The 53,282-nt window shown below is 65.3% G+C and carries 64 protein-coding genes, 2 other RNA genes and 1 pseudogene (2 of these 67 running past the window's edge); 40 read left to right on the forward strand and 27 right to left on the reverse strand.

Going from position 1 to position 53,282, the window contains the following annotated elements; all coding sequences use genetic code 11:
- From U1769_RS10925 to U1769_RS10955, 7 genes are all read left to right on the forward strand, one after another.
- A protein-coding gene (locus U1769_RS10925; protein WP_332715591.1) for a cysteine desulfurase family protein crosses the window boundary here: on the forward strand, positions 1 to 455 show its 3' portion. Its footprint begins 640 nt before the window's first position; 455 of the gene's 1,095 nt are visible here — the last part of the coding sequence; the start codon falls outside the window, past its left edge; the stop codon is at positions 453 to 455.
- Entirely contained in the window at positions 455 to 784 is a 330-nt protein-coding gene (locus tag U1769_RS10930; protein ID WP_443030329.1) for a 2Fe-2S iron-sulfur cluster-binding protein, read from the forward strand. Before U1769_RS10925 ends, U1769_RS10930 begins: the two co-directional genes overlap by 1 nt.
- 44 nt (positions 785 to 828) lie before the next feature.
- Complete coding sequence (locus U1769_RS10935; protein ID WP_332715599.1) at positions 829 to 1,056, forward strand: hypothetical protein; 228 nt, start codon at positions 829 to 831, stop codon at positions 1,054 to 1,056.
- Between the two features lie 38 nt (positions 1,057 to 1,094).
- Positions 1,095 to 1,192: signal recognition particle sRNA small type (gene ffs, locus U1769_RS10940), an RNA gene on the forward strand.
- A gap of 60 nt (positions 1,193 to 1,252) precedes the next feature.
- Positions 1,253 to 2,905, forward strand: coding sequence for a DNA polymerase III subunit gamma/tau (locus U1769_RS10945; RefSeq protein WP_332715601.1), 1,653 nt, complete (start codon positions 1,253 to 1,255; stop codon positions 2,903 to 2,905).
- Positions 2,902 to 3,225, forward strand: a complete 324-nt coding sequence (locus tag U1769_RS10950) for a YbaB/EbfC family nucleoid-associated protein (protein WP_332715603.1) — start codon at positions 2,902 to 2,904, stop codon at positions 3,223 to 3,225. Before U1769_RS10945 ends, U1769_RS10950 begins: the two co-directional genes overlap by 4 nt.
- A gap of 160 nt (positions 3,226 to 3,385) precedes the next feature.
- A complete protein-coding gene (locus tag U1769_RS10955) occupies positions 3,386 to 3,520 on the forward strand; it encodes a hypothetical protein (RefSeq protein WP_332715605.1) in 135 nt (44 codons plus the stop codon).
- A 122-nt stretch (positions 3,521 to 3,642) separates the two neighbouring features.
- Here the strand turns inward: U1769_RS10955 and mtgA are convergent, their stop codons facing one another.
- The 4 genes from mtgA to U1769_RS10975 all read right to left on the reverse strand — a co-directional run bounded on the left by mtgA (position 3,643) and on the right by U1769_RS10975 (position 7,689).
- A complete protein-coding gene (mtgA, locus tag U1769_RS10960; RefSeq protein ID WP_332715793.1) occupies positions 3,643 to 4,341 on the reverse strand; it encodes a monofunctional biosynthetic peptidoglycan transglycosylase in 699 nt (232 codons plus the stop codon).
- Positions 4,342 to 4,481: 140 nt separating this feature from the next.
- Positions 4,482 to 5,771: a flavin monoamine oxidase family protein gene (locus U1769_RS10965; RefSeq protein WP_332715608.1), complete on the reverse strand. Its 1,290-nt coding sequence runs from the start codon at positions 5,769 to 5,771 to the stop codon at positions 4,482 to 4,484.
- A gap of 4 nt (positions 5,772 to 5,775) precedes the next feature.
- Positions 5,776 to 6,681 carry an RNA polymerase sigma factor RpoH gene (gene rpoH, locus U1769_RS10970; RefSeq protein WP_332715610.1) on the reverse strand — a complete coding sequence of 302 codons (906 nt, stop codon included), beginning with the start codon at positions 6,679 to 6,681 and terminating at the stop codon, positions 5,776 to 5,778.
- A 57-nt stretch (positions 6,682 to 6,738) separates the two neighbouring features.
- On the reverse strand, positions 6,739 to 7,689 hold the full coding sequence (locus U1769_RS10975; RefSeq protein ID WP_332715612.1) for an RluA family pseudouridine synthase: 951 nt from the start codon (positions 7,687 to 7,689) through the stop codon (positions 6,739 to 6,741).
- A gap of 17 nt (positions 7,690 to 7,706) precedes the next feature.
- On the opposite strand from U1769_RS10975, the gene U1769_RS10980 reads away from it, so the two are divergent.
- Entirely contained in the window at positions 7,707 to 8,105 is a 399-nt protein-coding gene (locus U1769_RS10980) for a M67 family metallopeptidase (RefSeq protein ID WP_332715614.1), read from the forward strand.
- Positions 8,106 to 8,478: 373 nt separating this feature from the next.
- Here U1769_RS10980 and U1769_RS10985 read toward each other — a convergent pair whose 3' ends face one another.
- Together U1769_RS10985 and U1769_RS10990 are read right to left on the reverse strand one after the other, a co-directional pair.
- Complete coding sequence (locus U1769_RS10985; protein WP_332715616.1) at positions 8,479 to 8,865, reverse strand: hypothetical protein; 387 nt, start codon at positions 8,863 to 8,865, stop codon at positions 8,479 to 8,481.
- Positions 8,866 to 8,925: 60 nt separating this feature from the next.
- Positions 8,926 to 9,396, reverse strand: a complete 471-nt coding sequence (locus tag U1769_RS10990; protein ID WP_332715618.1) for an MEKHLA domain-containing protein — start codon at positions 9,394 to 9,396, stop codon at positions 8,926 to 8,928.
- Positions 9,397 to 9,578: 182 nt separating this feature from the next.
- Here U1769_RS10990 and U1769_RS10995 point away from each other — a divergent pair, with 182 nt between their 5' ends.
- The 12 genes from U1769_RS10995 (at position 9,579) to U1769_RS11050 (ending at position 20,413) form a co-directional block, all read left to right on the forward strand.
- On the forward strand, positions 9,579 to 10,226 hold the full coding sequence (locus U1769_RS10995) for a histidine phosphotransferase family protein (protein WP_332715620.1): 648 nt from the start codon (positions 9,579 to 9,581) through the stop codon (positions 10,224 to 10,226).
- Between the two features lie 100 nt (positions 10,227 to 10,326).
- Positions 10,327 to 12,633, forward strand: a complete 2,307-nt coding sequence (locus tag U1769_RS11000) for a chemotaxis protein CheA (RefSeq protein WP_332715622.1) — start codon at positions 10,327 to 10,329, stop codon at positions 12,631 to 12,633.
- Positions 12,633 to 13,064, forward strand: a complete 432-nt coding sequence (locus tag U1769_RS11005) for a chemotaxis protein CheW (protein ID WP_332715626.1) — start codon at positions 12,633 to 12,635, stop codon at positions 13,062 to 13,064. Before U1769_RS11000 ends, U1769_RS11005 begins: the two co-directional genes overlap by 1 nt.
- Before the next feature lie 74 nt (positions 13,065 to 13,138).
- Complete coding sequence (locus tag U1769_RS11010) at positions 13,139 to 13,504, forward strand: response regulator (RefSeq protein ID WP_332715628.1); 366 nt, start codon at positions 13,139 to 13,141, stop codon at positions 13,502 to 13,504.
- Between the two features lie 32 nt (positions 13,505 to 13,536).
- Positions 13,537 to 14,589: a chemotaxis protein CheB gene (locus U1769_RS11015; RefSeq protein ID WP_332715795.1), complete on the forward strand. Its 1,053-nt coding sequence runs from the start codon at positions 13,537 to 13,539 to the stop codon at positions 14,587 to 14,589.
- Positions 14,583 to 15,437, forward strand: coding sequence for a CheR family methyltransferase (locus tag U1769_RS11020; protein WP_332715630.1), 855 nt, complete (start codon positions 14,583 to 14,585; stop codon positions 15,435 to 15,437). Before U1769_RS11015 ends, U1769_RS11020 begins: the two co-directional genes overlap by 7 nt.
- Before the next feature lie 41 nt (positions 15,438 to 15,478).
- A complete protein-coding gene (locus tag U1769_RS11025) occupies positions 15,479 to 16,384 on the forward strand; it encodes a DMT family transporter (protein ID WP_332715632.1) in 906 nt (301 codons plus the stop codon).
- Positions 16,381 to 17,070: an N-acetylmuramoyl-L-alanine amidase gene (locus tag U1769_RS11030; RefSeq protein WP_332715634.1), complete on the forward strand. Its 690-nt coding sequence runs from the start codon at positions 16,381 to 16,383 to the stop codon at positions 17,068 to 17,070. The genes U1769_RS11025 and U1769_RS11030 overlap by 4 nt, the downstream gene beginning before the upstream one ends.
- Positions 17,071 to 17,080: 10 nt before the next feature.
- Positions 17,081 to 17,458: RNase P RNA component class A (rnpB, locus tag U1769_RS11035), an RNA gene on the forward strand.
- Positions 17,459 to 17,523: 65 nt separating this feature from the next.
- Positions 17,524 to 19,488, forward strand: a complete 1,965-nt coding sequence (locus tag U1769_RS11040) for an energy transducer TonB (RefSeq protein ID WP_332715636.1) — start codon at positions 17,524 to 17,526, stop codon at positions 19,486 to 19,488.
- Between the two features lie 86 nt (positions 19,489 to 19,574).
- Positions 19,575 to 20,117 carry a J domain-containing protein gene (locus U1769_RS11045; protein ID WP_332715638.1) on the forward strand — a complete coding sequence of 181 codons (543 nt, stop codon included), beginning with the start codon at positions 19,575 to 19,577 and terminating at the stop codon, positions 20,115 to 20,117.
- The gene (locus U1769_RS11050; protein WP_332715640.1) at positions 20,099 to 20,413 is read left to right on the forward strand and encodes a hypothetical protein; all 315 of its coding nucleotides are present in this window, start codon (positions 20,099 to 20,101) and stop codon (positions 20,411 to 20,413) included. The genes U1769_RS11045 and U1769_RS11050 overlap by 19 nt, the downstream gene beginning before the upstream one ends.
- Before the next feature lie 5 nt (positions 20,414 to 20,418).
- Here U1769_RS11050 and U1769_RS11055 read toward each other — a convergent pair whose 3' ends face one another.
- From U1769_RS11055 to U1769_RS11100, 10 genes are all read right to left on the reverse strand, one after another.
- Complete coding sequence (locus U1769_RS11055) at positions 20,419 to 20,841, reverse strand: SecDF P1 head subdomain-containing protein (RefSeq protein WP_332715642.1); 423 nt, start codon at positions 20,839 to 20,841, stop codon at positions 20,419 to 20,421.
- A 20-nt stretch (positions 20,842 to 20,861) separates the two neighbouring features.
- A complete protein-coding gene (locus tag U1769_RS11060; RefSeq protein ID WP_332715644.1) occupies positions 20,862 to 21,278 on the reverse strand; it encodes a SufE family protein in 417 nt (138 codons plus the stop codon).
- Between the two features lie 75 nt (positions 21,279 to 21,353).
- Positions 21,354 to 21,593, reverse strand: a complete 240-nt coding sequence (locus U1769_RS11065) for a hypothetical protein (protein ID WP_332715646.1) — start codon at positions 21,591 to 21,593, stop codon at positions 21,354 to 21,356.
- Positions 21,594 to 21,610: 17 nt separating this feature from the next.
- Entirely contained in the window at positions 21,611 to 21,880 is a 270-nt protein-coding gene (locus U1769_RS11070; protein ID WP_332715649.1) for a hypothetical protein, read from the reverse strand.
- A 168-nt stretch (positions 21,881 to 22,048) separates the two neighbouring features.
- Positions 22,049 to 22,327, reverse strand: coding sequence for a hypothetical protein (locus U1769_RS11075; protein WP_332715651.1), 279 nt, complete (start codon positions 22,325 to 22,327; stop codon positions 22,049 to 22,051).
- An 11-nt stretch (positions 22,328 to 22,338) separates the two neighbouring features.
- Positions 22,339 to 22,641, reverse strand: a complete 303-nt coding sequence (locus U1769_RS11080) for a hypothetical protein (protein ID WP_332715652.1) — start codon at positions 22,639 to 22,641, stop codon at positions 22,339 to 22,341.
- Between the two features lie 28 nt (positions 22,642 to 22,669).
- Positions 22,670 to 23,050, reverse strand: coding sequence for an envelope stress response membrane protein PspC (gene pspC / locus U1769_RS11085; protein WP_332715654.1), 381 nt, complete (start codon positions 23,048 to 23,050; stop codon positions 22,670 to 22,672).
- 1 nt (position 23,051) lies between these two features.
- Entirely contained in the window at positions 23,052 to 23,318 is a 267-nt protein-coding gene (gene pspB / locus U1769_RS11090; RefSeq protein ID WP_332715656.1) for an envelope stress response membrane protein PspB, read from the reverse strand.
- 1 nt (position 23,319) lies between these two features.
- Entirely contained in the window at positions 23,320 to 23,991 is a 672-nt protein-coding gene (gene pspA, locus U1769_RS11095) for a phage shock protein PspA (protein ID WP_332715659.1), read from the reverse strand.
- Positions 23,992 to 24,086: 95 nt separating this feature from the next.
- A complete protein-coding gene (locus tag U1769_RS11100) occupies positions 24,087 to 24,233 on the reverse strand; it encodes a hypothetical protein (protein WP_332715662.1) in 147 nt (48 codons plus the stop codon).
- Positions 24,234 to 24,400: 167 nt separating this feature from the next.
- On the opposite strand from U1769_RS11100, the gene pspF reads away from it, so the two are divergent.
- Positions 24,401 to 25,432: a phage shock protein operon transcriptional activator gene (gene pspF, locus U1769_RS11105; protein ID WP_332715665.1), complete on the forward strand. Its 1,032-nt coding sequence runs from the start codon at positions 24,401 to 24,403 to the stop codon at positions 25,430 to 25,432.
- Positions 25,433 to 25,535: 103 nt separating this feature from the next.
- On the opposite strand, the gene U1769_RS11110 is transcribed toward pspF, so the two are convergent.
- Positions 25,536 to 26,096, reverse strand: a complete 561-nt coding sequence (locus tag U1769_RS11110) for a urate hydroxylase PuuD (RefSeq protein ID WP_332715667.1) — start codon at positions 26,094 to 26,096, stop codon at positions 25,536 to 25,538.
- Positions 26,097 to 26,274: 178 nt separating this feature from the next.
- Here U1769_RS11110 and U1769_RS11115 point away from each other — a divergent pair, with 178 nt between their 5' ends.
- The gene (locus tag U1769_RS11115) at positions 26,275 to 26,877 is read left to right on the forward strand and encodes a superoxide dismutase (protein ID WP_332715670.1); all 603 of its coding nucleotides are present in this window, start codon (positions 26,275 to 26,277) and stop codon (positions 26,875 to 26,877) included.
- Between the two features lie 34 nt (positions 26,878 to 26,911).
- On the opposite strand, the gene U1769_RS11120 is transcribed toward U1769_RS11115, so the two are convergent.
- From U1769_RS11120 to mtaB, 3 genes are read right to left on the reverse strand one after another with little or no spacing between them, the layout of a single operon-like run.
- Entirely contained in the window at positions 26,912 to 27,529 is a 618-nt protein-coding gene (locus tag U1769_RS11120) for a septation protein A (RefSeq protein ID WP_332715672.1), read from the reverse strand.
- Positions 27,519 to 28,460 carry a signal recognition particle-docking protein FtsY gene (gene ftsY / locus U1769_RS11125; protein ID WP_332715674.1) on the reverse strand — a complete coding sequence of 314 codons (942 nt, stop codon included), beginning with the start codon at positions 28,458 to 28,460 and terminating at the stop codon, positions 27,519 to 27,521. Before ftsY ends, U1769_RS11120 begins: the two co-directional genes overlap by 11 nt.
- Positions 28,457 to 29,761: a tRNA (N(6)-L-threonylcarbamoyladenosine(37)-C(2))-methylthiotransferase MtaB gene (mtaB, locus tag U1769_RS11130; RefSeq protein WP_332715676.1), complete on the reverse strand. Its 1,305-nt coding sequence runs from the start codon at positions 29,759 to 29,761 to the stop codon at positions 28,457 to 28,459. The genes ftsY and mtaB overlap by 4 nt, the downstream gene beginning before the upstream one ends.
- A 23-nt stretch (positions 29,762 to 29,784) precedes the next feature.
- Between mtaB and U1769_RS11135 the strand changes: the two genes are divergently transcribed.
- Positions 29,785 to 30,366 carry a DUF924 family protein gene (locus tag U1769_RS11135; RefSeq protein ID WP_332715679.1) on the forward strand — a complete coding sequence of 194 codons (582 nt, stop codon included), beginning with the start codon at positions 29,785 to 29,787 and terminating at the stop codon, positions 30,364 to 30,366.
- Here the strand turns inward: U1769_RS11135 and U1769_RS11140 are convergent.
- Entirely contained in the window at positions 30,341 to 31,969 is a 1,629-nt protein-coding gene (locus tag U1769_RS11140; RefSeq protein WP_332715681.1) for a putative bifunctional diguanylate cyclase/phosphodiesterase, read from the reverse strand. The two genes, U1769_RS11135 and U1769_RS11140, sit on opposite strands and share 26 nt — an antisense overlap.
- A gap of 231 nt (positions 31,970 to 32,200) precedes the next feature.
- On the opposite strand from U1769_RS11140, the gene ffh reads away from it, so the two are divergent.
- The 3 genes and pseudogenes from ffh to rimM all read left to right on the forward strand — a co-directional run bounded on the left by ffh (position 32,201) and on the right by rimM (position 34,818).
- The gene (gene ffh / locus U1769_RS11145; protein ID WP_332715683.1) at positions 32,201 to 33,691 is read left to right on the forward strand and encodes a signal recognition particle protein; all 1,491 of its coding nucleotides are present in this window, start codon (positions 32,201 to 32,203) and stop codon (positions 33,689 to 33,691) included.
- Positions 33,692 to 33,718: 27 nt separating this feature from the next.
- A pseudogene (gene rpsP / locus U1769_RS11150) lies at positions 33,719 to 34,171 on the forward strand (30S ribosomal protein S16); the annotation flags it as partial.
- 167 nt (positions 34,172 to 34,338) lie between these two features.
- Entirely contained in the window at positions 34,339 to 34,818 is a 480-nt protein-coding gene (rimM, locus tag U1769_RS11155; protein WP_332715686.1) for a ribosome maturation factor RimM, read from the forward strand.
- Here the strand turns inward: rimM and U1769_RS11160 are convergent.
- Positions 34,808 to 35,719 (reverse strand): NAD(P)/FAD-dependent oxidoreductase, encoded by a 912-nt coding sequence (locus tag U1769_RS11160; RefSeq protein ID WP_332715688.1) that lies wholly within the window; start codon positions 35,717 to 35,719, stop codon positions 34,808 to 34,810. The two genes, rimM and U1769_RS11160, sit on opposite strands and share 11 nt — an antisense overlap.
- Before the next feature lie 104 nt (positions 35,720 to 35,823).
- Here U1769_RS11160 and U1769_RS11165 point away from each other — a divergent pair, with 104 nt between their 5' ends.
- Genes U1769_RS11165 through U1769_RS11185 form a run of 5 tightly spaced genes read left to right on the forward strand, consistent with a single transcriptional unit; the run spans position 35,824 to position 37,866 of the window.
- Entirely contained in the window at positions 35,824 to 36,096 is a 273-nt protein-coding gene (locus U1769_RS11165) for an AbrB/MazE/SpoVT family DNA-binding domain-containing protein (protein ID WP_332715690.1), read from the forward strand.
- 3 nt (positions 36,097 to 36,099) lie between these two features.
- A complete protein-coding gene (locus tag U1769_RS11170) occupies positions 36,100 to 36,474 on the forward strand; it encodes a type II toxin-antitoxin system VapC family toxin (RefSeq protein ID WP_332715692.1) in 375 nt (124 codons plus the stop codon).
- The gene (gene trmD / locus U1769_RS11175) at positions 36,471 to 37,202 is read left to right on the forward strand and encodes a tRNA (guanosine(37)-N1)-methyltransferase TrmD (protein WP_332715694.1); all 732 of its coding nucleotides are present in this window, start codon (positions 36,471 to 36,473) and stop codon (positions 37,200 to 37,202) included. Before U1769_RS11170 ends, trmD begins: the two co-directional genes overlap by 4 nt.
- A 1-nt stretch (position 37,203) precedes the next feature.
- Positions 37,204 to 37,596, forward strand: a complete 393-nt coding sequence (rplS, locus tag U1769_RS11180) for a 50S ribosomal protein L19 (RefSeq protein WP_332715695.1) — start codon at positions 37,204 to 37,206, stop codon at positions 37,594 to 37,596.
- A gap of 36 nt (positions 37,597 to 37,632) precedes the next feature.
- Complete coding sequence (locus tag U1769_RS11185; RefSeq protein ID WP_332715697.1) at positions 37,633 to 37,866, forward strand: hypothetical protein; 234 nt, start codon at positions 37,633 to 37,635, stop codon at positions 37,864 to 37,866.
- Positions 37,867 to 37,973: 107 nt separating this feature from the next.
- On the opposite strand, the gene U1769_RS11190 is transcribed toward U1769_RS11185, so the two are convergent.
- On the reverse strand, positions 37,974 to 38,354 hold the full coding sequence (locus U1769_RS11190) for a VOC family protein (protein WP_332715698.1): 381 nt from the start codon (positions 38,352 to 38,354) through the stop codon (positions 37,974 to 37,976).
- Between the two features lie 85 nt (positions 38,355 to 38,439).
- Between U1769_RS11190 and soxR the strand changes: the two genes are divergently transcribed.
- The 3 genes from soxR (at position 38,440) to U1769_RS11205 (ending at position 41,892) form a co-directional block, all read left to right on the forward strand.
- Entirely contained in the window at positions 38,440 to 38,895 is a 456-nt protein-coding gene (gene soxR / locus U1769_RS11195; protein ID WP_332715797.1) for a redox-sensitive transcriptional activator SoxR, read from the forward strand.
- 166 nt (positions 38,896 to 39,061) lie between these two features.
- Complete coding sequence (locus U1769_RS11200) at positions 39,062 to 39,604, forward strand: MarR family winged helix-turn-helix transcriptional regulator (protein WP_332715699.1); 543 nt, start codon at positions 39,062 to 39,064, stop codon at positions 39,602 to 39,604.
- A gap of 260 nt (positions 39,605 to 39,864) precedes the next feature.
- A complete protein-coding gene (locus U1769_RS11205; RefSeq protein WP_332715700.1) occupies positions 39,865 to 41,892 on the forward strand; it encodes a M13 family metallopeptidase in 2,028 nt (675 codons plus the stop codon).
- Positions 41,893 to 42,241: 349 nt separating this feature from the next.
- Here the strand turns inward: U1769_RS11205 and U1769_RS11210 are convergent, their stop codons facing one another.
- Entirely contained in the window at positions 42,242 to 43,639 is a 1,398-nt protein-coding gene (locus U1769_RS11210) for a sulfatase-like hydrolase/transferase (protein WP_332715702.1), read from the reverse strand.
- A gap of 280 nt (positions 43,640 to 43,919) precedes the next feature.
- Between U1769_RS11210 and U1769_RS11215 the strand changes: the two genes are divergently transcribed.
- Complete coding sequence (locus U1769_RS11215; RefSeq protein WP_332715704.1) at positions 43,920 to 45,242, forward strand: DUF418 domain-containing protein; 1,323 nt, start codon at positions 43,920 to 43,922, stop codon at positions 45,240 to 45,242.
- Positions 45,243 to 45,661: 419 nt separating this feature from the next.
- Entirely contained in the window at positions 45,662 to 47,038 is a 1,377-nt protein-coding gene (locus tag U1769_RS11220; protein WP_332715707.1) for a methyl-accepting chemotaxis protein, read from the forward strand.
- 19 nt (positions 47,039 to 47,057) lie between these two features.
- Here U1769_RS11220 and U1769_RS11225 read toward each other — a convergent pair whose 3' ends face one another.
- Together U1769_RS11225 and U1769_RS11230 are read right to left on the reverse strand one after the other, a co-directional pair.
- Positions 47,058 to 47,528, reverse strand: a complete 471-nt coding sequence (locus tag U1769_RS11225) for a GNAT family N-acetyltransferase (RefSeq protein ID WP_332715710.1) — start codon at positions 47,526 to 47,528, stop codon at positions 47,058 to 47,060.
- A complete protein-coding gene (locus U1769_RS11230; protein WP_332715713.1) occupies positions 47,426 to 48,238 on the reverse strand; it encodes a hypothetical protein in 813 nt (270 codons plus the stop codon). The genes U1769_RS11225 and U1769_RS11230 overlap by 103 nt, the downstream gene beginning before the upstream one ends.
- 98 nt (positions 48,239 to 48,336) lie before the next feature.
- Between U1769_RS11230 and U1769_RS11235 the strand changes: the two genes are divergently transcribed.
- The 4 genes from U1769_RS11235 (at position 48,337) to U1769_RS11250 (ending at position 53,223) form a co-directional block, all read left to right on the forward strand.
- Entirely contained in the window at positions 48,337 to 48,888 is a 552-nt protein-coding gene (locus tag U1769_RS11235) for a DNA-3-methyladenine glycosylase I (RefSeq protein ID WP_332715715.1), read from the forward strand.
- Positions 48,889 to 49,048: 160 nt separating this feature from the next.
- A complete protein-coding gene (locus U1769_RS11240) occupies positions 49,049 to 51,289 on the forward strand; it encodes a S9 family peptidase (protein ID WP_332715718.1) in 2,241 nt (746 codons plus the stop codon).
- 466 nt (positions 51,290 to 51,755) lie between these two features.
- The gene (locus tag U1769_RS11245; protein WP_332715720.1) at positions 51,756 to 52,784 is read left to right on the forward strand and encodes an aspartate-semialdehyde dehydrogenase; all 1,029 of its coding nucleotides are present in this window, start codon (positions 51,756 to 51,758) and stop codon (positions 52,782 to 52,784) included.
- 4 nt (positions 52,785 to 52,788) lie between these two features.
- Positions 52,789 to 53,223 carry a GFA family protein gene (locus tag U1769_RS11250; protein WP_443030330.1) on the forward strand — a complete coding sequence of 145 codons (435 nt, stop codon included), beginning with the start codon at positions 52,789 to 52,791 and terminating at the stop codon, positions 53,221 to 53,223.
- A 12-nt stretch (positions 53,224 to 53,235) separates the two neighbouring features.
- Here U1769_RS11250 and U1769_RS11255 read toward each other — a convergent pair whose 3' ends face one another.
- Positions 53,236 to 53,282 carry the 3' end of a DHA2 family efflux MFS transporter permease subunit gene (locus tag U1769_RS11255; RefSeq protein WP_332715722.1) on the reverse strand. The gene runs 1,489 nt beyond the window's last position, so 47 of the gene's 1,536 nt are visible here — the last part of the coding sequence; its start codon lies beyond the right edge, outside the window; its stop codon occupies positions 53,236 to 53,238.

Here is a 53,282-nt window from a genome sequence, read left to right on the forward strand (position 1 = left end):
GCGGCGGGCAGGAAAGGGCCGGGCGATCCGGTACGCTGTCGCCCGCTTTGTGTGCCGGCTTCGGGGCAGCGGCGCGGCTGGCGCAGGACTGGCACGAGGATGACGCAGCGCATGTCGCCGAGCTGTGGGCGCTGGCGACGGAACGGCTTGGCGCCGGCTGGGCCGTCAACGGATCGGTTGAGCAGCGCTATCATGGCAACCTGAATGTCCGGCGTGACGGCCTCGATGTGAATCGATTGACCTCCGAATTGCGCGATATCGCCTTTTCGGCGGGCTCGGCCTGTGCCAGCGGGTCCGGGCGACCGAGCCATGTGCTGCGCGCGATCGGGCTTAGCGACGCGCAGGCGCGATCGAGCATCCGGCTCGGCTTCGGGCGATACACCACGCAAGAGGAACTCATCATCGCCATCGACCGGATCAATACCGCCGCCGCGGCACAGCGGATCGCCGCCTGATGCTGGTGCGCTTCGTCACGCTCGAGGGATCGATCCGGGAGGTAGCGGCAGAGCCGGGCGCGCGATTGCTCGAAATAGCCCAGGCCGACGGCCAGCCGCTCGAGGGGACGTGCGAAGGTCAGATGGCATGTTCGACCTGCCATGTGATCGTCGATGCGGCCGATTTCGATCGGCTTCCGCGCGCGAGCGAGGACGAGGAGGACATGCTCGACCTTGCCGCCGGCGCAACCCGCACCAGCCGGCTCTCGTGCCAGATCTGGCTCGACGAATCGCTTGACGGATTGACCGTGCGTATTCCCGGCGAAGCGCGGAACATGCAGGGCCGTTGATCATTACCTCCCCGTGCCTCACCGGCACGCAGGAGATGATCCCCATGAAAATACTGGCTTTGATGGCAGCAGGCCTGCTCGGCGCGGCAGCGCTCACCCCCGTACCGGCAAGTGCCGCCGGGAGCGGACAGCGCGTGATTCACGAGCGTAGCGAGACGCGCCACGTCAGCCATAACCGCCGCGATCGCTGGCGCTGGAAGACGGTATGCCGGACCAAGTGGCGCAACCATCACCGCACCCGCGTTTGCAACAAGGTTCGCTATCGTCGCTAAACCGGGTTGATCGCGCCGCCCGGCTCCCCCATATGCGCCGCGGGAGTCGGGCGGACGTGGTCGTCGCCAACCCGGTCAGATCCGGAAGGAAGCAGCCGCAACGATTTCGCCGCGGGTCGTTCCGGCTCCCACCTGCTTCAAGTAAAACGGCGCCGATCTCTGGCTTCGCGGACCGCGACCGCCTAGATGGATCGCAATGGCCGACTCCTTCGATCTTGGTGAACCCACCCCGCCTGCAAAGGCCGAGGTGTACCGCGTCCTCGCCCGCAAATACCGCCCGCAGACCTTTGCCGAGCTGATCGGCCAGGATGCGATGGTGACCACGCTCGCCAACGCGATCAAGCGCGGGCGGCTGGCGCATGCCTTCCTCCTGACCGGCGTGCGCGGGGTCGGCAAGACCTCGACCGCGCGGCTCATTGCCAAGGCGCTCAACTGCATCGGCCCCGACGGCAATGGCGGGCCGACGATCGATCCTTGCGGGGTGTGCGAGCCGTGCCGCGCGATCGCGGAAGGGCGCCATATCGACGTGATCGAGATGGACGCCGCCAGCCATACCGGTGTGGACGATGTGCGCGAGATCATCGACGCTTCGCGCTATTCGGCGGTGTCGGCGCGGTTCAAGATCTACATCATCGACGAAGTCCACATGCTCTCCAAGAACGCGTTCAACGCGCTCCTCAAGACGCTCGAGGAGCCGCCGGCGCATGTGAAGTTCCTGTTCGCGACGACCGAGGTGAACAAGGTGCCGGTGACGGTGCTGTCGCGCTGCCAGCGCTTCGACCTGCGGCGCATTCCGGCCGAGAAACTGGCCGATCACTTCGCGCGCGTGTCCGCGGCGGAAGGCGTGGAGGCCGAACCCGAGGCGCTGGCGCTGATCGCACGGGCGGCGGAAGGATCTGCGCGCGACGGGCTGTCGATCCTCGACCAGGCGATTGCCCATGCCGGCATCGAGGGCGAGGGCGTGAAGGCCGCGGCAGTACGGGAGATGCTCGGCCTGTCCGATCGCGGCGCGATCCGCGATCTCTTTGCGCTGGTTCTGGCGGGCGAAGGGCAGGGCGCGCTCGCGGCGCTCAGGCGGCAATATGATTTCGGAGTCGATCCTCAGGGTGTGCTGCGCGCGCTGCTGGAGACGGTCCATGCGACCACGCTGGTCAAGCTCGGCACGGCGCCGGAGGCGGGCCAGGCAGTCGAGGAGCGCGAGGCGCTGGCGGAATGGGCCGGGAAGCTCTCCTTCGCATCGCTGCACCGGTTGTGGCAGCTGCTGCTCAAGGGCCATGACGAGGTCGCGCGCGCGGCATTGCCGATCGAGGCGTGCGAGATGGCGCTGCTGCGGCTGATCCACGCCTCGACCCTGCCCGATCCCGGCGAACTGGCGCGGATGATCGCTAGCGGGGCGCCGATGGGCGGGGCGGCGCAGGCCGCGCCCGCGGCACGGACGTCGGCCGCACCGGTCGAGGCATCGCTGCCAGGGACGATTCGCGAACTGGTCGCCTTTCTCGAGGACAAGGGCGAGCATGGTCTTGCCGTGAAGGTCACGCGCAGCGCCAGCGTCGTGCGGTTCGCCGCGCCCGAGCTGGTGCTGAGCTCGGCGCGGCCGCTGCCGGCCGACCTGATCCGCGAGCTGAATGTCGAGCTGAAGCAGCTGACCGGGCGGCCGTGGAAGGTGACGGCCGAGGATTCGCCGGGCGAGCCGACGATCCGCGAGGTAGAGGACAAGCGCCGCGAAGAGCTGCGCGCCGCCATCCTCGACACGCCGGTGGTGAAGGCAGCGTTCGAAGCCTTTCCCGACGCCGAATTTCCCGACAATGAACTCGATCGCCTGATGGCGGCGCAACGGAGCATATCATGAAGAGCCTCGAAGACATCATGGCCATGGCGCAGAACGTCCAGGCCGAGCTGACCAAGGCGCAGGCCGGACTCGATACGATCGAGGTCGAGGGTGCTGCCGGCGGCGGGCTGGTAAAGGTCAAGGCATCGGCCAAGGGCCGTATCATCGGCGTCGACATCGACGAATCGCTGCTCGCGGCGAGCGAGAAGCAGATGCTTGAAGACCTGATCGTGGCCGCATTCAACGACGCCAAGGCCAAGGCGGATGCGGCATCGAACGCCGAAATGTCCAAGATGACCAGTGGCCTGCCGCTGCCGCCGGGGTTCAAGCTGCCGTTCTGACGGAACATTCCGTCGCATCTTCTCGTTACGCGCTCAGCACAACAGAGGAGGATAGCATGGCTGACGACCGCGTGACCGAGACCCCGCATACCACCGTCATCGAGAAGAGCGGCGGAGGCGGGGCCGGTATCCTGATCGCCTGATCCTGCTGATCGCCGTGGTGATCGGTGGCTTCTATCTGATGAACCAGAGCAAGAACGACAACCTCAAGACCGACGCGATCACCAGCGCGGCGAAGGATGTCGGCGACAGCGCCAAGAAGGTCGGCGATTCGGCCGAGAAGGCTGCGGAATAACCTCGACTCGGACCGTTCGCGCTGAGCCCGTCGAAGCATCGTCCATTCTCTCGCCGGTAGAGACGAAGAGCAGCCCCTCCGACAGCCCAGGGCGAACGGCGTGATGCCCGGCTGCTTGCCTGTTACCGCAGGCAGGCATCCAGGCCGTCGTTGCGAACCACGCCGACACGGCGCGAGAGGGTGTTGCCGTGGCGGCGGGTGAAGCCCTTGGCGCCTATCACCGCGCGCTTCTTGGGTTGCGGCAGGACGGCTGCGATCCGGCCGGCTTCAGCCGCGGACATTTGCGATGCGTCGTGGTTGAAATAGCGGATCGCGCCGGCGTTGACGCCATAGGTGCCGATCCCCGTCTCGGCGACGTTGAGATATACCTCCATGATCCGCCTCTTGCCCCAGATCGCCTCGATCAGGACGGTGAAATAAGCCTCGAGCGCCTTGCGCGGAAAGCCGCCGCCCTGGATCAGGAAGACGTTCTTCGCGGTCTGCTGGCTGATCGTCGAGCCGCCACGGATGCGGCCGCCGCGCGCATTGCGCTGATAGGCCTTTTCGATCGCTTCGATATCGAAGCCGTGATGCTCGCAAAAGCGGGAATCCTCCCCAGCGATGACCGCGCGCGCCATGTCCGGATCGATGCGCGACAGCGGCATCCAGGATTTGGCAACGCCGTGCCCGCCCACCAGGTCCCCAACCATGGTCAGCGTGATCGGTGGCGGCACGAACCGATACAGCACCACCATCAGGATCGACAGGAGGATGAAGGCGCCGATCGCCTTGAACACCCAGCCGATCAGGCGGCGCGGAAATGAACGACGGCGTTGGCGCATGGCTGAAACGGGTTCCGGATCGTCGACAGGCCTGGTGTTATGCACCGGCCGGCCGTCTGGTTGAATCGACGCAGGCGGCGCGCCGGGAAACAGGGCGGCGGGGTTCACCCCGAAGGAAGATGGCGGCCCCCGATCGTCGCTCATGCCTCGCTTCTAGGCGAGAGAAGCGGGCGCGGTAAACCGGCTTGCGGCGCGAACTCCGCGATCACGGCTTCGGCGGCGGCGATGCCGGTTTCGAAGGCGCCGTGCGCGGTCGAGAAATCATGAGTCGAGCAGGCCTCGCCGGCGAAGAACAGGCGATCTTCGACTGGCGCCGCGAGGATCGCGCGTTGCGGGGCTGCACCGATCCGGGCGTGGGAATAGGAGCCGTGGATGTGCGGCTCGGCGCGCCAGCGGGTAGCGGCGACGGGGGTGAGGTGCGCGCGCCAGTCGTTGCCGAGCAGGGCGGTCAGCTCGTCGATGGCAAAGTCGGCAGCCGCGCCGTCGCCGGCATCCTCGAGCGCCTGGGCGCAGTCGCCGCCGAAGAAGCATTCGATCACCGGCCAACCGAACTGGCCGAGCCGGTAGCTGGCAGTGCAGGCGCTGTGGGGATTGCCGACCAGATGGCCATTCTTCGGCAGCGCAACGCCGTCGACGCGGAGGAACAGCTTGTCGGCGAGGCCGAGCGGGAGCGCGCTCGCGGCTTCATGCTTGTCCGGCAAGGGCGGATCGAAGACGATGCGCTCAGAAGCGAGCGTGGTCGTGGGCACGCAGACGATCACGCGCCGCGTCTCGATGGTGCCGCGGTTGGTCTCGATCCGGATGGTCGATGCGGTGTGATCGATGCGGGTGACGATGGTGTCGAGCCTGATCGGCACTTCAGCGGCATGGCGGGCGACCAGGGTGCCATAGCCCGCGGGGAGGGCCCAGTTATCGTCGGTCGCCGCATCCTCATAGGCGGCCCAGTCGTGGAGCGAGACCTGGGCCAGCGGCGCGCCATTGGCATAGCCGGAGACGGCGTCGATCAGCGGGCGCCAGGGATCGTTCAGGGCGATAAAGGCGGAGAGGGGCTGGTCCGGGCCATCGAGGGCGGCATGAGCCGCATCCTGCCAGCGCTGCCACGCCTGATGATAGGCGTCCTGCTCGTCAGGCGGGAAGCCAAGATCGCGCCATTGGCTGCGCCAGTTGGCGGCGGCGCGTTCGATGCCGAAGCCATAAGACTCCGCGAGGTCGGTCCAGGGATTGCGCCTGGCCGAGTGAAGCCAGCCGCAGCCGAGGTCGACGACCATTGCCTGGGGATCGGCGGCGGGGAGGGCAATGCTGTGCGCCCGACCGCCGATGCGGTTGCCAGCCTCGACCAGCAACACATCGAGCCCGGCGTCGTGGAGCCGCTTCGCGGCGGCGATGCCGGCCGCGCCGGCGCCGACGACGACTGCGTCAGCACCGGCCATAGCCTTACGCCGCGACCAGCATCCGCTTGTCGCCGGCGAGGCGCATCATCGCCTTTTGCAGCTTCTCGAAGGCGCGGACCTCGATCTGGCGGACGCGCTCGCGCGAGACACCATAGACCTGGCTCAGTTCCTCGAGCGTCTTGGGATCGTCGGTGAGACGACGCTCGGTAAGGATGTGCTTCTCGCGCTCGTTCAGGTCATCCATCGCCGAGACGAGCATGTCGTGCCGAACGTCGGCTTCCTGCGCATCGGCAACGACCGAATCCTGCAGGGGGGAATCATCCTGCAGCCAATCCTGCCACTGGCCTTCGCCGTCCTCGCGCATCGGCACGTTGAGCGAGGTATCCCCGCCCATCGCCATGCGGCGGTTCATGCTGGTGACCTCTTCCTCGGTCACGCCCAGATCCTTGGCGATCTTGGCGAGATGCTCGGGGCTGAGATCGCCGTCCTCGAATGCGTCGAGCTTCGACTTCATCCGGCGCAAGTTGAAGAACAGCTTCTTCTGCGCAGCGGTTGTGCCCATCTTCACCAGGCTCCACGAGCGCAGGATGAACTCCTGGATCGAGGCGCGAATCCACCACATCGCATAGGTTGCGAGCCGGAAGCCGCGATCGGCCTCGAACTTCTTCACACCCTGCATCAGGCCGATATTGCCCTCGGAGATGAGCTCCGACACGGGCAGGCCGTAGCCGCGATAGCCCATCGCGATCTTCGCGACGAGGCGGAGGTGGGACGTGACGAGCTGCGCCGCCGCGTCTGTGTCTCCATGCTCCTCGAAGCGCTTGGCGAGCATATATTCCTGCTCGGGCGCGAGAATCGGAAACTTCTTGATCTCGGACAGGTAGCGGTTGAGGCTTGCCTCTCCGCCAAGTGCGGGGATCGTCGCCGGGACGTTGCTGCCGCTTGCCATGATCAAATCTCCCTTACTGATGCGCGGTCCCTACTATGAGGCGACCAGCGCTTGAACCTATACAAAGAGTCTATCGAACAGTTCCTGCATGTCCGCAGGGATTTCGCTATCGAATGCCATAGGCGTGCTTTCGACAGGGTGAATGAACCCGAGCCGGGCGGCGTGCAATGCCTGGCGATGGAAATGCAGGGTTTCCAGAATTGGCCGATGGACCGGTTTTGTTCTACCATAAACCGGGTCTCCAATCAAGGGATTGCCGATCGAGGCCATGTGCACGCGCACCTGATGAGTCCTCCCGGTCTCGAGCCGGCACTCGACCAAAGCCGCTTCCTTGAGCCGCTGCAGCGTCTTGTAATGCGTTACCGCACGCTTGCCGTTCGCGACGATCGCGATCTTCTTGCGGTTCGACGGCGAGCGCGCCAGCGGCGCATCGATCGTGCCTTCGGACGGCAACGGACGGCCAGTGACGATCGCCTTGTAGCGGCGATCGATGCTGTGATCGTGAAACTGCCGCGCCAGGCCCTCATGCGCCCGGTCGGTCTTGGCCGCAATCATCAGCCCAGACGTATCCTTGTCGATGCGGTGGACGATGCCAGGCCGCGCTACCCCGCCGATGCCGGACAGATGCCCGGCGCAGTGGTGGAGCAGCGCGTTGACAAGCGTGCCATCGAGATTGCCCGCCGCCGGATGGACGACGAGCCCGGCCTGCTTGTCGATCACGATCAGGTGATCGTCCTCGAACACCACGTTGAGCGCGATATCCTGTGCTTCGTTGTGCGCCGGCGTGGGCGCCGGGACGGCGACGGTAAAGATGCTGCCGGCGACGGCCTTGCGCGACGGATCGCGCGCCGGAAGGCCAGCTTCGTCCGAGACCGCACCCGAGGAGATCAGCGCCTTGAGCCGCTCGCGCGACATCGTCGGCACTGCATCTGCGAGCGCACGATCGAACCGCCAGCCACCGGCTTCGTCCGAGATGCGCGCTTCGATGGTGGTAACCCCCCGGTTCATGCCGTAGCGATGTGGGAATGGCGCACGGAATTTCAAGCACTCTGCTGGCCCGACTGCTAAGCGACGCGCAAAATTCGCCCGATGCCGAGATTTGCGGGCTGCTGCTCGGATCGGAGGGGCTGATCGAGGCGGCCCAGCCGTGCCGGAACGTCGCGCCGGATCCGGCCCGGGCGTTCGAGATCGATCCGGCCCAGCTTTTCTCCGCGCATCGCCAGGCCCGGGACGGCGGGGCGCAGGTGATCGGCCATTATCATTCGCATCCGTCCGGCGAAGCGATTCCGTCAGCGCGCGATGCGGCGCAGGCGATGGGGGATGGGGCGCTGTGGCTGATCCTGACGGCCGATACGGCGCGACTGTGGCGATCGGCGCGGATCGGGGCGTTCGAGGCCGTCGCGCTGGCGTCGCAAGACGAATGAAGTAAAACGACTCGGGTCGTGCGAAAGCCGGCCAGTAAAGACTATATTTTGCGAGGCCACGTCGACCCATTTTTTGCGCTGGGGCGAGCGAGTGCGATAAGAATGGCGATCGAACAAACGGATTTCCGGCGCGGGTTGCGGAAAATCCAACAGTCATCGTGGCGACGAGCGGTGGATAGGTATTTTTCATATAGTTGCCGATTTATGAGAACGCATCGCAGCGACTGAGATCGTTCTTGCTCGAGGCGGTCGGAGCCGAGCGAATAGATGACGGATCATCGGGGGAGAATGCGCGCGGGCCAGCCGTTTTCGCAGTCCCGCGACTGCCCCGGCCTTTGGCGAGCAGGCATGGGCGACCGAAGAGGCGATCGCGTCAGTCCTTCGGGTCCCGCTTGATGCACCATTTGTCGGGCTGCCGGATGCGAAGCCAGCGCAGGGCCACCGCCGCCTCGCCAGGAACGCGGTAGGTATAGTCGGCGGCTTGCGGGTTGGGACTGTTGGGCCGGAACACGCGCTCGGCACGATAGAAATAGCCGGTCGCGCGCTTGAACATGCTCGGCGGGAGCAGCCCGGCGCGCTCGCCCTGGCCCATCGCGACGGCCAGGCCGAATTCGGGGTAGCGATCGAGCCAGCGATAGAGGGTGGCGTTGCTGACCGAAAAGAACCCGGCCAGATCCTGGATCTCGGCGCCGAGCCGACAATAGCTGCGGGCGCGCCGGGCGAATTCCGGCTTGTAGCGGGTGGGGCGTCCTCTTTTCATGGGACGAGGATGGACCAGCGGCGCGCGCGGTTGAATCGACGCAGCGCAGCAGACCTGAGGCTAGACGTCAGGCCAGGACGAGAAGGTCGCGGCCTGGCCGTGCCAGGCGCCAGAATCGTCGAAGAGCTGCCAGACCACGCCATTTTCGATGCGGAAGCGCCGGCCGGATTTCGCGACGCGCACGCCGCTGTAATCGGCGATGAAGCCGTTGCGGGCGACCGCCTCCATCAGCCGCTGCCGCTCCGCCCGATCAGGCGCCTCGGCCGAGAGGCGCGAGGGCAGGGTGATGATCTCGTCCCAGCCATATTCGAAACAGGCCTGCGCGGTGCGGTTGGCATAGACGAAGCGCGGATCGGCATCGGTGTTATGCGCGAGGACGGCGAAGGGGGCTTGGTCATAGAGCCATGCAGCGCTTTTCCCCGCCGGGACGAGCGGCTTGCCGGTGAGGCGGGTGTAGCTGGTGGTGAGGAGATCGAAGAAGGCGCTGTCCAGAGACAGATTCGGGGAAAGGCGCTCGGGCGATATGCTCATGCGCGCATCCTATCGCCGTTCCGGCCGGTTTGACCAATAGGCGACGTGACGCACCCGGAACGACCAGCCCGGTGGTCGCCGCATGGGCCTGAACGCGCGACGCGCCGAAAGCGCGCGACTTGCGCAGTGGCGTTCGCATCGCCAGAAGAGCGACTCATTTTTGCCCGGAGCGTTCCCCTTCCATGACCATCAGCCCGGTCGATTTCGCCAGCCTGTTATGTTCCCGCCTGTGCCACGACCTGCTCAGTCCGGTCGGTGCGCTCAACAATGGGCTCGAGCTGCTTGCCGACGAGCAGGACCCGGAGATGCGGCAGCGCTGCCTCGAATTGCTGGCCGAGAGCGCCAAGGCATCGGCCAACAAGCTGAAATTCTTCCGGCTGGCGTTCGGTGCCGCCGGCGGATTCGGCGAGGCGATCGATTCGCGCGAGGCGCGGGTGGCGATCGAGGGGCTGTTCGGCGACGGGCACCGGGTCAATCTCGGCTGGCTGGTCGAGGACGCGACCTTGCCCAAGGCAGCGATCAAGGTGCTGCTCAACCTCGCGCTGATCGGCGGCGATGCGCTGATCCGCGGCGGACAGCTGGATGTCGGGGCCGAAGTGCATGACGGCCAGGTCGAGATCGTGGTGCGCGCCGACGGGCCGCGCATCGTGCTCGATAACGAGCTGCGCACGACCTTGCAGGAAGGCCAGCAGGGCGACGCGCCGATCACCGCGCGGGGCGCCGCCGCCTATCTGGTTCACGAACTGGTCGCCGCCGGCGGCGGCACGGTGCAGGTTTCCGACCCGGACGATCCGGTGCTGCTGTTCGGCGCAGCGTTCAGCGCGGCCTAAAGCCGCGTCCTGGCGCGACCGGGGCGGGTTGAAAGATCGCATCAGTTAAACCCCCCTTTAACCAATGATTGCCATGGTCGCCCGGCATCCCCGGGGGCACATGGACGATCTTCTTCAAGAATTCATCGCTGAGACGCGCGAGACGCTGGAAGCGCTCTCGGGCGAGATCGTGTCGTGGGAGGCGTCGCCGGAGGACCGCGACCGCCTCGATGCGATCTTCCGCTTCGTGCATACGGTCAAGGGGAGCTGCGGCTTTCTCGACCTGCCGCGACTCGCCCGGCTCAGCCACGCCGCCGAGGACGTTCTCGCCGCCGTGCGCGAGGGCAAGCGCGTGCCCGATACCAAGCTGGTCAACGCGGTGCTGGCGATCGTTGACCGGATCGGCGAGATCGTCGAGGCGATCGACGCCGGTGCCACGCTCGACGATGCGGGCGAGGACGGGCTGATCTCGGCGCTGGAGGAGGGAGCGACGGTGGTTACTCCCGCGGTGGCGCCCGCCGCGCCGCGCAACCCGACCCGCAGCGTGCGCCTGAACGTCGATCTGCTCGACCGGATGATGAGCGGCATGTCCGACATGGTGCTGGCCCGCAACGAGCTGGCGCGCCGGCTGCGCGACGACGGCGCCGATCCGATCGTCGAGGCAGCACTCGAACGGCTGTCGCTGACCGTGGCCGAGATGCGCGACACCGTCACGCGGACGCGCATGCAGAAGATCGACGCGCTGTTCTCCGCCCTGCCGCGCATGGTGCGCGATACCGCGGCCGAGCTGGGCAAATCGGTGTCGCTGCATGTCGAGGGCAGCGATGTCGAACTCGATCGCGAGATGATCGAGATGATGCGCGATCCGCTCGTCCATATCGTACGCAACGCGATCGACCACGGCATGGAGTCGGTCGCCGAGCGGCGGGCGGCGGGCAAGCGCGAAAATGGCCGGCTGACCGTTTCGGCGCGGCAATCCGGCAACCAGATCATCATCGAGATCGCCGACGACGGGCGCGGCATCGATACGGACAAGCTGATCGCCCGGATCGCCGCCGGCGGCGAGCGCAGCGCGAAGGAACTGGAGGCGCTGAGCGAGAAGGCCAAGCTTGCCCTGGTGTTCGAGCCCGGCATTTCGACCAAGGATGCCGTGACCGCGATCTCGGGTCGGGGCGTCGGCATGGACGTCGTCCGCGCCAATGTGGAGCAGATCGGCGGCCGCATCGAGCTGGCCAATACACCGGGCAAGGGCCTTCGCCTTGCCATCCATGTGCCGCTGACCCTGTCGATCATCGCGACGATCGGCGTCGGCGTGGGTGACCAGCGCTTCGCCATCTCGCGCCAGGCGATCGAGGAGATCGTCCGCGCCGGGGGCGATGCGATCCGCGTCGACATGCTGGGCGGCACGCCCGCCGCGACGGTACGCGATCGCCGCATGCCGCTGATCGACCTGGGCGGCCTGCTCGGCCTCTCCGACGAAGCGGACCATGCCAAGATGCTGGTTATCGTCGGCGTGCCCGGCGGCAGCTATGCCCTGGCGGTCGATTCAGTGCTCGATCACGAGGAACTGGTGATCAAGCCGGCCGCGCCGGCGGTGATGGCAACGGGCGTCTATGCCGGCCAGACCCTGCCCGACAGCGGCCTGCCGATGCTGCTGCTCGACTGCACCGGGATAGCGGCCGCGGCAGGGCTTCAGTTCGGCAGCGAAATCCTGCTCGACGAGGCGCCCGAGGAAGTTCAGGCACCGAGCATATCCGCCCTGTTGTTCGACGATATGGACGGCGTGCGGCGGCTTGTGCCGCTGTCGATCATCGACCGGATCGAGCCGGTGCAGCGTGATGCGATCCGTTTTTCCGGCGGGCGGCTGCGGCTGTCGGTCGAGGGGCGGATCATCCCGCTGGCGATTCAGGGCGAATGGGATGAGCGGCCCTCCGTCTCCGTGCTGCGGTTGCGCGACGGGGATGCCGAGATCGGCTACGCCATCGGCGAGGCGCTCGACATCGTCACGTTGCCCGAGAATTTGGTGCTGGCGAAGGAAGTCGGGCCGGTCGCCGGGGTCGTCGCGCTCGACGGGGAGCAGATCGAATTGCTCGACCTGCACTGGCTGTTCGCCACGCACGGTGCGGCGATGAGCGCGGTCGAGCCGCCGGTCTGCCTGATCAACGGCGCCGAGTCGGCGTGGATGAACACCTTCCTGAAGCCGGTGCTCGAAGGGGCGGGCTACCGTGTCGCGACCCGGCTGCGGAGCGGTGAAAACCCCGCCGTGGTGCTGACGATGGACGCCGTCGCGCCGCTGGCGCCGACCAATGTGCCGGTGGTCCGGCTGCGCCGTGATCGCGCCGGCGGCAATGCGGGCGACACCAGCATCTATCGCTACGACCGGGACGGCCTGCTTGCCGCCCTGGCCCAGTCGGCGGGAGGCCGCTGATGTCCGAACTCTTCCTCATCGCCCAGATCGCCGGCCGCGCCGTGGCCATCGATTCCCGGCAGGTCGAATCGGTCGTCGATATCGGCTCGATCGTGCCGGTGCCCTGCGCCGACCGGCAGGTGATGGGCCTGGCCGCGTTGCGCAGCCGGGTGGTCACGGTGATCGACACCCATGCCGCGCTCGGCCTGGCGGCGGCCGAGATACACCCGACCCGCGCGGTCATCACGCTGGTCGAGGGGCATCATTATGCGATCCTGGTCGATTCCCTCGAGGACGTCGCGCCGTTCGATCTCGCCCCGCTGTCGGCCGGGATCGTGCTCGATCGCGGCTGGCGGGCGACCGGCTGCGGCATCGTGGAGCGTGCCGGGGAGCCGATCCTGGCGATCGACCTGCGTGCGCTGGTGCCGGGCCTGACCGCGATCGCGGCCTGAGCCCGAGTTAACCCGACGATCATGCTTTTCCGGCAGACCCGCCTTTCACAGGCCCGAAAACAAGGTGCGAAACGATGAAGACGTGTCTCGTTGTGGATGATTCCAAGGTAATCCGGAAAGTGGCGCGGCACATCCTGGAGACGCTGAATTTCGAGGTCACCGAAGCGGGCGATGGGCGCGAGGCGCTCGACTGCTGCCTGGCCTCGGCGCCCGACGTCGTCCTGCTCGACTGGAACATGCCGGTGATGAGCGGCATGGATTTCCTGCGCGCCCTGCGCAACAGCGAGATGCCGCATCGGCCCAAGGTGGTGTTCTGCACGACCGAGAACGGCATGGGCCATATCCGCGCCGCGATCGAGGCAGGCGCCGACGAATATGTGATGAAACCGTTCGATCGCGAAACCCTGGAGAGCAAGCTTCAGATCGTTGGCATGGCCTGAAAAGACCATCTGAAGTGCCACGCGCATCAACCATGCCTGCCCGCCGGCTCGTCGAGAGCCGGGTGAGGCCCCGCATCCTGATCGTCGACGATTCGGTGGTCGCCCGCGCCGTGATCGCCCGCGCGATCGAGATCGGCGGCAAGTTCACCGTCGCCGGCGCCGTGCCGCATGCCAAGGGGGCGCTCGCCTTCCTGCGAGGGCAGCGCGTCGACGGTATCCTGCTCGATATCCAGATGCCGGGGGTGGATGGGCTGACCGCACTGCCCGACCTGCTCGCGGCCGGGGACGGCGCCAGAGTGCTGGTGATCTCGTCCAGCGTCGGCGAGGGCGCCGCGGCGACGATCCAGGCGCTGTCGCTCGGCGCCGCCGACACGCTGGAGAAGCCGGAGATCGGCGATTTCGCCGGGCGTTTCTCCGAAATGCTCGACGAGAAACTGTCTCGCCTGTTCGAAAGCGCGCCGGAATCGGCCGCACCCATGCCACTCGCGACCGACCGGTCCGGCGGCGGGTTCGACATCGTGGCGATCGGCGCTTCGACCGGCGGCATCCATGCCCTGACCCTGTTGTTGCGCGAAATCCCGGCGAGCTTCCAGTTGCCGATCCTGATCACCCAGCATTTGCCGGATTCCTTCATGCCCTATTTCGCGGCGCAGGTCGCCGTTCTCGCCGGCCGCCCCTGCGACGTTGCGACCGATCGGATGCGGATTCGCCCGGGCCGGGCGATCGTCGCGCCGGGTTCCGCGCATATCCGCTGCGTCAGCACCAGCGACGGCGCGGGCGTGCGCCTGTCGACCGAGCCGTCGAAAAGCGGCTGCACGCCCTCGGTCGATCCGATGTTCGCCAGCCTCGCCGACGTGTTCGGCTCCCGCGCGCTCGGCATCGTGCTGAGCGGCATGGGGCGCGATGGCGCGGAAGGCGCCAAGCATATCATCGATCGCGGCGGCAGCGTCGTGGTGCAGGACCAGGCCAGTTCGGTCGTGTGGGGGATGCCCGGCGCGGTCGCGACCAGCGGCACGGCCTGCGCGATCATGCCGCCGACCGAGATCGGTTTGATGATCGCGAGCGGGAAACGGCCCGGATGCTGATCCCCGCCCCAGGCGCGCGCCCCGCCGGCGCGCTGAACGTGCTCGCCTCGCTGCTCGAATCGCGCACCGGACAGCAGATCGCGGCCAATCGCGAATGGCGCATCGAGACCGCGCTGAAACCGCTGATGCGCGACCGTGGGCACGAGACGCTCGACGAGTTGATCGGCGAAGTGCTGATCTCGCCGGCGGTCGCCGATATGGTGGTCGACGCGCTGCTCAATCAGGAAAGCTCGTTCTTCCGCGACGCGGCTGTGCTCGACATGATCGCCGACGCCGTCGACACGATGCGCGCCGAAGCGGGGAACCGGCGCATCCGCATCTGGTCGGCGGGATGCTCGGTCGGGCAGGAACCGTTGTCGCTGGCGATGCTGTTCGCCGAGCGCGATGCAGTGAGCCGGGCCGAACCGCCCGAGATCGTCGCAACCGACGTATCGGAAGCGGCGCTCGCCCGGGCGCGGGCCGGGCGCTATTCGCAGTTCGAGATCCAGCGCGGACTGCCGATCCGGCGCATGATGCAATGGTTCGATCCGGTCGGCGGGGATTGGGTCGCCAAGCACGAGCTCGTGCGCCAGATCTCGTTCCGCCGGATCAACCTGGTCGCCGATCCGCTGCCGCTCGGCCGCTTCGACATCGTGCTGTGCCGGAACGTCCTGCTCTATCTGTCCCCCACCTTGCGCACGCGCGTGTTCGACCGCCTGGCCGAAGTGGTGCGCCCCGGCGCGCTCCTCGTGCTCGGCGCGGGGGAGACGGTGATCGGCCAGACCGATGCGTTCCGCCCCAGCCCGCAATATCGCGGCCTGTACGAACCCACCGGCCTGATGCCGCGGGCGAGGGCCGTCGCCGGCTGATCGACGGTTTACAACCGCCGATCGAGGCCGCAAGCGGCGCCATGGCAACAGCGACATCAGGCGAAGGGCCGACCCGGGGCTTCGGCGCGAAGGACCTTGTCGTCGTGGCGGGGATGAACGTTCTGTGGGGCTTCAACCTGATTGCGGTGAAGATGGCGGTGAACGAGATCGCACCGCTAACGGCCGGCTTCATGCGGCAGGTGCTGGTCCTGCTCGTCTGCCTCGGCTCGCTCCGCATCGTGCCGGGGCGGATGCGCGCGTTGACCGCGCTCGGCATATTATCCGGCGGGGTCTTTTACGTTGCGACGAACCTGTCGCTGGCCGTGACCCACAATGTCGGCGCTCTGGCGATCGCCGGGCAGCTCGGTGTGCCCTTTTCGCTGTTGATGGCGATCGTGGTGTTTCGCGAACGAATCCACCTGCCACGGCTGGTCGGGATCGTGCTGTCAGTCGCCGGCGTCGGCTTGCTGGCGTTCGATCCGACGATGGTGACCGAGTTGCCCGGGCTCGCGCTTACCGCGGTGGCCAGCTTCATCTGGGCGATCTGCTCGCTGCTCCAGCGGCGGCTGATCGGCGTGCCGGTGCTCACCATTTACGCCTGGGTCGGCTTCTGGGGAGCGATCATCCTCGGCGCGATCGCGCTGGTCACCGAGCCCGGCGCGATGCACTCGATCCCGCAATTGCCGCTGGGGACGTTCGGCTGGATCGTGTTTTCGGCGGTGGGATCGACGGTGTTGGGGCAGGGGGCGATGTCTTGGCTGCTGCAGCGCCACCCCGTCAGCATCGTCACGCCGCTGACTCTCCCGGCGCCGGTGATCGCGGTGTTCGCGACTGGCTGGTATTTCGATACGCCGCCGACGATGCTTATGCTGGCCGGCGGTGCTATCGCGATGATCGGCGTGGCGATCGTTACGATCAGGACCGCGCGCGCAGGGAACACAGCATGACGATCATCGATACGCCTTCCCCCAATTTCGATGAGCGCAAGCTGGGGATCTCGATGATCGTCCTGCATTATACCGGCATGCCGGATGCGCAGTCGGCGATCGACCGGCTGCGCGATCCGGCCGCCAAGGTTTCCGCGCATTATCTGGTGGCGGAAGACGGCACGATCCTGCGCATGGTGGCCGAGGACAAGCGGGCCTGGCACGCCGGCAAATCGCGCTGGCGCGGCATCGAGGACATCAACAGCGCGAGCATCGGGATCGAGATCGTCAATCCCGGCCATGAATTCGGCTATCCGCCGTTTCCGGAGGAGCAGATCGACGCGCTGCTGCCGCTGGTCGCCGAGATCAAGGACCGCCACGGTATTACGCGCGGCAATGTCGTCGGCCATTCGGACATCGCGCCGGCGCGCAAGCAGGACCCGGGCGAACTGTTCCCGTGGAACCGGCTCGCCCGGCTGCGCCTTGCGCTGCCGCGGCCGACCCGGAATCTGATGGACCCGTTATGGACCGACGCGGGCTTTCTGATCGCGCTCGAGCGCTTCGGCTATGACGTGGCGGACAAGCTGGCGGCGGTCGTGGCGTTTCAGCGGCGCTATCGTCCCGAGTTGCTCGACGGCGAGATCGACGGCGAGTGCCGGTCGATCCTGCTCGCGCTGCTGTTGCCAAAGCCGGCCGGCGACGACTAAGGCGATCTCGCCAGAGGGTCGGGCGGCCGCGTCACGTGCGAACGTGCCGAGGAAAGTCCGGGCTCCGCGAAACGACGGTGCCGGGTAACGCCCGGCGGGGGCGACCCCAGGGAAAGTGCCACAGAGAGCAGACGGCGAAGGCTTCGGCCCCGCCACGGTGAAAGGGTGCGGTAAGAGCGCACCGCGCGACTGGTAACAGAAGCGGCACGGCAAACCCCACCGGGAGCAAGACCGAATAGGGGCGGCATGGGACTTCGGTTCCGGGGCATCGTTTCTGCCCGTCGCCCGGGTTGGTTGCTTGAGCCCGCATGCAAATGCGGGCCTAGAGGAATGGTCGCCTATCCCTGAAAGGGGTGGACAGAACCCGGCTTACAGACCCTCTGGCATTTTTTCCGACCCGTTATTTACGCTGCAATATTTTCGCCGCATACTCTTTGAAAGGTGGGGAAAATCATGCGGATATTCCGGGCGGCGGTTACAGGCGTGGCACTGATCGGCGCGACCGCGCCAGTTGTCGCACAGCGGGCGGCAACCAGCGTGCAGCAGGATTTCGACGCGGCCGTAGCTCTCGACGCGGGCAGTGACAAACAGGCGGCGCTCAACGCCTGGGAAGCCCTGGAACGCCGGACGAAGACGAACCGGCGCAGCCATGCAATCATGCTGGTGCGCAAGAGCGCGGCATTGCTGGCGCTCGATCGCAAGGACGAGGCAGTGACGGCCGCGCGCGCCGGCCTGGCCGACTTGCCGACCACCGACGCATCGCTGAACGAGGATCGTTATCAGGCCTATCTCAACCTGGGCCGCATCGCCCAGGGTGCCGTCGACTATGCGAGCGCGATGGCTGCGTATAGCGAAGCAGCGGCGGCGAGCGACTATGCTCCAAGCCGCTTTTCCGCGCTGCTTGGCGTGATCCAGACGGCAACGTTCGTCGATCCGGCGGTCGCGGCCGACGCGCTGACAAAGGCCAAGGCGATCATGGCGACGGCCAAGGTCGATCGCGTCGTCTCGGCGGAGCTTGCGCGGCGCGAAGGATTGCTGCTCCTCAACAAGGGCGATTTCGCTGGTGCGCGCGCCAAATCGGCTGAGGCCGTAAAACTCCTGGGCGGGCTGACCACGGGTGTCGACCTGCGCGACGTCTCGGCGCGTTCGGACACCGCGATTGCGGCGCTGCTGGCGGGCGACGCGGAGTCCGCGAGAAAATACATGGCCTATACCGGCGCCGGCCGCCTGCCGAGCGGGACGTTCGATCCGGCGGTGCAGATGAAGGCGCCGGCATGCGGCGGCGAAGGCGGCCTCAAGCCCGACGACATGGCGGTGGTTGAATTCAGCATCGGCGATGACGGCACGGTGATGTCGAGCGCGCCGATCTATGCGGCGGGTGGCGGACAGGTGGCGCTCGAATTCGCCCGCGCCGCGCTCGGCTGGTCATGGACCCCCGAGCAGGTCAAGACGCTGCCGCGCTTCTTCCGATATAATATCCGCCTGGAGATGCGGTGCTCGACCGAGTTCGAACGGCCCTCGGTCGGCGATTTCCTTTCGGCCAGCCTGGAAAACTGGATGACGGAAAAGCATCTTGCGGTTCCCCCGGCAGACAGTGCGTCCGATGCGGTGGCCCTGCCGCGGCAGCGTGCGGCCGTCGCGGCCGCGGTAGCCAAGGGCAGGGATTCGCTTGAACTGTTGCCGCCGCTGTACCGGTTGCTGACAAATGTCATCCTGCCGCGCGAGGAGGCCAATGTCCTGGCGCACCGCGCGCTCGCCATAGCGGACGCCAACGCCGTGCCGGCGCTGCCGCGACTGGCGCTTGACCTGATCGAGCGCGGCGCGGCCCGCGCCTCTGGCAAGCGCGGCGGGGAGTTCGCGCGCGACACGATGGCGTTGCTGTCCCAGCCGCTCTACGCCAACGATCCGCAAGCGCGATCGGCCGTGCGGCTGTTGATCGCGGACGCCGACGAGCGTTCCAAGGGATCGCGGACTCGCGAGTTGCTGCGCCAGGTGGCAGATGATTCAGCGCTGGCGGCGAATGATCCGCTGCGCGTCGGGGCGCTGGTCCGTATCGCGTCGATCGAAAAGCAATCGGGGAACGTCGAAGCCGCACGGGTTGCGTTCGAGCGATCGGGGCTGGCCGCCAACCAATGCGGCATCGTCGATTCACCGCCGCAGTTTCTCAGTGCGGGCGGCACTTTCCCGCAGGAAGCCATGCAATGGGGCTTCGAAGGCTGGACTCTGACCCAGTTCGACGTTTCGGCGGAGGGGCGCGTGATCAACGAACGCGCGATCCTGAGCTACCCGCCGTTTGTCTTCACCAAGGCCGGCATGCGCACCATGGCAGGTGCACGCTATGCGAAATCCTATCGGCCCGATGGTTCGCTCGGTTGCGGTGCCAGCAGCCAGCGAGTGAGATTCCAGATGGGGTTTTAGGGGCCGCTGCCGGGAATCCGGACTCAGAACGCCTTATTTGCCGATCCCGCGGTTGCGCCAGCGATAGCTTCCCCTATGTCGGGCGAATGGCGCGTTCCTCCTCCCGATCAGCTGACTGGGGTTTTCCCCGTTGGCGCGGCTATGGCGCCGGAAGCGAGGCCGTGACCGTGCGGCTGTGCGACCGGCATGGCTGCGATTCACCCGGCAATTGCCCTGCACCCAAATCGCCCAATTCGCCCGAGCGCTGGTATTTCTGTCAGGATCATGCCGCCGAATATAATCGCGGCTGGAATTATTTCGAAGGCCTGACCGCCGAGGAGGCCGCCAAGCGCGAGGCCGACGAGACGCGGACGGCGGACGGCTATGCGGAAGCGAAGCATTATGGCTGGGCTGGTCCCGGCGACGGCAGCCGCTCGCGCGACGAGATGCGCGCGCTCGAGGTGCTCGAGCTCGAGGCGGATGCCGATTTCGAGGCAGTGCGCGTGGCATGGCGGCGGCTGGCGAAATCCCATCATCCGGACGTGCGGCCCGGCGACAAGGAAGCCGCGACCCGGTTCCAGGCGATCCAGGCCGCTTATGACGTGCTGCGGACCGCCGAGGATGCCCGGCAATGGAAACCCGCCGTTTGAAGTCGGTCCGCTCGGACTGGTCGAGCACGCTGCTGGTCTGCAAGAAATGCTCGAAGAAGCTGGGCGGCGGGTTCGGGCCCAAGGGCAGGACGCCGCTGGCCAAGGCGTTGCGCGAGCATCTTGGGCTGAAGAAGGGCCGGAAAAGCGCGGCGGGTATCGTCGAGGTCAAATGCCTCGGCATCTGCCCGCGCGGCGCGGTGACGGTGATCGACGGCGCCGCACCGGGTGAGTGGATGCTGGTGAAGGCAGGAACGGACCTGGATGAGATCTCAGCCGAATTGGGGCTGGTCCGCTAAAGGATTCAGGGTGTGGCGACGGGAATGCGCTTCGCGATCTCCAGCCATTCGTCGTGGCCTGGCGAACCGGACACCGAGGCTTCTCCGCCCAGGATGGTTTCGATCAGCTGGGGCTGGCTTAGCACTTTCCGGTCCAGGCTGATCTCGACGATCGACCCCGGTCCACATCGCTGTGCATCGATGAACTTGGCATTGCCGCTGGCAGTGAATTTCAGCTTCAATTCCCATTGGCTGAGAATGGCGCTGGACTCCGTTACCTCGACTGACTGGATGTCGGCGGCGCTGAACGCGACCCCGCCGATCCAGAGGCCGTCACCTGCGGTTTGTAACGGCAGACCGCCAAGCGCCTCGGACCCGTCAGCGCGTCTGCATTCCTGTTGTTGCTGAACGGGTGCCATGAACAGCAGGACGATTGACGGCATGATCATCGCTTGGACCCCATCGGGTTCTACCTTGTCGGGGCTGCATATCTGCCAGCGGTCTCGCGGATCAGCGCGATCATGTTGGGGATGCCCTGTGTGCGGTTCGAGCTGAGCTGGTTCTTCAGGTCGAACGGGGCGAGGGCAGCGCCGATATCGGTGGCGAGGATCGCATCCGGCGCCTGATCCTGCACCGCCAGCAGCACCAGCGCGATGATGCCCTTGGTGATGGCGGCGTTGGAATCGGCGAGGAAGTGAAGCGTGCCGTTGGCGCTGACCATGGGATAGACCCAGACCGAGGCCGAGCAGCCGCGGACGAGGGTGGTATCGGTCTTGAGCGCCGCTGGCATCTCCTCGAGCTCCCGGCCCAGATCGATCAGCAACCGGTATCGGTCGTCGGCGTCGAGGAAGCTGTATTCGTCTTGCAGATCGGCGAGGCTTTGCATGACGTCGCTATAGCCCGGCTTGCCCAGTTTCCAACCGTCACCCGCGAACAAGTTCGGGGTGACGGTTCGACGGATTCAGAGATCCACCCCGGCTGCGATCGCCTCGAGCTTGCGGATACGCTCCTTGAGGTCGGCGATCTCGATGCGGGCGCTGGCATTGGGCATCGTGGGCGCGTGCATGTCGCCGCTGAGGTTCAGCTCCTGGTGCTTGAGGGCGAGCCAGCCGCGCCAGCCGGTCAGGGCCGCGAAGGTCATCATGGCGAGCCCGGCGAGCCCGGCGGAGGCGATGGTGAGGTAGAAGTTCGGATCGGTCATGATCCCTGCTCCTTCGGTCAAGTGCGGTCGCGCAGCTTTTCGATCTCGCGATCGAGGCGTGCGCCGCTGGTGTCGTTGTCGGTGGCGAGTCGCTCCAGAACCGCGAGGCGGTCCTTCATGGCCCGGAGCTCGTCGCGCAGGCGCTGGTTCTCGGCCTGGGCGGCGCTGTCCTCGCGCTGGCTGTAATCGTCGCTCTTGCGACCGCGGCCAATGCCGTAGCGGGCGCGAAGTACGCTGCCGATCGTGGCGATGACGACGATGGCGACGACCATTTCAAAGGGGTTCATGGGTAGCTCCCTGGTTCTGCAGGTGTTGGGAGGAGAGGGTCAGAGCGCCTTGCCGGCTTCGCGCTGGAGGCGGCGGCGAGGGGCGTCGACCCTCTCGCAGAGGTAGACGGCCACCGCGCCGATTGCGGTCATCACGCCGAGAAATATCAACATCGTAAGTCCTTTCAATCAATTGAGCGGCGGGTGATCGCGGAGCTGCTCGATCTCGGCAGCGACATCGATGCCGCGGTCGGTGACGATGCGTTCCAGGACGCGGACCCGTTGTTCCAGGCGTTCGGTGTGGGCCGCATATTGCGCGGCCTTCTCGGCAGCCTGGGCGTTCATGGCGTCAGCCATTTTTTCTTTGTGCTTCAGGCTGATCCGATAGGTTTCGTAGAGCAGGCCGCCGACGACGGGGATCCCTACGACCACAACGGCCAGCATGAATATCGTGAAACCGTTGAGCATCTCGAAAGTCCTCAGTTGCGGCCGCGAAGGGCCTCGATCTCGCGAGCGGTGCGCTCCGCGGGATCGGTGGCGATGCGTTCGAGGACAGCGATCCGCTCCTCGAGGCGGGAAATCTGGCCGGTCAGCCGCTCGTTGTCGGCGGTGAGCAGGCGGATCTTGCGATCCGCATCAGCATCACCCTTCGAGGTCATGCCGGACCACTCATTTTCCACCGGATAGCCGTGACGGGCGCGGATCCAGGTGTTGACCAGCCAGCCGATCGTCGAGATCGCAATGATCGAGAGGACGAAGCCGGGGCCACTCAAGAAGTTCATTGTCATTCTCCCTGTGCGACGCAGCGTCTCAGCGCAGGCTGTCGATCTCGTCGGCGAGGCGGCTGTTGCGGCTGGTGTACATCATCTCGATGTCGGCGAGCCGGCGGTCGATGTCGCGAAACTTGGAGCGGACCTCGGCGGTCGAGCGCTTCGGGTTGGAGCGGACACCCTGCCAGAACTTCGCATCCTCCGGGGTTTCGTACAGGCCGTAAGGCTTGCTCTCCGCCATCCAGGCAACCAGCCAGTAAGCGAGCAGCGTCCAGGGAAAGCCGCCGGCGATGGTGAGCAGGACGGCGCCGACGCGGACCCAGGTGACATCGACCCCGGTATAGTCGGCGATGCCGGAGCAGACGCCGAGCCATTTGCGGTTCTGCTTGTCGAGGTAGAATTTGGTGCGGCTTGCGGACATCTCAGTTGCTCCTCGAAAGGTCGGTGTCAGTGGTCTGGACGGACGGCATGCCGGGCCTCCAGTCGGGATGGTCGGCGGCGACGATCCGCTCCACGGTGTTGAGGCGGTCCTCGAGCCGGCGGGCGAGATAGTGCAGCTCGTCGAGCAGGTTCTCGTCCTCGGTCGTGATCTTGGGTGCCTGCTTCCACTTCGTGACGTAGTGGAGGATGATCCATGGCATCCCAATGAAGATCGAGCCGATGGCGATAACCGGAATGAGGTCTTCCATCCTAAGCGTCCTTGTTCGCGGCGCGGGCCTTCATTGCGGCGAGTTCGGCCTCGACCTTCTCGTTCGACTTGAGCTCCGCGATCTCCTCCTCGAGGCTCTTCGGCGGGGCGCCCATGCCGATCACTTCAGCGCGGCCCTCGGCCATGTCGACGCGGCGTTCCATGATCTCGAAGCGCGAAAAGGCGTCCTGCATCTTCGGTCCAGCATACATCTCCCGCAGCTTGTAGCGGTTCTGCGCCGTCTCGAGCCGGGTGACGATCGAGTTCTGCCGGGTGCGCGCCTCGCGCAGCTTGGTCTGCAGCTTGTTGATGTCCTCTTCCGAGGACCTCAGCGCTTCGTCGAGCACCGCGATCTCGCCGCTCAGCTGGCTGGCCATGTCGGCTGCCTTCTGCTTCTCGACCAGCGCCGCCTTGGCAAGGTCCTCGCGGCCCTTGGACAGCGCCAGCTCGGCTTTTTCGGTCCAGCTTTCCTGGAGCGCGTCGAGCTTCGTGATGTGGCGGCGCATTTCCTTTTGATCAGCGATGGTGCGCGCGGCGGACGCGCGAACCTCGACCAGGGTTTCCTCCATCTCGAGGATGATCATGCGGATCATCTTCGCGGGATCTTCCGCCTTGTCGAGCAGATCGGTGAAGTTGGCGGCGATGATGTCGCGGGTTCGGGAGAAAATGCCCATCTCGAAAACTCTCCTAAAGGTACGCTGGATACTGGGTTGGAACCGGGAGGCCGGGGCGGCGCAAGGGATTGCCGCCCCGGCAGCACCGCCTGGGATCAGGCGGTGGTCTGGATATAGAGGGTGGCCGGAGTGGCTTGGGCCGGCGCGATCGCGCCGAGCAGGAAGGTGGAACCGAGCACGATCGCGCAGGCAACGGCAGCAACAGTGTGGCGGATGTCGCCGGGGCGGTATTTGTTGTTCATCGTCTTATTCCCTGAATTGGTGTTGCCCCGAGAGGCAGATGCAAAGAGCATTGCAGGGACCGTGCCAGTTTTGAAAATGGCTGTTTTCCGCGGTTTCAACCTTAATGGCAGATGAACTGGCTTGAAATATCTTGCCAAGCCTTGGTGAATTACGCCAAGCCTTGGGCATGGATCGCACTACCCAGGTCATCGGCCAATCGAATGTTTTCCTCGAGACGCTCGAGCGCGCGAGCCGGGCGGCCGCGCTCGATCGCCCCGTGCTGGTGATTGGCGAGCGCGGAACGGGCAAGGAGCTGGTGGCCGAACGCTTGCACCGTCTGTCGCCACGCTGGGATCAGCCGCTGGTTATCATGAACTGCGCGGCCTTGCCCGAGACGCTGATCGAGGCCGAACTGTTCGGGCACGAGGCCGGCGCGTTCACCGGAGCGACCAAGTCGCGGGTCGGGCGCTTCGAGGAAGCGCATGGCGGCACATTGTTCCTGGACGAACTCGGCACGCTCTCGATGGGCGCGCAGGAGCGGCTGCTCCGCGCGGTCGAATATGGCGAGATCACGCGGATCGGTTCCTCGCGCCCCCTGCGGGTCGATGTGCGGATCGTGGCCGCCACCAACGAGAATCTCCCAGACAAGGTCGCGCGGCACCAGTTCCGCGCCGATCTGCTCGATCGACTGTCGTTCGAGGTGGTCACCTTGCCGCCGCTCCGGGCGCGCCCGGGCGACGTGCTGGTGCTGGCCGAGCATTTCGGGCGGCGCATGGCCTCCGAGATGGGGCGCGACGATTGGGAGGGTTTCAGCCCCGATGCGATCGCGGCCCTGGTCGACTATCCCTGGCCCGGCAACGTCCGCGAGCTGCGCAACGTCGTCGAGCGCGCGGTCTATCGCTGGGAGCAGCCCGGCCCGATCGAAGCGATCGAGTTCGATCCGTTCCAGTCGCCTTATCGGCCCAGCGCCGTCGAGGTGCCGTCCGTCAGTGCGGCGGCGCCCGCCGCCTTGCCGGAGCCGGTACCCGTGGCTGGTGATGAAGGGGCGGACGCCGGATCCGACTTCAAGACCCGGATCGCCCGGTTCGAACGTGATCTGCTGACCAAGGCGCTGGCCGAACATCGGTTCAACCAGCGCGCGACCGCCGAAGGCCTTGGCCTGAGCTACGATCAGCTCCGCCACGCTCTCAAGCGCCACGGGCTGATCGCCGCGACCTAGAGCAGGCTGCATTCAATCCGACGCGCTTCGCCTGCTCAAGATATTTGTTGTCGCATCGTTTTTGCGAAAAACCGCTTCCCACTTTTTCGCACAATGCTTTAAGTTACCGGGCGGCCGTCATCGCCAGCAGCATCGGGATCGACAGCAGCGTGTTGGTGCGCGAGGCGAGCAGTGCCACGCGCGCCGACTTCGCCTTGGCGGCGTCATCAGCCGCGATGAGCCCGAGCGCGCGCTGCTGGTTCGGCCAGATGATGAACCAGACGTTCGCCGCCATGATCAAGGCCAGCCACATGCCGATGCCGATCAGCCGTGCCGGCTCCTGCAGTGTCAGCGCCTCGACCAACTCGCCATAGAGATGGGCGAGGATCAGGCCGGTCAGGACGGTGAAGGCCGCGGCCCAGCGGAAATAGAACAGGGCCTTGGGCGCGATATATTTCGATACGCCGGGTTTCAGCTCGGCGGGGATCGACGGCATCGTCGGGATCTGCACGAAGTTGAAATAATAGAGCAGGCCGATCCAGGTGATCCCGAAGAAAACATGGAGCCACTGGAACAGCCCGAGCGCACCGCTGGGCGGCTGATAATAGGGCGCAAACATCAGGCCGACCGCCAGCAGCGCGCCGACGGCAATGGTGATCCGCAGATCCGTTAGTATCTTGTCCATCCCGGGTTCCCCTCCCATTTTAGGGGCGCCTGCGCGCCCCGCCTTGCCCGGTGCGGATGGTACGCGGTCCGATTTCGTTTGTCACACGTAACGATGCGGATAATGCGCGTCGGACGGTGAACAACGAGGGCGTACGCTCGTTGGACCGTTGCAACACCAGACGATGGAGTTCTCCCCAATGGCTTTCGATCTTCCGCCGCTGCCTTACGCATATGATGCGCTGGAACCGACCATCAACGAAGAGACGATGAAGTTCCACCACGACAAGCATCACAAGGCTTATACCGACAAGCTCAACGAGGGCGTCGACAAGGATCCCGCGCTGCAGGGCAAGACGATCGAGGAAATCCTCGCCGTGATCTCGACTCAGCCCCCGCTGGTCCGCAACAATGGCGGCGGTTTCTGGAACCATGATTTTTTCTGGAAGATCATGACCCCGGGTGGCGGCGCGCCGTCAGGCAAGCTGGCCGAGGCGATCGACGCCTATGGCGGGCTGGACAAGCTGAAGGAAGAATTCAACACCAAGGGTGCGGGCCAGTTCGGCTCGGGCTGGGCCTGGGTGATCGCCGACGCCGACGGCAAGCTGCAGATCACCAGCACGCCGAACCAGGACAATCCGCTGATGGACGACGTCGCCGTGAAAGGCACGCCGATCCTTGGCAATGACGTGTGGGAGCACGCTTATTACCTGACCTATCGCAACGATCGCGCCGCCTATCTCAAGGCATGGTGGGACGTAGTGAACTGGGACGAAGCCGGCCGGATCTACGACTCGATCTGACTTCCTTTCCTCCCCGGGCTTGCTCGGGGAGGAATTACCCCTCGGGCGGGACTGGCGGTTCCTGACCTGTATTGAGACCGTGCTTCATCAGCATCGGCACGTTCGCGACCGCGAAGATCAGGGTCAGCGGGATGGCGCCCCACAGCTTGAAGGCGACCCAGAAATCGGTTGTGGAGTTGCGCCACACCGTCTCGTTCAGGACCGCCATGAACACGAAGAAGATCGTCCAGTTGATCGTCAGCTTGCGCCAGCCCTGCTCGGTGAGCCCGGGATAGGCGGATTCGAGCAGCGACTGGAGCAGGGGTCGTCCGGTCGCGAGGCCGAACGCCAGGATCGCTGCGAAACTCGCATAGACGAAGGTCGGCTTGATCTTGATGAAGGTTTCGTTGTGGAAATAGAGCGTCGCGCCGCCGAATACGAGCACCAGCGTGCCTGTCATCCACAGCATCGGCGAGATGCGCCCAGTCTTCCAGCGCGATACCGCCATCGCGATCGCGCTGGCGACCATGAAGGCCGTCGTCGCCGCGAGCAGGCGCGCGAGCTGGGGGCCGCTGCTGAAGAAGTTGACGACGAAGAACACCGCCAGCGGCGCGATGTCGATCGCCAGGCGCAGGCCGGGACCGATCGGAGGATGCTTGGGATTACTTGCCATCACGAATCCCTTCCACGCCGGCGATGATCCGCGCAACCTCGTTCGCATCGAAGGGCCGGAGATCGCCCATGCCCTCGCCGACGCCAATGGCGTGGATCGGCAGGCCGTATTTCTCGGCTGCCGCGACCAGCACGCCGCCGCGCGCCGTGCCATCGAGCTTGGTCATGATAAGCCCGGTGACGCCGGCAAATTCCTTGAACACCTCGATCTGGTTGAGCGCGTTCTGGCCGGTCGTTGCGTCGAGCACGAGCAGGATGTCGTGCGGCGATTCAGGGTTGATCCGGCCGAGCACGCGGCGGATCTTCGATAACTCGTCCATCAGCTCGCGCTTGTTCTGCAGGCGTCCGGCAGTGTCGACGATCAGCGCGTCGATGCCGGTAGCGGTCGCCTGCTTGACCGCCTCATAGACGATCCCGGCCGCATCGCCGCCCTCCTTGCCCGAAATGATCGGCACGCCGACCCGGTCGGCCCAGGTGGCGAGCTGGCCGATCGCGGCGGCGCGGAAAGTGTCGCCGGCCGCGAGCATCACGCCGTAATCCTGCTCGGTCAGATAATGCGCCAGCTTGGCGATGGTCGTCGTCTTGCCCGAGCCGTTGACGCCGATGACGAGGATGACCTGCGGACGCGGGAAAGCCGCGATCTCGAGCGGCCGGGCGACCTTGGCCAGGACCTTCTCGATCTCCTCGGCGACGATCAGGCGGATGCCGAGCTCCTCCATGTTGCGCTCGAAGCTGCCCTCGGCAAGGCGAACGCGGATACGGGCCGCGGTCTCCGGTCCGAGATCGGAAGCGATGAGCGCTTCTTCGATCTCGTCGAGCGTTGCTTCGTCGAGCCGCGCGGTGCCGAGCCCCGCCAGATTGCCGATCAGGCGATCGGAGGTGCGCTTGAAGCCGCCGAGCAACTTGTCGTGCCAGCTGGGAGTAGTGCTCATGCAGGGATTCCGGTGAGGTTTTTGGCGCTGGCGCCGGTGATCAGAATGGGTTGGATGGTGCCTATCGCCGTTCGTGCCGGGCCTGGCGATGCACTGTCTTCGTGGGAAGAAAGGGCAAGACCCTCGACGAGCTCACGGTGAACGGGAAGGGGGAAGCGTACTTCGGCGAAGGCCGGTGCGTGGCCGCGATCGCCTGGACGTTCCACCAATATCGGCTGAATCGTGCCGACGAAGCCGTGCAGCCAGGCCTCGCGGCGGCCCGCCCCGGCTTCGCGCAGCAAAGCGGCGCGGCGCTTGCGCACCTCCGGCTCGATCTGCGGCATGCGGGCAGCAGGCGTTCCGGCGCGGGGCGAATAGGGGAAGATGTGCGGATGGACGAGGTCGCAATCGTCGATCAGCGCCAGCGTGTTGCGGAACATCGCCTCGGTCTCGGTGGGGAAACCGGCGATCAGATCGGCGCCGATCGCGATATCGGGGCGGGCGGCCTTGAGGCGCTCTACGATCGCCACGCTCTCGGCGCGGCTATGGCGGCGCTTCATGCGCTTCAGGATCATGTCGTCGCCCGCCTGGAGCGAGAGGTGGACATGCGGCATCATGCGCGGCTCGGTCGTCAGCAGATCGAACAGCCGGTCGTCGATCTCGATCGAATCGAGCGAAGACAGGCGCAACCGTTCAAGCCCGGGCACATGATGAAGGATGCGCTCGACGAGCAGGCCGAGAGTCGGTGCTCCGGGCAGGTCCGGGCCGTAGCTGGTGAGATCGACCCCGGTCAGCACGACCTCGCGGTGTCCGGTATCGACCAATGTCCGGACCCGGTCGATCACACCGCCCGCCGGGACCGAGCGGCTGTTGCCGCGGCCGAACGGGATCGCGCAGAAGGTGCAGCGATGATCGCAGCCATTCTGCACCTCGACAAAGGCGCGGGCGTGCGACGAGAAGGCGGCCGCCAGATGCGGGCTGGTCGCGCGCACCCGCATGATGTCGCCGACGACGACTGCGTCGCGCGCGTCCCAGGCTTTCGCATCCAGTTTCTCGGCATTGCCGATCACGCGGTCGACCTCCGGCATCGCGGCGAAACCATGGGGATCGATCTGTGCAGCGCAGCCGGTCACCACGATCTCGGCGCCGGGCCGGTCGCGTCGCGCGCGACGGATCGCCGCGCGCGTCTCACTGACTGCACTGTTGGTGACGGCGCAACTGTTCACCACGACCATGTCGCGGCCGCCGACCAGCGCACGGATCGTTTCGCTTTCGGCGATGTTCAGCCGGCAGCCCAGGCTGATAATATGGGGATCAGCCATGACAGAGGCCGGAAAGGGGATACATGCGCGGTGATCTAGGGGCGGGTGCGAGCGAAGTCCATGAAAAGGCCAGTGCGGTGCTTTCCTTCTGGTTCGGCGAGGTGCCGGCCAACCAGCGCTTCGTTGCTGATCCGGTACTGGACCAGAAGATAACGGCGCGCTTCGGGGCCATGCATGACGCGGTACTGGCGACGGACGCGCAGGGCTGGCGAGACGATCCGGAGACGCTGCTGGCCGCGATCATCCTGCTCGATCAGTTCTCCCGCAACATGCATCGCGGCACGGCCGCGGCGTTCGCCGGGGATGCGCTGGCGCTCGATCTGACCCGCGAGGCGATCGAGCGCGGCTGGGACGAACGGCTCGATCCGGACGAGCAGCGCGCGTTTCTGTACATGCCGCTGATGCACGCCGAGGACCCGGCGGCGCAGCAACTGAGCGTCGCCTGTTTCGAGCAGCTCGGCGATGCGGAGAACCTGGTTTATGCCCGCGAGCATGCGGATGTGATTGTCAGGTTCGGACGATTCCCGTCGCGAAACGACGCGCTCGGGCGGAAATCGACGCCAGCTGAAAGGCGGTATCTCAGCCAGCCAGGCGCTGGCTGGTAGCGGTGTCCTTGCGGGGCTCGGGTGGCGGCTGAAGCAGGAGCCGCTTTTCCGCGAGCAGCCGGCGCGTGTTGGCGATGCTCATGGGGCGGCCATAGAGATAGCCCTGACCCTTGGAGCAGCCTAACGCGCGCAGCCGCTCTTCGATCGAGGCATCCTCGATCCCTTCGGCCGTGATCGGAAGGTTGAGGCTGTCGCCGAGTCGCGTAATCGCGTTGACGATCGCGGCGCTTTCCGGATTCTCGTTGATCGACATGATGAAGCTCTTGTCGATCTTGATCCGGTCGAACGGCAGGGCGCGGAGATGCGCGAGCGACGAATAGCCGGTGCCGAAATCGTCGAGCGCAAGCCGGATACCCTGGTTCTTGAGGCTGGCGACGATGGACTGGGCCAGAGCGAGATTGTCGAACAGTGAGCTTTCGGTGATCTCGATTTCGAGCCTGGTGGCCGGGAAGCCGGTTTCGGTGAGCACCTTGATGATCTTCTGCGCCAGCCACGCGTCCTTGAGCTGCCAGGGCGAGATGTTGACGGCAACCGACAGCGACGGGTCCCAGTCCTTTGCGGCGAGGAACGCCTGGCGCATGATGGACAGGGAGAGATCGGCGATCATCCCCGTCTCCTCCGCAATCGGGATGAAGGCGTCCGGGCCGATCAGGCCGCGCTGCGGATGTTCCCATCGCGCCAACACCTCGAATCCGCTGAGCCGGGCGGTGGTGAGATCGACCTGCTGCTCGAAATAGGGGACGATCTCCTGCCGCGGGATCGCGCCGCGCAGGCCGACCTCGAGCTCGTTGCGGGCCTGGAGCTCGCGTTCCATCGACAGATCGAACCAGGCGAGGCGGTTCCGGCCGGAATTCTTGGCCGCATACATCGCAATGTCGGCCGAGCGCATGAGCGCATCGATGCTGGCGCAATCGAAATCGGACCGGGCGATGCCGAGCGATACGCTGATGTGCAGCTGCAGCCCGTCCGCCTTGAACGGCTGGGCGAGGCGGGAGACGAGACGTTCGGCGATCCGCTCGACGCTGTCGGGATGGGCGGGATCGAACAGGAAGGCGCAGGCGAATTCGTCGCCGCCAAAGCGCGCGGTGAGGGCGACCGAGGGCATGGCGGCGGCGATTTCGACCGCTACCTCGCGCAGCAACGCATCGCCGGTCGCATGGCCGTGCATGTCGTTGATCGTCTTGAAGTGATCGAGATCGAGCATCATCAGCGCCATCGCCTTGCCCCGGCGCTTGGCCCGCACGAACATCGCGGCGCCATCCTCGCCAAGGCTGCGGCGATTGAGGAAGCCGGTCAGCGGATCGCGCGCGGCGAGCTCGTGCGCGCGCTCCTCGGCCGCGGCGCGGATCGCGACTTCGCGGGCCAGTTCCCGGTGACGGCGCCATCCAAACAGGATCAGCGCGACGTTGAGCAGCAGGGCGATGACGAGGGTCTGGTCGGTCCCCTTGCTGCCCGTGAAATAATGCTGGAGCATCGTCGACAGCACCGAACTGCCCGTGCCGACAAACAGCAGGATCGACGCGACGGTGATCGCCCCGATCAATATATCGCGCCGCGCCTTCGGGGCCCCGCTCTTCACTTCGTCGCCCGTTTCAGCTGCCATGACCTGCCCCGTGGATTCTCATGACACCCTGATCTCACAATAGCGGTGTAAATCGGGTTAAGCCGGATGGTTGCGCAATTGAGTCACCTGGTCTAAGGGCCGCGACGATCGTTTCCGTGATGGGATTCGTGAAGGGCCGCCCACAGGGCGTACGCCGGCCGACGAGGTTTCGTCCGCCGGCGTTCTTTGCGTTTTTTCAGGTGGTTGTCGATCCGGAATGAAAGGTTGTTGATGTTCGAGAGCCTGAGCGACCGTCTTGGCGGTGTGTTCGATCGACTGCGTGGGCGCGGTGCGCTGACGGAAGCGGACGTGCGCGCGGCGATGCGCGAGGTTCGCGTCGCGCTGCTCGAGGCCGATGTCGCGCTGCCGGTGGCACGCGAATTCGTCGACAAGGCGACCGAGAAAGCGATCGGCCAGAACGTGCTGCGTTCGGTCACGCCGGGCCAGCAGGTCGTGAAGATCGTCAACGACGCGCTGGTCGAGATGCTCGGCTCGGATGCGTCAGAGCTCGAGCTTGGGGTCACCCCGCCCGCCGTGATCATGATGGTTGGCCTGCAGGGTTCGGGCAAGACCACCACCACCGCCAAAATCGCGCTGCGGCTGGCGAAGCGCGAACGCAAGAAGGTCCTGATGGCGTCGCTCGACGTCAATCGCCCGAACGCGCAGGAGCAGCTGGCGACGCTCGGCACTCAGGCCGAGGTGGCGACCCTGCCGGTCGTGCCGGGCCAGCAACCAGTCGATATCGCGCGGCGCGCCCTGCAGGCGGCGAAGCTGCAGGGCTATGACGTCCTGATGCTCGATACGGCCGGTCGTCTCCACGTCGACCAGGCGCTGATGGACGAGATGCGCGCCGTCGCCGACGTCGCCAAGCCTGCCGAGATCCTGCTCGTCGTCGACGCGCTGACCGGCCAGGACGCGGTCAACGTCGCGAGCAGCTTCTCGGCGCAGGTGCCGCTTACCGGCGTGGTGCTGACCCGTATGGACGGCGATGCGCGCGGTGGCGCGGCGCTGTCGATGCGGGCCGTCACCGGCAAGCCGATCAAGTTCGCCGGCATGGGCGAGAAGCTCGACGCGCTCGAGGCGTTCCATCCGGGCCGGGTCGCCGGCCGCATCCTCGGCATGGGCGACGTGGTCGGCCTGGTCGAGCGCGCGGCCGAGGCGATCGAGCAGGAAGACGCCGAGAAAATGGCGGCGAAGCTGGCCAAGGGTCAGTTCGACATGAACGACCTGCGTGCCCAGCTTGGCCAGATGCGCCGGATGGGCGGCCTCGGCGCGCTCGCCGGCATGATCCCCGGCATGAAGAAGGCCCAGCAGGCGATGGCCTCGGGCGCGGTCGACGAGCGGATACTGCTGCGCATGGATGCGATGATCGGCTCGATGACCCCGAAAGAGCGCACCAAGCCGGAGATCATCAACGCCAAGCGCAAGATCCGGGTGGCGAAGGGCAGCGGGACGACCGTGCAGGACGTCAACAAGCTGCTCAAGATGCACCAGGAAATGTCCACCGCCATGAAGAAGATCCGCAAGATGGGCGGATTGAAGGGCATGGCGGCGATGCTCGGTAAGGGCGGCATGGGCGGTATCGGCAATGCCCTGGGCGGCCCCGGGCTCGGCAACATGCTGGGCGGCAACGGCCCCGTCGGCGGGCCTGGCCTCCCCGGCCTGGGCGGCGGGCAGGCCAACCTGCCCCCCGGCTTCGAGAATTTGATCAAGAAGAAATAACGTCATCGAAAGAAGGAAGAAGATTTAATGGCTATCAGCATTCGTCTGTCGCGCGGCGGCTCCAAGAAGCGCCCTTACTACAAGATCGTGGTTGCGGACGCCCGTTCGCCCCGCGACGGCCGCTTCATCGAGAAGCTCGGCACCTACAACCCGCTCCTCGCCAAGGATGACGAGAAGCGCATCGTGCTCGACGGCGAGCGCGCCAAGCATTGGCTGAGCGTCGGCGCGCAGCCGACCGATCGTGTCGCCCGCTTCCTGGATGCCGCCGGCGTCCGCGAGCGCGCTGCGCGCAGCAACCCGAACAAGGGCAAGCCGGGCGAGAAGGCCACCGAGCGCGCTGAAGAGCGTGCGACCAAGCTGGCCGAGGCCGAAGAGGCGAAGGCCGCAGCGGCAGCCGCTCCGGCACCTGAGCCCGTCGCCGAGGAAGCTCCCCCGGCGCAGGACAGCAACGAGGAAGCCGAGGCAGTGATCGCTGCCGAGGTCGAAGTAGCGACCGAAGAGCCGACGCCGGAAGCCGAAGCGGTTGCCGAGGCCGTCGCCGAAGCGACCCCGCCGGTGGAAGCCAATGTCTCGACCCCTGACAGCGACGCCGGCGACACCGCCGAAGCCGCCGAGGGCGAGAGCGCCCAGGCGCCGGCCGAGGGCTGATGCCGAAGGATTCCCCCGTTACGCTCGCCGTCATCATCGGCGCGCACGGCGTGACGGGGGAAATCCGCCTCAAGGTCTTCGCCGAGGATCTGAAGCCGTATAAAAGCTTCAACAACGGCACGCTGACGCTGAAGTCGGTGCGCCCGGGCAGCAACGGTGCGATCGCGCGGATTGCCGAGATCAACGACCGCAATGCTGCCGAGGCCCTGCGCGGAACCGAACTTACCGTCCCGCGATCGGCGCTGCCGCCGCTCGAAGAGGGCGAATATTATCATGCGGACCTGCTCGACCTGCCGGCGGTTTCCACCACCGGCGAAGCGCTTGGACGGGTGGTTGCGATCGACGATTTTGGCGCCGGCGACGTGATCGAGATCGAGCGGCTTGACGGCAAACGCTTCATGGTGCCGATGCGGCCCGAAGCAGTGCCCGAATGGGACGATACGCGGCTGATCGTTGCTGCAGAGTTCGTCACCGCCTGAGCGGGCGGCGCTCGTCCAGCAGGTTGCGGATCGTCGTGGCGGCTACCCCGGCCTCGCCCATGGCGTGGCTGATCTGATCGAGCCCTTTCACCACATCGCCGGCCGCAAACAGGCCCGGCACCGATGTGCGCTGATGATCATCGACTTCGAGACATCCGTCCTCCGATGCCCGCGCGCCCGCCGCAACGGCCAGTTTCGAGCGGATGCGCGAGCCGAGCGCGGGATAGATGCTGTCGAAGGCCAGTTCCCCACCGGGCGTGGTCGCGATGATGGTGTCGCCCTCGGTGCGCAGTGGCGTGCAGGGGCCATCGACATGGACGATGCCGGCCTCGGCCAGCTTTTCCCGGCAGGCCGCGTCGAGATCATGCGCGGCGCCTGGTGCGATCAGGGTGATATCGCGCGTGAAGCCACGCAGGAACAACGCCTCGCGCATCCCGTGCTCGCCAGTGCCGATCACGCCGACGCGCTTGTCGGTCACTTCATAGCCGTCGCAGATCGGGCAATAGCGGATCAATCCCTGCGCCAGCGCCGCATCATGCTCTTCGCGAGGCATGTCCGGACGGTGATTCTCGACCCCTGTGGCGAGCAGAACGGTTCGCGCCTGGACGATGCGCGCGGCATCGCCGACATGGACCTCGAACCCGTCGCCGACCGGCTTGATTGCCGTGACCGTCGCGAGTTCCCGTTGGGCGCCGAAGCTCTCGGCCTGTTCGAGCATCAGCGCCAGCAGATCCTTGCCCGAGATGCCGCCGGGATAGCCGGCATGGTTGTACGTGCGCGGGATCAGCGCCGCGCGGCTGGAGCCGCCATCGAACAGCCGGATCGAGAGATGGAAACGCGCCAGATAGATAGCGGCGGTCAGCCCGGCGGGGCCGGCCCCGATGATGATGCAGTCTTCCATGCCCGTCCTAAAGGTCGGTGGGGGGCGTTGGTTCCGGATGGCCGGCGATCATTGACCTTGTGAGACGGCAAATGTATATACACTCGGTATATACGGAGGGTGATATGACCGCGCCGCGCAAGTCGCGCACCTTCAAGTCCGGCAACTCGGTTGCCCTCAGACTGCCCAAGGCGCTCGGCATCGAAGCCGGCGTCGAAATGACGGTGCGCGAAGAGAAGGGACGGTTCATCGTCGAACCGGTCGCCGCTGAACCGCGCAAGATCGACCTGACCGGTATTGCCGGATCCATCCCCTGGTTGAAGCCGCTGACTTCCGAAGACCGCGAGTTTGAGGATGAGGATCGGCCCTGGCATCTGCTCGACGGGAAGAGCGGCTGACGGGTGCGGTATTTTATCGACACAAACTGCTGCATCTATCTTTTGGCCGGAACGCACCCGGCATTGACGCTGCGCATCTCTGAAACGGCGGCGGGCGATATTGGCCTTTCGACGATAGTCCTGGCAGAATTCGCTCTGGGGTTGCAGCGCGGGGCCGGATTGCCCGACCAGCGGCTCGAACTTCTCAAGGAACAGATGCCGGTGCAAGCGTTCGACCAAGCCGCGGCCGAGGCCTATGCCAGGCTGCCGTTCCGGCGCGGGCGTTTCGATCGGCTCCTCGCCGCTCATGCCGTCAGCCGCGGGCTGACCCTGATCACGAACAACCCTCGCGACTTCGCCGATATCCCCGACCTCGCCGTAGAGAACTGGACACTATGACCTTCGCCGCCACTGTCCTGACCCTCTACCCGGACATGTTCCCCGGGCCGCTCGGCGTGTCGCTGGCCGGGCGGGCGCTGGGCGAGGGAAAATGGTCCCTCGATGCGGTCAACATTCGGGACTTCGCAGCGGACAAGCATCGTACCGTCGACGATACGCCGGCCGGGGGCGGGGCAGGGATGGTGCTGCGGGCCGATGTGCTGGCCGCGGCGATCGACAGCGTTGCCGACGATCGTCCCGTGCTGGCCATGACGCCGCGTGGCGTGCCGCTGACCCAGGAGCGGGTTCGCGGGCTGGCGGAAGGACCGGGCGTTACCATTCTCTGCGGCCGGTTCGAGGGTTTCGACGAACGGATTTTCGAGGGCCGTCAGGTCGAGCAGGTTTCGATTGGCGACTATATCCTCTCCGGCGGCGAGATGGGGGCGCTGGTGCTGCTCGATGCTTGCATTCGCCTGCTTCCCGGCGTAATGGGCGCGGCTTCAAGCGGTGTGGACGAGAGCTTCGAAACGGGGCTGCTCGAATACCCGCAATATACCCGACCTGCTGAATGGGAAGGGCGCACGATCCCCGAAGTGTTGCGATCGGGGGATCATGCGAGGATCGCGGCGTGGCGAAAGCACATGGCCGAGACCGAAACACGGCTAAGGCGGCCGGATCTTTGGGAGCGCCATGAGGGCGTTCGGGTCCAGTCGCCCTCTGGCGCGCGACGACAGACGAAGGACGAATGAGATGAATCTCATCCAGACGATCGAAGCCGAGAACATCGCCAAGTTTCTCGAGACCAAGAAGATCCCGGAATTCCGCCCCGGCGACACGCTGAAGGTCGGCGTGAAGGTTGTCGAAGGCGAGCGCACCCGCGTTCAGAACTACGAAGGCGTGTGCATCGCGCGTTCGAACAAGGGCATGGGCTCCAACTTCACCGTGCGGAAGATTTCGTTCGGTGAAGGCGTCGAGCGCGTTTTCCCGCTCTATTCGCCGAACATCGATTCCATCGAAGTGGTCCGCAAGGGCGCCGTGCGTCGCGCGAAGCTCTATTATCTGCGTGGCCGCACCGGCAAGTCGGCGCGTATCGCCGAGCGCCGCGATCCCCGCCCGGCCAAGACGACCGCTGCCGCCGAGTAATCGGCCAGGCGATTTCGCTAAATTTTCGAACGGGGCGTGGAGACGATGGTCTCCGCGCCCCGTTTCGTTGTGGGATCAGCCGCGATCTCCAACAGCGACTCGGGTTTTGCGCCGATTGGCGAATCCGCATTTTTTCTTCCGCTGTTATGTTGGATTTCGAAGGCGAATTTTCTCAATCTTCCTAACGGTTTGCGGGGCCACTTCCCTGTTACGGATAACAGCGGTAAATTTCGCCGAAAAGAACGAAAAACCTCCTCCGTTTTCCGCTGATGATGCGAAAAACTCCCCTGAAATGATGTCACGATAAGAATGAGCGGTCCTGGGCGCATGCTGTGCGCCGGCCGCGGCTGCCTGCCACGTCACGCGCGTGGATTGAATCAGGCGTAGCTGACGATCTCGTATTCGATCCGGTCGTAATCGAGGAAATAGAAGCGCCGCCCGGGTTCATAGTCGCCGTGCGAGAACGGCACGAGCCCGGCAGCGGCCACGCGGCGTTCGATCTCGTCCAGATCGTCGACCACGATGGCGACATGGTTGAGCGGCTCGCCCTTGGGGAAATCGGCCCAGGCCGGCGTGCCCGCTGGGGGCGTGTAGAGCGCGATATAGAAGCGATCGTCGCCGGCATGGATGGTGCGGCCGCCATCACGCGCCGGGCCCATCCAGCGGACCTTCCAGTCGAAGAGATCAAGCAGGAGTTTGGCCGAACGTTCCGGCTCGCGGACCGTGAGATTGACGTGCTCGATGAAGGGAGATGGCATGAATGTCGTCCTTGTGTTGACCGTCATGCGTCATCTGATGCAACCTCAACCTAAGTTGAGGTCAAGTATTATTTTGGAGAGCTGGATGGGGCGGGGTGACGAATTGCTGCCGATCGGCGAGCTGGCGGCGCGCACCGGGCTGTCGGTGTCGGCGATCCGCTTCTACGAAGCGAAGGGGCTGGTCCAGGCGCTGCGCACGAACGGCGGGCAGCGGCGTTTCCTCCGATCGGACATCCGCCGGCTGTCCTTTGCGCTGATCGCCCAGCAGCTCGGCTTCACCATCCAGCAGATCGCGACCGAGCTCGCCAAGCTGCCGCAGGGGCGCACCCCGAGCGCGGCGGACTGGAAGCGGATCAGCGGCATCTTCAAGGACTCGCTCGAACAGCGGATCGCCGTGCTGCAGCGGACCCGCGACGTGCTTGATAACTGTATCGGCTGCGGCTGCCTCTCGCTGAAGAAATGCGCGCTGTACAACCGGGACGACCGAGCCGGCCTGACCGGGGCGGGGCCGCGCTATACGCTGGCGGCGCCGGAACCTTGAAGGTCCGTGGCGCAAAGGACGCAAGAGGGGAGGGAGTGAGACGACGGAGGGGCAGTTCGGCTATGCGCCCTCATCCTCGCCATTCCCATCGCTGTTGGCCGTGTCTGAAAGCAGTCGGACCATGATGAAGGGGGCCGAACCCTCTTGATGCGCCAAAGGGTGGTCGATGTTATTCGATCTCAAGATTGGAGGTATGGTGGATCCATCAGCAGATTATAGCCGGCAGGCGGGAGGAGCGGCGCTGGCCGCGCGCTTGCGTCGGCTTTCCGAACGGTTCGATCGTGATGCGACCCGGCTATATGCCGCGCAAAACATCCGTTTCGAGCAACGCTGGTACGGCCTGCTCAATCAGCTCGTCCTGAACGGTCCGATGTCGATCGGTGAGATCGGACGGGCGCTGTGCATCACCCACGTCTCGGTAAGTCAGGCAAGCCGCTCGCTCGAGGCCGCGGGGATCATCACTTCGGCCCCATCGACCGAAGACGCACGCCGCCGAGAGCTTCGCTTGACGCCGAAAGGGGATGCTCTGATCGTGCAGCTCTCTCCATTATGGCGGGCACTGGATCGTGTGGCGGAAGAACTGAATGCCGAGGCGAACGACGTGGTGCGGCGCCTCGACCAGCTTGAGGACGCACTTGCGCACAGGTCGCTTTTCGACCGTGTCGCCGACAGGATCGGAATCGCGCCCGGCGAAGTAGAAACCGATTGACATGAATGTAGGTGCCTACATAATTGATGGATGAGACGTCGCGACCTGCTGGCTGCTACTGCCTTGCTACCCGGCCTTAGGTCGATTTGTGGCGGCAGCGAACAAGCCGAGGGTGCGGGCGTCACCCCACCCGACGCAGATTTCCTGGCGTCACTCCCCGGCCTTCTCGGCATCTCGGGCGTGCCGGGAATCGGCATGGGCCTGGTGTCTCGCGGCCGGATGACCTGGCCTGCTCACGCAGGCGTGGTGTTCCTATGGGCTTGACCCGACATCGCCCAGGGATCCGCCTGCTCACCGTCACGCTGGCCGGTCTGCTGCTCGCCGCCGCCGAGCCGGTGATCCTGCCCTGGGGGTTCGATGTTGGCGGGATGGACCGATCGGCAAAGCCCGGCGACGACTTCGACCGATACAGCAACGGTGCCTGGAAGCAGGCGACGCCGATCCCGCCCGACCGGAGCGCGTGGGGTCCGTTCGCGATGCTCCGCGCCAAGGCCGAGAGCGACGTCAAGGCGATCGTCGGCGACATCGCCGGGCGGCCGCAAGCGGCCGGCTCGATCGAACGCAAGATCGCCGATACCTACACCGCCTATCTCGATACGAAAGCGATCGAGGCGGCGGCATTGGCGCCGGTTGCCACGGACCTCGCAAAGATCGCGGCGGCGCGTTCGCACGAGGATGTCGCGCGGCTGATGGGACATCCCGAACTCGGCGTCGGTGGCCCGTTGTCGCTCACCCCATGGCCGGACGCCGCGAACCCCGATCGCTATGCAATCAATATCGTCCAGTCGGGCCTCAGCCTTCCCGACCGGGATTTTTATCTGAAGGGCGATACACGGTCCGTCCAAGTGCGGACGAAGTTCCGATCCTATGTCGCGGGGATGCTGGCGCTGGATCATTATCCCGATCCGGAACGTGCGGCCGACGCCATCGTGGCGCTCGAGACCGGAATCGCGCAAGCGCACTGGACTCGCGAGAAACGCGGCGATCGTGACCTGACCTATCACCCCAAGTCCCGCGCCGGGCTCAAGGCGTTCGCACCGGACTACCCGTGGGACGCGACGCTCGGCGCGCTCGGGATATCCCGGCAGGACTTCTACGTCCTCAAGGAGGATAGCGCGATCCGCGATCTGGCCAAACTGTTCCGTATCACGCCGGTCACGACCTGGCGCGCCTACATGACGTTCCGATATCTGAACGGCATGGCCGATGTGCTTCCCGCCGCCTTCGACGACCTGGCGTTCGATTTCAACGGGCGGACGCTTTCTGGTCAGCCGCAGAAGCGCGAGCGCTGGAAACGCGCCACAGCCGCGCTCAACATCGCACTTGGCGAGGCCGTGGGCCAGATTTACGTCCGGCGGCATTTCACGCCGGAAGCGAAGGTCCGGATCACCGCGCTGGTGGAGAATCTGCGGGCCGCCTTCCGTGTGCGGATCGAGCGGCTCGACTGGATGTCCGCCGATACCAGGCGCGCTGCCCTGGCCAAGCTTGCGGCAATCCGCGTGAAGGTCGGCTACCCCGATAGCTGGCGCGATTATACGACTCTGGAGGTTCGCGCCGGCGATCCCGTCGGCAACCGAAAGCGCGCGCTGTTGTGGGACTGGAAGCGACGGATCGCGCGCCTTGGGCAACCGACCGATCGCGACGGATGGGGAATGACCCCGCAAAACGTCAACGCCTACTCCAACAGCTTCTTCAACGAGATCGTCTTTCCCGCCGCGATACTGCAGTCGCCCTATTTCGATCCGGCGGCCGATCCCGCGGTGAACTATGGGGGCATCGGTGGTGTCATCGGCCACGAGATGGGCCACGCGTTCGACGATCAGGGCGCCAAGACCGACGCGAAAGGCGCGCAACGCGACTGGTGGGGCAAGGCTGACTCCGCGCGGTTCAGGGCACTGGCCTCCCGCCTCGCCGAGCAATATTCGCGCTACGAGCCGATTCCGGGCAGCCACCTGAACGGCGCGATGACTTTAAGCGAGAATATCGGCGATCTTGGCGGTCTCAACATTGCACTCGAGGCCTATCATATCGCGCTCCACGGCCAGCCGGCGCCCATCCTGGACGGCACGACGGGCGATCAGCGGTTCTTCTTGTCGTGGGCCCAGACCTACCGGGAGAACATCCGCGATGCGGCACTGCGAGCCGATCTCGCATCGGATCCCCATAGCCCCTCCGTGTTCAGAGTGAATGGCGTCGTCCGTAATATCGATGCCTGGTACGACGCGTTCAGCGTCAAGCCGGGAGATCGTCTCTATCTCGCGCCAAGTGATCGTATTCACATCTGGTAGGGAGTGCACCGGGGGGCATGTTCCCTCATAGCCAATCATTCCGGGTTGCGGCCGCAAATTCCCCGGATCCTGGGCCCGCTGACAATCTCAATATGCTTCCAACCTTTGAGTAGGCGGCTCTCCGCGGTTCTGTGCTGCATAGCCGTCCAGCAGCTAGCGGCCCAATCCCAGCCACCAACCAGCGTATCTTGTCGCGCAGCCCTATTGCCGTTTCCGCGAGCTGCCATTTCAGTGCTCGACTACAGACGTCCGGTAGCGGTGGTCCGCGCAGGTTGCTTTCCAGGGACAATTCACCAAAATGCGGACGTGTTCTCGCCGCGCAAAAGGCAGACCAGGATTGCACGCGATCCTAATAGCGATCGGCGTCGACCTGGGTCACATCATAGGTGAAATTGGTCGGGTTGTAGGGAAGCATGCCCGCGTTCCAGACCATATAGGCGTCCCGCAGCGTCGCGAAGCGCTGTGGCTCGTCGGCCGAGCGATCCGCGCGCTCGCGGGCGTCGGCCGAGAGATCGAACAGATGTTCCTTCCCACCCAGCCGCAGATATTTCCAGTCACCGTCGCGCACCGCAGCCTGATCGCCGCTCTTGTGCCGCCAGAAGAGACGCCGCGGATGGGGCGTCGCCGCTCCGGTCAGAACCGGGAGCAGATTCTCGCCGTCCGAAGGAAAGCCAGGGTCGGGCGCTACGCCGGCCGCAGCCAGCAACGTCGGCAGGAAATCCATCGAGACCATGACCTGCGGTGACGTCGCATTCGCGGCAATCTTTCCCGGCCAGCGGACGATCAGCGGCACGCGGATACCGCCCTCCAGCAGTTCGCCCTTCACGCCGGTGAAGGGCCAGGTCTCCGAAAAGCGCTCGCCGCCATTGTCGCTCGTGAACACCACGATCGTATCGTTGGCGAGACCGAACGCATCGATCGCCGCCAGAATCTTGCCCACATTCTGGTCCAGGTTGAGGACGATCTTCGCAAATGCATCGAGGTTGCCGTGATTGCGGTCGAGCGGGTCTGTCCAGGCGGCGGCGCCGGCGGTGTCGCCCGGCGCAGTCCAGGGAGCATGCGGCGCATTGAAATGCATGCTGAGGAAGAAGGGCCGCGGACCGCTGCCGATCCAGCGCACCGCCTCGTCGGCCAGCACATCGGTGAGATAGCCGTTCCATGCGACCGGACTCCCGTTTCGGAGCAGGTCGTCGGGCATCGGCGAGGCCGGCGCGAGCGGATAATAGCTGGTGCCGCCGCCGGTATAGCCGAAGAAGTAATCATAGCCGTAATTGTTGGGGCCGGCCGCGGGCGCCGCGCCGATATGCCATTTACCGACAAGCGCGGTGCGATACCCGGCCTGACGGAGCAGGGAGGGCAAGGTCGGGTGGCCGGCAGGGAGCATGTCTGTCGGCTTGGGCGCGGTGATCGGCTCCTCGAGCCCGACGACGAGGCGCTGCTGGTAGCGGCCGGTGATCAGCCCGATCCGCGTCGCCGAACAGACGCAGCTGTTCGCATAGCCCTGGGTCAGCCGCACCCCCTGCGACGCCAGCGTGTCGAGATAGGAGGTGACATAGTCGCGGCGGCCGTAGCAGCTGAGATCGGCGCAACCGAGATCGTCGGCCAGGATGAACAGGATGTTGGGGCCGGTCGCGACGGGGGCGGACAGCACGTCCTGACAGCCCGAAATCGCAGGCAGGGTTGCGGCCAGACTCAGCGCCCCGACACCGCGAAGCAATTCCCGCCGGGTGGCGATCGTTCCCTTCACGTGCAATCCCCCATATCGACGGCGGAAACATATGAGAGCGGCGCGCGCGCAACAAGAGGATCGCGCCGCCTACCACCTCTCTCCATTGAAGGCGTCATCCCGTTTCGAGTCACCTGTCCGGCCATGGACCTAGAGCCGCCGGGGCGCAGACTCATCGAGCCGAGTTGACCATAGAGACTCGGGTGCGGGCATTTTTTGTGGCGTGACGCGCTCACGTGTATTATCGTAACAACACACATTGCAGCCCGTGCTGCACCAGATATGTTCGGGGGAACGGGCAATGAGCGACGTAACCATGGCCAGGGCTGAAGAGCCGGACGGCGCGCCGCGGATCGCGGTTCTCGATATCCTGCGCGGTGTCGCGATCCTCGGCATCCTGTTCATGAACATCAACGACATGGGGGCGTCGTTTCGCGCAGGCGGCGATGTGCGGCATTTCGGCTGGGCGCCGATCGATCAGGTCGCGTGGTGGCTGCGCGAGGTGTTCGCCAACGGCACCGCGCGGTGCCTGCTGGAAATGCTGTTCGGCGCCGGCATGGTGATCCTGACCGGGCGGGTCGCCGACGCCGTTGGGAAGCGAGACGTGATGCGGCGCTATTATCGGCGCAACATCGTGCTCGTGGCGTTCGGCCTGGTCCACATGTTCATCCTGTTGTGGGGCGGGGATATCCTCCACACCTATGGTCTCGCCGCACTGGTGGTTTTCTGGTTTCGCCAGTTGCGGCCGCGCGATATGATCGCGCTCGGCCTGGTCATGGCCCTGGCGCAGCTCGTCGGGGGTGGTTATTCCGGCTATTATCAGGGCGTCCGGCAGCAGGCCGTGGTCGCGACGCTTCAGGCCAAGAGCGACGCGGGGCAGGGCCTCAATCCGGGTGAGAAGGCGACCCTCGGCGACGCGGCCAAGGATAAGGCCGAGCGCGCCAAGGACCGCGCCGAACAGAAGGCCGAAGTGGCCCGGGAAGACCGGGACAGGTCCGGAACCACCGCCACCTGGGTGACCGAGCAGGTGCGGATGAGTGCCGAGCGGCTGTTCGGCGCTGGCGAGCTGTTCGCGATATGGGAGTCGGCCAGCGTGATGCTGATCGGCGCGGGGCTGTTCAAGCTGGGCATCCTGCAGGGCCAGCGATCCCGATCCTTCTATTGGCGCATGACGATCCTGGCCTATCTGGTCGGCGGAACGCTGCGGGTGATTGGCGCCGGTGAGATCATGCGTTTCGACGATGCGCCGCAGACGAACTGGGCGACGCAGGAGATCGCGCGCCAGGCAATGACCCTGGGTCATGTCGGGCTGATCAACCTGCTCGTCAGCAGTGCGGTTGGGGCGCGGCTGATGCGCCCGTTCGTGGCGGCTGGGCGGACGGCGCTGTCGATCTACGTGTTGCAGACGCTGATCTGCCTGTGGATCCTCTATCCGCCGTTTGCGCTGGGCCTGTACGGCACGCAGGGCTGGGCGGAGATGATGGCGGTCTCGGTGGTCATCGATCTCGGCCTGTTGTGGCTGGCCAATGTCTATGTCCGCCATTTCCGGATCGCACCGGTCGAATGGGCGTGGCGATCGATCGTCGAAGAACGCCGCCTGCCGTTTCGGTCGCTCGGTCGCTGAGCACAGGGCGGTTTCGTTGCCTCGACGGAGTGTAAGTAGTTTAGTCGCCTTCCCAAGTTGCAGTCTCATAGACCAGGAGCGGCAGTAGGTAGTGAAAATGGCCCGACGCTTGTCGGAACAATGGCTGGTTAGCTGCGGTTCATGGGTCGCACCGTCTCAACAATATCCGCAAGCATGAGGTCGCCCCCGCAAACAGCTGAGACACACCAGACGTTCGCGAGATTGCCGATTACGACCGGCGAAAAGCCTTCCGAACCGGCGGCCTTAGCAAGATACGATGAAGCTCGGCCAAATGGCCGTTCTCTTCTAAGGGTCAGCCCAGACGCGAATGGTCGGTTCATGACTCTACGACCCAGACCCGATCCATCATTAACCGAATAGTCAGCAACTTCCGCCAGAATTACGGCGGGAGAAAATGGATGCGAACTGAAGTGCAGTCACGAGCTGAGCAGGGGAAATTGTGTCTCTCCGATGAGGAGATCGGCACGCGGGCGGCGCTGTATAATTCGGACCCCGATTTCGGATCCGATCTGCGCAGCTTCTGGACCCTGGGCAAGCCCCAGGCGGAGCAGATCATCCGGGCCTATTGGCACGAGAAGGTCTGCGCCAAGATCCGCCCCGAAGTCTGGCGGGACAATCCGCAGATAACCCCCGACGGCATTACGGATCGTGCGGTCAATCGCTACGATCGCCTGCTTACCGGCCCGATCGACGGCGCCTGGGTGCGGTTTTCGGCGGAGCGGGCGCACCGGGTGCAGGTGCTGGGCATCGGCCTGACCCAGGCGATGATCCAGCTCGCCGATCTGTATCGCGATCTGGCCAGCCTGGCGCGCACGCTGTTCGCCGAGGATCCGGCACGGGGCGAGCGAGTGGCGAGCGCGATCGGCAAGTTCGGCATCATCGAGACCGAAGTGTCGGTCGCCGAAGTCGCGGCGGTCGAGCGTGCCGGAGCAGCTGCCCTGCGCACCACGATCGGCGAAAAGTTTCACGCGATGTCGCGCGACTTGCTGACCGCGACCGTCGCCGATGCGCATGACCTGCACAAGCGGGCGACCGCAACCGCTGCCTCTGCGCGGGGCATGCTCGGCCGTACCGCCGACGTCGCTGCCGCGGCCGAGCAATCCGCCGAGGCGATGAACGATGCCGCGCGCACTGCCGCGATCCTGATCGATACGATCGGCGTCACCGAGAAGGAGGTCCAGGCGGCGACCGAGGTTGCCGCACGGGCCGCCACCCAGTCGATGCGCGCTGTCGATGCCTCGCATCTGTTGTCGGCGCACGCCAAGGCGATCGAATCCATCCTCGGGCTGATCCGCGACATTGCCGGGCAGACGAACCTGCTGGCACTCAACGCCACGATCGAGGCGGCGCGGGCCGGCGACGCCGGGCGCGGCTTCGCCGTGGTGGCGCAGGAAGTGAAGACCCTGGCCAACCAGAGTGCGCGGGCGACCGACGACATTGCGCTGAAGATCGCGGCGATCCAGGCGTCGACCGAGGAAGTGGTCGACGCCAACGGATCGATCCACCGCACGATCGACGAAGTGCAGGCGCATGCCGGCCGGATCCAGGACGCGATGGGTCGTCAGACCCAGACGGTTACGGCAATCACCAGCGCCGTCGACGAAACGGCGCTGGCGGCACGATCCATGGCGGAAAATGTCGCGGCGATCCGCTCCGGCACCCAGCATGTGGCTTCGGAAATCGGGGAGGTCGAAAAGGGTTTCCGCCTGGTCGATCAGCGGCTGAGCGGGCTCGAGGCAGAGACCGCCAGTTTCGTGGAGCGGATCGCGGTCTGATCGCCCGCTCTCCGGGGCGTCAGAGCTGCTTGGCGAACGTGTGGGACGTCAGGCCGAAGCCGTGGCGTTCGAAGAAGCCATGCGCCCCGAGATTGGCGACGCCGCTTTCGAGGAAAATCCAGCGCATCTCGCGCCGCGCGGCTTCAGCCTCGATTGCCGCGACCATGCGCGCGCCGATGCCCTGCGAGCGTGCCGCGGGATCAACTGACAGATCCTCGATAATGGCGAAGCGCACCCGGTCAGTGACGGTCCACAGCAGGATGGCAGCTGCGACGATCGCGCCGGCGCCGTCGCGCAGCAGCAAAACGCCGCGATCGGGGCCGGGATCGGCCAGATCCTCGACGAACAGCGCGTCGAGGTTCGGGACCCAGGATTTGCCGTCAGTGCTCAGTCCGCTCTGGATTTCGCCGTGGCTGATGTAGCGCGCGTCGGCACCGATGGTGCGGGCGAAGAAATGGGCTGCCGCAGCGCGATCGGCCGCGCCTTCCACCCAAGCCGGATCAGGCGTGCCGCCAGAGGCCCCGGTATCGCCGGAGGCGCTACTGCCGTTGTCTCGATCTTGCCCTGCCAATCCCTGATCTCCGTGCATTGCATCTGCGCCGCGACCCATTCGAAGAAACGATGCCGGCGCTGCCGGTCAATCGCTGCATCGGCGGAGTCGCCGAATTCCTCGAATAGCGCGATGCCGAGATCGAAGATATCACGGACGTCGTCCGTATAATTTCCCCTGAGATCGGGCCACTGATCGCGGAAATACCAGTCGTCGAGCGTATCGTAGAACCAGGTGACCCAGCTGGCGAACACCTCATGCTCGATCACATCCTGGCGGCGGAAGCGAGCGCACACCTCGAACAGGTTCAGCGTCTGGAAATAGAGATTATAGGCGAAGACGGCGTTCGCGACATCGGCGATCGCCTTTTTCCGCGCGGTGGCCGACACCCGGAGCAGGCGGTAGGGGGCGAGTTTCTCGGAATGCTCGGCTTCATATTTGAACACGTCGCTCGAGGCGACTTCGAGACTGAGATAGGCGCCGGACTTCTCGACCCTGAGAGCGTCCTTGCGTGCGCTGCGGCTGAACAGGAGGGCGGTGGCGAAGGCGGCGAACGCGATCAACGCAGCGAGGATGGCGATCAGATCGGCCGTGCCGATGGGCTTCAGATCGAACCAGAGCGCGCTGGCCGGTACAGTCAGGTTCGTCATCGGGCGACAAGGTCGCACGAGACTCTCACATCGGGCAATAGGGCTGACAAGCGCATCGTCGTCGGTGACAACCAGCCGATCATTGTCAGGGAATCATCATGACGATTCACCGCTGCGCCTGGGCCGAACCCGACCCGCTGATGCGCGCCTATCACGATGCGGAATGGGGCGTGCCCGAGCGTGACAGCCGGGCGCTGTGGGAGAAACTGATGCTCGACGGGTTCCAGGCCGGGCTCGCCTGGATCACCATCCTGCGCAAGCGCGATGCGTTCCGGGAGGCGTTCGCGGGCTTCGATCCCGAAATCGTCGCGCGGTTCGACGAGGCGGATATCCAGCGGCTGCTGGCGGACGCGCGGATCGTCCGCTCGCGCAGCAAGATCACCGCGACGATCGGCAATGCGCGCGCCTTTCTCGCGATGCGCGATGCCGGCGAGGACTTCTCGGCATTCGCCTGGGGAATGGCGGGCGGCGCGCCGATCATCGGCGACGGGGTGCACCTGCCGGCCCGGACGGCGCTGTCGGAACAGATATCGGTCGCGCTGAAGAAGCGCGGGTTCAAGTTCGTCGGGCCAGTGATCGTCTATGCCTGGATGCAGGCGACAGGGATCGTGGACGATCATGCGGTGGGATGTTTCCGGCGGACCGGCTGATCCCTCTCCCGGGCGATCGCGCGTTCGTTGGGGTCCTGGCCGGTCTTACGCAGGCAAGTCGCGGCGGCGCGCTACCCTTTACGCCATGCCTGCGCGCCGCAATAAGCGGGACATGCGCCTGCGTTCGCGGGCTTGAGAATATCGGGACTGGAGATGAACGATGCCGAAATCCTGGCTGCTGGCGGGCGTCATGCTCGCCGCACTGGCGACCCCTGCCATGGCGACTGAGCCGGGCGCGCCGCCCCAGGCGACGACGAACGCCGCGTCGAAACCGCTGACGCTGCAGCGCGTGTTCGCCAGCCCGGACCTGGCCGGACCGCAGCCGCAATCGCTGAAGCTGTCGCCCGACGGCACGCTGCTCACGTCGCTGCGCAATCGCGACGACGAGAAGCAGCGGTTCGACCTGTGGGCGCTCGATACGCGCACCGGCAAGGCGCGGATGCTGGTCGATTCGAAGAAGGTCGGCACTGGCGCCGAGCTTTCCGAGGCCGAAAAGATGCAGCGCGAGCGCGATCGCTCGATCACCGGCAAGACCGGGATCGTCGGCTATGCCTGGTCGCCCGACAGCAAATCGATCCTCGTGCCGCTCGACGGGGATCTCTATCTTGCGACGCTGGACGGCAAGGTCACGCGCCTGACCAATACGCCCGGCGGCGAACTGAATCCCGCGGTGAGCCCGCGAGGCGGCTTCGTCAGCTTCGTGCGCGACCAGAATCTGTTCGTGCAGCCGCTGGCCGGCGGCCCCGCGCGTGCCGTGACGAGCACCGGCGCTGGTACGGTCCATTGGGGCGAAGCCGAATTCGTCGCGCAGGAGGAAATGGACCGGCGCACCGGATATTGGTGGTCGCCCGACGAGACGCGCATCGCCGTCCAGCGCTTCGACGAAGCGCCGGTCGGCATCGTCACGCGCGCCGCGATCGGCGCGGACGGCACCAAGGTCTATGAGCAGCGCTATCCCGCCGCCGGCACGCCCAATGTGCTGGTCGAACTGTATGTGACGAACCCCGACGGCAGCGGGCAAGTGAAGGTCGATCTGGGCAGCAACCCGGACATCTATCTCGCGCGTGTCGACTGGACGCCCGACGGCCGGACCCTGCTGGTGCAGCGCCAGAGCCGTGATCAGAAGACGCTCGACATGCTCGAGGTGAATCCGGCGACCGGCAAGAGCAGGATCCTGTTCACCGAAAAGTCGGGCGAGCGCAGCTGGACCAACCTGTCGGACAGCTATCGCCTGTTGCGCGACGGCAGCCTGATCTGGTGGTCGGAGCGCGACGGCTATGGGCACCTCTATCGCCTGGCCCAGGGCAAATGGACTCAGCTGACCAAGGGAGAATGGACCGTCCAGGATCTGGACGGGGTGGACGAGGCGAGGGGGCGGATCTTCTTCACCGGCAACAAGGACGGCGCGCTAGAACAGCATCTCTACGCGGTCGACCTTGCACGCCCGACCGTGGTCACCCGGCTGACCGAGCCCGGCTGGTGGAACAGCGCGACGATGGACCGGGCGGCGAGCCGGATCATCGTGACTCGCTCCAACCCGACCCAGCCGCCGCAGACCTATCTCGCTGACCTGAACGGCAAGCGCCTGTCCTGGGTCAATGAGAATGCGGTGGTGGCGGGGCATCCCTATTACCCGTATCTCGGCACCCATCAGGCCAAGACGCTCGGCAGTTTCAAGGCCGCGGACGGGACGACGCTCTATTACGAGATGATCACGCCGCCGCTCGAGCCGGGCAAGAAATACCCGGTGTTCTTCGAGCATTATGGCGGCCCGGGCAGCCAGCAGGTCACAAGGGGGTGGCAGAGCCCGCTGGCGCAATATGTCGTGTCGCGCGGCTATGTCTATTTCAGGATCGACAATCGCGGTTCGACTCATCGCGGCAAGGCGTTCGAGGACCATATCTATCGCGCAATGGGCAGCGTCGAGGTGGAGGATCAACTGTCTGCCGCGACGTGGATCAAGGCCCAGCCGTTCGTCGATCCGGCCAAGGTCGCGATCTATGGCTGGTCCTATGGCGGATACATGACGCTGAAGATGCTCGAAGCGAATCCGGGCGTCTATGCCGCCGGCATCGCGGGCGCGCCGGTGACCAAATGGGAATTGTACGACACCCATTATACCGAGCGTTACATGGGCGATCCGAAGCGGGACGCGAAGGCCTATGCCACGTCTGACGCGATCGATGACGCGGCGAAGATCCGCGATCCGCTGCTGCTGATCCACGGCATGGCGGACGACAATGTCGTGCTCGACAATTCGACGGCGTTCGCGGCGAAGATGCAGGCGGAGAATGTGCCGTTCGAAATGATGTTCTACCCGGGCAAGACGCACAGCGCGGGCAAGGAGGTGCATGTGTGGACGACGATCTTCGCTTTCCTGGACCAGAAGCTGGGGAAATAGGAACTGCGTTGGCCGGGGCGGGACCAAGGGAAAATCGCCGCCCCGGCCAACGAGGATGACGGCGATTATTCGCCGATGGCGCGGAGGGCTGGCGCTCCCGCGACCGCCGTCATCAAGTCTATCCGGCCATCTGCATTAATTGACTATTGGGATTTTATTGCAAGCAGAGTCCGAACCATTTCCGTGACGAATTCGTAACGCTTCCGACATAACATCCGATATCGAAAACTATTGAATCTCGAGATTCACCATTCGGATTTTTTGTATACAACATTGGTGCAAGCCGGAAATCGCCGATCGGTGACCTTGCCGGGGCAGATGCTGCTCGTCCCCAATATCCGGAAGCGGCATTTTGCGATGGGCTGATGGAAAGGGCCCGGCTCCGCTGGGCTGATAGATTTCCTGTACTGGACAAAATGCCCGGGGCGCGTATGCGACCGCTTCGTCTTCGGACTGGAGTTTGAATATGGGTTATCGGATCGTAGTTGCAGGCGCGACCGGGAATGTCGGGCGCGAGATGCTCAACATCCTGGCGGAGCGCGAGTTTCCGGCGGACGAGATCGCCGTCGTCGCATCGTCCCGATCGACGGGCGACATGGTCGATTACGGCGAGACCGGAAAGCAGTTCAAGGTCCAGAACATCGAGCATTTCGATCCGACCGGCTGGGACATGGCGCTGTTCGCGATCGGATCCGAGGCGACCAAGATCCATGCGCCGCGCTTCGCCGCGGCCGGCTGCACGGTGATCGACAATTCGTCGCTGTACCGGATGGATCCGGACGTGCCGCTGATCGTGCCCGAGGTGAACCCCGAGGCGATCAGTGGCTATACCCGCAAGAACATCATCGCGAACCCGAACTGCTCGACCGCGCAGATGGTCGTCGCGCTCAAGCCGCTGCACGATGTGGCGCGGATCAAGCGCGTCGTGGTCGCGACCTATCAGTCCGTCTCGGGCGCGGGCAAGGCGGGCATGGACGAGCTGTTCGAGCAGAGCCGCAACATCTTCGTCGGCGACTCCGCCGAACCCAAGAAGTTCACCAAGCAGATCGCGTTCAACGTGATCCCCCACATCGACAGCTTCCTGGACGACGGATCGACCAAGGAAGAGTGGAAGATGGTGGTCGAGACCAAGAAGATCCTCGATCCGAAGATCAAGGTCCATGCCACCTGCGTCCGCGTTCCCGTATTCGTCGGCCATAGCGAGGCGATCAACATCGAGTTCGAGGACGAGATTTCGGCCGAGCAGGCGCAGAAGATCCTGCGCGAAGCGCCGGGCGTGATGCTGGTCGACAAGCGTGAGGACGGCGGATACGTCACCCCGATCGAATGCGTCGGCGAATATGCGACCTTCATCAGCCGCGTACGCGAGGACCCGACGGTCGAGAACGGCCTGGCCTTGTGGTGCGTGTCCGACAACCTGCGCAAAGGCGCGGCGCTGAACGCAGTGCAGATCGCCGAGCTGCTCGGCCGGCGGCACCTGCAAAAGGCGGCGTGAGCCGATGATCGAGGGCGGCTGCCGCTGTGGCGCGTGTCGCTACACGCTGGCCGTGGCGCAGCTGCCCCCGGTTTATTGCTGCCACTGCCGCGATTGCCAGACCTGGTCCGGCAGCGCCTTTACCGAACAGGCCGTGGTGCGCGAGGATGCGATCGAAGCGACGGGGCCGATCGTCGACTATCGCTTCACCAGCCCGAGCGGATCGCAATCGTTTCAGCGTCTGTGCGGGAGCTGCCACACGCGGCTGTGGAACACGAACAGCGCGCGGCCCGGCATTGCCGTGGTGCGCGCGGGCACGCTCGATGCGAGCGACGACATCGAGCCGCGGGCGCATATCTGGGTGAAACGCAAACAGCCTTGGGTCGCGCTGGACGATGCGATCCCGGCGTTCGAGGAAAGCGCGCCACCGGCGGAATTTGCCGCGATCCTGATGCGTTGAATTCGCGCTGCGCTACTCCGCCAGCACCGCCTCGACCTTGCCCTTCGGCTTCCGCAGCA

This window comes from Parasphingomonas zepuensis (genome assembly GCF_036663735.1).
In the GTDB taxonomy this organism is placed as follows: Bacteria; Pseudomonadota; Alphaproteobacteria; order Sphingomonadales; family Sphingomonadaceae; genus Sphingomonas.

Excerpts from the sequence above, each read along its gene's own strand:
- U1769_RS10930 (WP_443030329.1), top strand. The coding sequence starts at position 455 with ATGCTGGTGCGCTTCGTCACGCTCGAGGGATCGATCCGGGAGGTAGCG.
- U1769_RS10935 (WP_332715599.1), top strand. The coding sequence starts at position 829 with ATGAAAATACTGGCTTTGATGGCAGCAGGCCTGCTCGGCGCGGCAGCG.
- U1769_RS10945 (WP_332715601.1), top strand. The coding sequence starts at position 1,253 with ATGGCCGACTCCTTCGATCTTGGTGAACCCACCCCGCCTGCAAAGGCC.
- U1769_RS10950 (WP_332715603.1), top strand. The coding sequence starts at position 2,902 with ATGAAGAGCCTCGAAGACATCATGGCCATGGCGCAGAACGTCCAGGCC.
- mtgA (WP_332715793.1), bottom strand. The coding sequence starts at position 4,341 with ATGCGCCAACGCCGTCGTTCATTTCCGCGCCGCCTGATCGGCTGGGTG.
- U1769_RS10965 (WP_332715608.1), bottom strand. The coding sequence starts at position 5,771 with ATGGCCGGTGCTGACGCAGTCGTCGTCGGCGCCGGCGCGGCCGGCATC.
- rpoH (WP_332715610.1), bottom strand. The coding sequence starts at position 6,681 with ATGGCAAGCGGCAGCAACGTCCCGGCGACGATCCCCGCACTTGGCGGA.
- U1769_RS10975 (WP_332715612.1), bottom strand. The coding sequence starts at position 7,689 with ATGAACCGGGGGGTTACCACCATCGAAGCGCGCATCTCGGACGAAGCC.
- U1769_RS10980 (WP_332715614.1), top strand. The coding sequence starts at position 7,707 with ATGGCGCACGGAATTTCAAGCACTCTGCTGGCCCGACTGCTAAGCGAC.
- U1769_RS10985 (WP_332715616.1), bottom strand. The coding sequence starts at position 8,865 with ATGAAAAGAGGACGCCCCACCCGCTACAAGCCGGAATTCGCCCGGCGC.
- U1769_RS10990 (WP_332715618.1), bottom strand. The coding sequence starts at position 9,396 with ATGAGCATATCGCCCGAGCGCCTTTCCCCGAATCTGTCTCTGGACAGC.
- U1769_RS10995 (WP_332715620.1), top strand. The coding sequence starts at position 9,579 with ATGACCATCAGCCCGGTCGATTTCGCCAGCCTGTTATGTTCCCGCCTG.
- U1769_RS11000 (WP_332715622.1), top strand. The coding sequence starts at position 10,327 with ATGGACGATCTTCTTCAAGAATTCATCGCTGAGACGCGCGAGACGCTG.
- U1769_RS11005 (WP_332715626.1), top strand. The coding sequence starts at position 12,633 with ATGTCCGAACTCTTCCTCATCGCCCAGATCGCCGGCCGCGCCGTGGCC.
- U1769_RS11010 (WP_332715628.1), top strand. The coding sequence starts at position 13,139 with ATGAAGACGTGTCTCGTTGTGGATGATTCCAAGGTAATCCGGAAAGTG.
- U1769_RS11015 (WP_332715795.1), top strand. The coding sequence starts at position 13,537 with ATGCCTGCCCGCCGGCTCGTCGAGAGCCGGGTGAGGCCCCGCATCCTG.
- U1769_RS11020 (WP_332715630.1), top strand. The coding sequence starts at position 14,583 with ATGCTGATCCCCGCCCCAGGCGCGCGCCCCGCCGGCGCGCTGAACGTG.
- U1769_RS11025 (WP_332715632.1), top strand. The coding sequence starts at position 15,479 with ATGGCAACAGCGACATCAGGCGAAGGGCCGACCCGGGGCTTCGGCGCG.
- U1769_RS11030 (WP_332715634.1), top strand. The coding sequence starts at position 16,381 with ATGACGATCATCGATACGCCTTCCCCCAATTTCGATGAGCGCAAGCTG.
- U1769_RS11040 (WP_332715636.1), top strand. The coding sequence starts at position 17,524 with ATGCGGATATTCCGGGCGGCGGTTACAGGCGTGGCACTGATCGGCGCG.
- U1769_RS11045 (WP_332715638.1), top strand. The coding sequence starts at position 19,575 with ATGGCGCGTTCCTCCTCCCGATCAGCTGACTGGGGTTTTCCCCGTTGG.
- U1769_RS11050 (WP_332715640.1), top strand. The coding sequence starts at position 20,099 with ATGGAAACCCGCCGTTTGAAGTCGGTCCGCTCGGACTGGTCGAGCACG.
- U1769_RS11055 (WP_332715642.1), bottom strand. The coding sequence starts at position 20,841 with ATGATCATGCCGTCAATCGTCCTGCTGTTCATGGCACCCGTTCAGCAA.
- U1769_RS11060 (WP_332715644.1), bottom strand. The coding sequence starts at position 21,278 with ATGCAAAGCCTCGCCGATCTGCAAGACGAATACAGCTTCCTCGACGCC.
- U1769_RS11065 (WP_332715646.1), bottom strand. The coding sequence starts at position 21,593 with ATGACCGATCCGAACTTCTACCTCACCATCGCCTCCGCCGGGCTCGCC.
- U1769_RS11070 (WP_332715649.1), bottom strand. The coding sequence starts at position 21,880 with ATGAACCCCTTTGAAATGGTCGTCGCCATCGTCGTCATCGCCACGATC.
- U1769_RS11075 (WP_332715651.1), bottom strand. The coding sequence starts at position 22,327 with ATGCTCAACGGTTTCACGATATTCATGCTGGCCGTTGTGGTCGTAGGG.
- U1769_RS11080 (WP_332715652.1), bottom strand. The coding sequence starts at position 22,641 with ATGAACTTCTTGAGTGGCCCCGGCTTCGTCCTCTCGATCATTGCGATC.
- pspC (WP_332715654.1), bottom strand. The coding sequence starts at position 23,050 with ATGTCCGCAAGCCGCACCAAATTCTACCTCGACAAGCAGAACCGCAAA.
- pspB (WP_332715656.1), bottom strand. The coding sequence starts at position 23,318 with ATGGAAGACCTCATTCCGGTTATCGCCATCGGCTCGATCTTCATTGGG.
- pspA (WP_332715659.1), bottom strand. The coding sequence starts at position 23,991 with ATGGGCATTTTCTCCCGAACCCGCGACATCATCGCCGCCAACTTCACC.
- U1769_RS11100 (WP_332715662.1), bottom strand. The coding sequence starts at position 24,233 with ATGAACAACAAATACCGCCCCGGCGACATCCGCCACACTGTTGCTGCC.
- pspF (WP_332715665.1), top strand. The coding sequence starts at position 24,401 with ATGGATCGCACTACCCAGGTCATCGGCCAATCGAATGTTTTCCTCGAG.
- U1769_RS11110 (WP_332715667.1), bottom strand. The coding sequence starts at position 26,096 with ATGGACAAGATACTAACGGATCTGCGGATCACCATTGCCGTCGGCGCG.
- U1769_RS11115 (WP_332715670.1), top strand. The coding sequence starts at position 26,275 with ATGGCTTTCGATCTTCCGCCGCTGCCTTACGCATATGATGCGCTGGAA.
- U1769_RS11120 (WP_332715672.1), bottom strand. The coding sequence starts at position 27,529 with ATGGCAAGTAATCCCAAGCATCCTCCGATCGGTCCCGGCCTGCGCCTG.
- ftsY (WP_332715674.1), bottom strand. The coding sequence starts at position 28,460 with ATGAGCACTACTCCCAGCTGGCACGACAAGTTGCTCGGCGGCTTCAAG.
- mtaB (WP_332715676.1), bottom strand. The coding sequence starts at position 29,761 with ATGGCTGATCCCCATATTATCAGCCTGGGCTGCCGGCTGAACATCGCC.
- U1769_RS11135 (WP_332715679.1), top strand. The coding sequence starts at position 29,785 with ATGCGCGGTGATCTAGGGGCGGGTGCGAGCGAAGTCCATGAAAAGGCC.
- U1769_RS11140 (WP_332715681.1), bottom strand. The coding sequence starts at position 31,969 with ATGGCAGCTGAAACGGGCGACGAAGTGAAGAGCGGGGCCCCGAAGGCG.
- ffh (WP_332715683.1), top strand. The coding sequence starts at position 32,201 with ATGTTCGAGAGCCTGAGCGACCGTCTTGGCGGTGTGTTCGATCGACTG.
- rimM (WP_332715686.1), top strand. The coding sequence starts at position 34,339 with ATGCCGAAGGATTCCCCCGTTACGCTCGCCGTCATCATCGGCGCGCAC.
- U1769_RS11160 (WP_332715688.1), bottom strand. The coding sequence starts at position 35,719 with ATGGAAGACTGCATCATCATCGGGGCCGGCCCCGCCGGGCTGACCGCC.
- U1769_RS11165 (WP_332715690.1), top strand. The coding sequence starts at position 35,824 with ATGACCGCGCCGCGCAAGTCGCGCACCTTCAAGTCCGGCAACTCGGTT.
- trmD (WP_332715694.1), top strand. The coding sequence starts at position 36,471 with ATGACCTTCGCCGCCACTGTCCTGACCCTCTACCCGGACATGTTCCCC.
- rplS (WP_332715695.1), top strand. The coding sequence starts at position 37,204 with ATGAATCTCATCCAGACGATCGAAGCCGAGAACATCGCCAAGTTTCTC.
- U1769_RS11190 (WP_332715698.1), bottom strand. The coding sequence starts at position 38,354 with ATGCCATCTCCCTTCATCGAGCACGTCAATCTCACGGTCCGCGAGCCG.
- soxR (WP_332715797.1), top strand. The coding sequence starts at position 38,440 with ATGGGGCGGGGTGACGAATTGCTGCCGATCGGCGAGCTGGCGGCGCGC.
- U1769_RS11200 (WP_332715699.1), top strand. The coding sequence starts at position 39,062 with ATGTTATTCGATCTCAAGATTGGAGGTATGGTGGATCCATCAGCAGAT.
- U1769_RS11215 (WP_332715704.1), top strand. The coding sequence starts at position 43,920 with ATGAGCGACGTAACCATGGCCAGGGCTGAAGAGCCGGACGGCGCGCCG.
- U1769_RS11220 (WP_332715707.1), top strand. The coding sequence starts at position 45,662 with ATGCGAACTGAAGTGCAGTCACGAGCTGAGCAGGGGAAATTGTGTCTC.
- U1769_RS11230 (WP_332715713.1), bottom strand. The coding sequence starts at position 48,238 with ATGACGAACCTGACTGTACCGGCCAGCGCGCTCTGGTTCGATCTGAAG.
- U1769_RS11235 (WP_332715715.1), top strand. The coding sequence starts at position 48,337 with ATGACGATTCACCGCTGCGCCTGGGCCGAACCCGACCCGCTGATGCGC.
- U1769_RS11240 (WP_332715718.1), top strand. The coding sequence starts at position 49,049 with ATGCCGAAATCCTGGCTGCTGGCGGGCGTCATGCTCGCCGCACTGGCG.
- U1769_RS11245 (WP_332715720.1), top strand. The coding sequence starts at position 51,756 with ATGGGTTATCGGATCGTAGTTGCAGGCGCGACCGGGAATGTCGGGCGC.
- U1769_RS11250 (WP_443030330.1), top strand. The coding sequence starts at position 52,789 with ATGATCGAGGGCGGCTGCCGCTGTGGCGCGTGTCGCTACACGCTGGCC.